Below are 57,671 nucleotides of genomic sequence, written 5' to 3'. Positions count from 1 at the left end.
TGGCCAGCAGTTTGACCGTGCAGCCCATCCGGCGGGCCGAGGCGATGTCGGCGGCGGTGACCTCGGTGATGCCCTCGCGGTGCACGTCGCCGATCTTCACACGGGTGTGGAAGGCGATCCCGGCGAGGATCGCGGCCTTCGCCGCGGCGTCGAAGCCCTCGACATCGGCGGTCGGGTCGGCCTCGGCGTACCCGAGGGCGGTGGCCTCGTCGAGCGCCTCGGAGTAGCCGGCCCCGCTGGTGTCCATCTTGTCGAGGATGAAGTTGGTCGTGCCGTTCACGATGCCGAGCACCCGGTTGACCTTGTCCCCGGCGAGCGACTCGCGCAGCGGCCGCACCAGCGGGATGGCCCCGGCGACGGCGGCCTCGTAGTACAGATCGCGGCCGTACTTCTCGGCGGCGGCGTGCAGGGACGCGCCGTCCTCGGCGAGCAGCGCCTTGTTGGCGGAGACGACGCTCGCGCCGTTCTCGAAGGCGGCGGTGATGAGCGCCCGGGCCGGCTCGATGCCGCCGATGACCTCGATGACGACGTCGATGTCGCCGCGCTCCACGAGCGCGGTCGCGTCGGTGGTGATCAGTGCGGGGTCGATGCCCTCACGCACCTTCGAGGGCCGGCGGACGGCCACGCCGGCGAGCTCGACGGGCGCGCCGATGCGCGCCGCGAGGTCGTCGGCGTGCGTCGTCATGATGCGCGCCACCTCTGAGCCGACCACACCGCAGCCCAGCAGCGCCACCTTCAGCGGACGCGTACGCATCATCCGACCTCGTTTCTCATACCTAGACCCTCCGGCGATTGGGGGGGCGGCGTCGCGGGGCGGTTCTTCTCCCACCCCCCGATCGCCGAAGGGTCATGCTCATGTGTGGACCAGTCTCACTCACCGGACGGGAGTTTCTGACCCTCGTCCGGATCCTGAGATGACTATTTCATCAGCCGACATCGAGGCGCAGGAGATCTTCCTCCGTCTCGCGCCGGACGATGACGCGTGCCGCTCCGTCGCGGACCGCGACGACCGGCGGGCGCAGCGCGTGGTTGTAGTTGCTGGCCATGGAACGGCAGTACGCGCCGGTGGCGGGGACGGCGATCAGGTCGCCGGGGGCCAGGTCGGCGGGGAGGAACGCGTCCTTGACCACGATGTCGCCGCTCTCGCAGTGCTTGCCGACGACCCGGACCAGCATCGGTTCGGCGTCCGAGGTGCGGGAGACGAGCGCGACGCTGTACTCGGCGTCGTACAGCGCGGTGCGGATGTTGTCCGACATGCCGCCGTCGACGCTGACGTACGTCCGCAGCCCCTCCAGGGGCTTGATCGTGCCGACCTCGTACAGCGTGAACGCGGTGGGGCCGACGATGGCGCGCCCCGGCTCGACGGAGATCCGGGGGGTGCGCAGCTTCGCGGCCTCGCACTCGCGGGTGACGATGTCGCTGAGCGCCTTGGCGATCTCGTGCGGTTCGCGGGGGTCGTCCTCGGAGGTGTACGCGATGCCGAGGCCGCCGCCGAGGTCGATCTCGGGCAGTTCGACGCCGTGCTCGTCGCGGATCTCGGCGAGCAGCTGCACCACGCGGCGGGCGGAGACCTCGAAGCCGGCCATGTCGAAGATCTGCGAGCCGATGTGCGAGTGGACGCCGATGAGTTCGAGGCCGTCGAGGGAGAGGGCGCGGCGCACCGCCTCGGCGGCCTGCCCGTCGGCGAGCGCGATCCCGAACTTCTGGTCCTCGTGCGCGGTCGCGATGAACTCGTGGGTGTGGGCCTCGACGCCGACGGTGACGCGGATCTGCACCCGCTGGCGGACGCCGTGGCGCTGGGCGATGTGGGCGACGCGGACGATCTCCTGGAAGGAGTCGAGCACGATCCGCCCGACGCCCGCCTCGACGGCCCGCTCGATCTCGGCGACGGTCTTGTTGTTGCCGTGGAAGGCGATGCGCTCGGCGGGCATACCGGCGTCGAGCGCGGTGGTCAGCTCCCCGCCGGAGCACACATCGAGGTTCAGCCCCTCTTCCTTCAACCAGCGCACGACGGCGCGGGAGAGGAAGGCCTTCCCGGCGTAGAAGACGTCGGCGTCCGGCCCGAAGGCGTCGGACCAGGCGCGGCAGCGGGCCCGGAAGTCGCTCTCGTCGAGGAAGTAGGCGGGGGTGCCGAACTCCTCCGCGAGCCGGGCGACGGTCATCCCGCCGACGGTGAGGGCGCCGTCCGCGTCACGGGTGACGGTGCGTGACCAGACCTTCTCGTCGAGGACGTTGAGGTCGGCGGCGGGCGCGGAGTAGTGCCCCTCGTGGAGGACGTCGGCGTGACGGGGGCCTGCGGGGTGTGCGGAGCGGCTCATCGTGATGTTCTCTCGGGTCTCTTCTGATCGCGTCAGAGGTGTTCGGGCGCGCGGATGCCGAGCAGGGACAGGCCGCCTGCCAGCACCGTCCCGGCGGCTTCGGCGAGAGCCAGCCGGGCACGGTGGGCGGCCGAGGGTTTCTCGTCACCGGCGGGCAGGGACGGGCAGGAGTCGTGGAAGTCGAAGAACGCGTGGGCGACGGCTTCCAGCTGCCGGGCTACCCGGTCGGGCGCGCGGTGACGGGCTGCTGCGAGCAGGGCGCCGGGGTGGTCGGCGATGAGGTCGAGGAGGGGGCGGGCCGCACCGTCGTATGGGACGGGGTTTTCGCCGTACGGGGCGGGCTCGGCGGTGAAGCCAAGGAGGGCGGCCCCGCGGGTGAGCGCACGCGCCCTGGCGTGGGCGTGACGGACCAGGAAGAGCGGGTTCGCCTCGCCCTGGACGAGCAGTCCGGGGCCGAGGGCGGCACGGTCGTGCCCGGCGGGCCGCAGGAGCCCCCAGCGGGCGGCGTCGGCCCCGAGCCGCGCCAGCAGCTCCCCCGCGGTGACCCCGGCGGGGACGGGCCGGATCCCGGTGAGCGGTACGGGGGGCGTCCCGTGCGCGTCCACGGTGACGCCGAGGCGGGTCCAGTCCGGGTCGGACGCCTCCTCGCAGCTGACCCGGACCCGGGCGCCCTGGGAGATGACGAGCCGGCGGACGGCGTGGGCGGTGACGGCGGCGCGGACCTCCCGCGCGTGGTGGAACTGGAGGATCTCGTCCCGGAGCGCGTCCCCGTGTCCGTACGCCAGGCCCTGTTCCCGTACGGCGTCGAGCACGGCCCGGTCGCCCACGGCCGGTGCGTCGAGGGTGAAGCTCAGGAACCCCGGTCCGGTGATCTCGACCCGTCCGACGCCGGGTTCGGCGGCGACGCGTTCCCGCAGGATGCGGGCGATATCCAGGGCGGGCAGCGCGGCGGGCCCGGCGAGCTGGAGCGCGACGGCGCAGGCGTAGTCCCCGCTGCCGCCGGGCCGGGTCCTCTCCACCCGCACGCGCGCGGGCACGGGTGCGCGCAAGGCATCCTCGTCGACCGCGCGGCGCACGGCGTGCAGCACGGTCCGGGAGAGGTCGGCGGGGGTCACGGGTCAAGCGTAGGTGAGAGAGGGGGGCACTTCGCGACCCGGTTTCGCCATCCGGTCGGCCGGACCCGGCCGACGCCCGGGTCAGCCGGACCCGGCGGCACCGCCCCGGTCGGCCCGGACCCGGTTCACCGACCGGGTCAGCCGGTGGCGCTCCCCGCCCGCCCGGCACCGCGCCGGCCGTCCACCGAGGGCTCTTCCTCCCCCGTCACCAGTCGGCGCATGATGCGCACCAGCTCGCTCGGCTCGAACGGCTTCGCCAGGAACGCGTCGACCCCGGCCGCCACACCCGCGTCGACCTCGTAGGGCGTACAGGCGCTGATGACGGCGATGGGAAGATGACGGGTCCGGGGGTCGGATCGCAGGCGGGTGGCGGTCTCCAGACCGTCCAGCCGGGGCATCACGACATCGAGGGTGATCGCGTCGGGGCGGACCCGCTCGACCAGGTCCAGGCACTCGACACCATCGGCCGCGGTCACGACCTCGAAGCCCTCCAGCTCGAGATTGACCCTGATCAGCTGCCGGATGACCTTGTTGTCGTCGACAACAAGCACGCGGCCGTACGCCCCTGACACCCTTCGAGAGTAGGTCGGCCGGAGGTGCGGCGTCCGGGTTTTGTCCACTTCCGCCCCGGACGGGTGGCCACCGCTTCCGCGCCCTCCCTGGCGGGGCCGGAAGAGCGGCGTCGGCACGGCGGAATACCTGTTCACGGACACCCCGTGGGAGCTGGTAGTGTTTCACCCGTCGCAGAGCAGCAACGCGATACGCCCCCGTAGCTCAGGGGATAGAGCATCGGCCTCCGGAGCCGGGTGCGCAGGTTCGAATCCTGCCGGGGGCACTTCCGGATTGAAGAACCGGACCAGCAGAGGCTGGTCCGGTTTTTTCGTGTGCGCCGCGCGGGTGCCGCGCCCTCGCGGGGGGCGAAGCGGAGCGCGGTCCGGCTCGCCCCCGTGAGGTGGGCCGTCAGAACTTCCCGTCGACCGGGATCCAGCCGGACCAGGTCTCGGGCTGGTAGAACTTGCCCGTGTCGCCGTCGTAGCGCAGGACCCGGAGACGTACGTTCCCGTCCTCGCGGTAGTCCTTGTTGCAGGTCGCCCAGGTGTCCACGCCCAGCTTGTTGACGCAGACCTCCTCGGCGCGCCCGTAGTCGGTGTAGACACCGACGGCCGCGGACATGCCGTCCTTCTTCGTGTCGCCCGCCCAGATGATGTCGCCGTTGTGCTGGAAGCACCCGCTGGAGCCGTAGGCGACGGTCGAACCCAGGCACGCGCTCGACGACGGCGCGGCCGCGGCCATGGCTTCCGCCTGTCCGCCCGGTGCCGGGGTTTCCACCGGTCCCACCGGCTCCGCCGGGAAGGGAACGGTCTCCCCGGGCGCCGTGGCCCCGCCTTCGACGATCCGTACGTCCGCCGGCATCCGCACTTCCTGGGGGTCCACCGGTACGTCGTCGGCCAGCGCCGGCGTCACGGTGACCACCGAGACCGCGAGTGCTGACGCGCCGGCGAGAACGCTCAACTTCGAGCGCCACTTTTCACGCATGCTTCACTACCCCCGCGCCTGACCTCTGTTGCGAGATCATCAAATATCAATATGTGAACAGAGTGTGAGACTAAGAGATCGTCGTGACGGATGGAAGGGGCTTCCGTGACGCAGGGGCCCCATGGTGCGAACGTCGCACACCCGGCGGGCACACCGCGGGCACAGGAAGAGGGGCGGGCACACCTGTGTGTGCCCGCCCCTCCTGGGTAACCGGTGTCACCGCACGGGTGGCCCCTCGGCCGGCTTCCCCTCGGCGATGTCGTGGAACGAGAGATCGAGGGCGCACTCCGCCGGGATCGCGGCGGCGGAGGTCTCGCACGACGCGGGGCCCGCCCCGGCCCGGCCGTCCGTCTCGGGCGGACCGGCCTGGCGCTCGCCCGTCTCGATGTAGCCCGCCGTGCCGTCCACGGGAACAGGCGTCGCGGAGGTGGCGGGGCCGGCGGGACGGGTGGCGTCGGCGGTGTCCGACGAGGACGAACAGGCGGCTACGCCCGCCGTGGCGCACAGGACGAGCGCGGCCGAGACCGCGACGGTGCGAAATCGCATGAAGATCCCCCTACGCGGACGCCCGGACATCCGGGTCGTCAGTTGATCCACGGTGCCACAGCGTGCGGCACCGAAGGCGGAGAACGTGTGAAAAGGCAGGGTTGGTGTGCGCGGCGCGTAAGGTCGCCACTACGGAGCGCATATCTGAATGGCATATGCCGAACCGCCCCTGCTCCCCCCGGATGAGGATTCGGCCAACCGCGGCCGATCGCCGTGGACCCGGGTATCGAGCGCCTGTACGGAAAGGATGTCTGGTGAAAGCTGGTACTCGGCTGTCCGGAGGGGGACGCATGCGGGGGCACGAGCACAGCACGAACGCCAACGACCTGAGCGGCACGGTGCACGGCTTCGTGGTGCAGACGGGAAGCGTGCACGGCGGAATCCATGTGTCCGGGGCCGGGGCGCGGGAGGAGGTGCCGCCGCCCTGGCAGTTACCGCCCTCGGTCCGGATCACCGACCGCACGGACGAGCTCCGCGCCCTGGAGGCGCACCGGGACCGGGCCATGGAGGACGGGCATCCCACGCTGGCGGCGGTGAGCGGGCTGGGCGGGGTGGGGAAGACCGCGGTCGCGCTCGCCTGGCTGCACACGCTGCGCCCGCACTTCCCCGGCGGTCAGCTGTACGCCGATCTGGGCGCGCAGGCGCCGGACGGTCCCGCCGACCCCGGTGAGGTCGTGGCCAGGTTCCTGCGGGCGCTGGGCGTCCCGAGCGGTCAGGTCCCTCGGGCGCTGGGTGAACGGGTCGCGCTCTACCGGTCGTTGACGGCCGGCCGGCAGCTCGTGGTGCTGCTGGACGACGCGGCGACCGCGGCCCAGGTGCGGCCGCTGTTGCCGGCGGGACAGTGTGTGACGGCGGTGACCAGCCGCCGGAGGATGCCGGGGCTGAGCCTCGACGGGGGCCATGTGATCCATCTGGAGCCCCTCTCCACCGAGGCGGCGGTCGAACTGCTCGACGCGACCCTCGCCGACGGCCGGGTCGCCGCCCAGCCGGAGGAGGCGCGGGCGCTGGTCCTGCTCTGCGCGGGGCTGCCGCTCGCGGTGCGCATCGCCGGGGCCCGGCTGGCGGCCCGCCCCCGGCAGGGCATCACCGCGATGGTCCGGGCCCTCTCCGAGGAGCACGAACGACTGGAGGCACTGGCGATAGAGGGCGACCACGACGTGCGGGCGGCGCTGGACCTCTCCTACCAGGGCCTGCCGCCCACGGCGGCCCGCCTCTACCGGCTGCTGGGGCTCCACCCGGGACGGGAATTCGGCGTCCCGGTGGCACGGACGCTGCTGGGCGGGGACGCCGTCGAGGCGCTCGACGCTTTGCACGACGCGAATCTGCTCGTCGATGTCGCCGAGGCGTCGGGCGGCGAGCGCTACCGGTTCCACGATCTGGTGCGGCTGCACGCCGCCGCGCGGGCCGCTCAGGACGAGAGCGCCGACGAACGGGCCGCCGCTTCGCTGCGCATCGGCCACCACTACCTCGCCGCCGCCGGCCGGGCCGAGGAGATCATCGAGCCCGGACGCGCCGGCCCCGAGAGGGAGTTCGGGCGGGGCGCTGTGCCTGAGTCCGTCGCGGAGGAGGATCTCGATCCCGTCGGCGGACAGACGGCGGCGGAGGCGGCGCTGGACTGGCTGGAGCGGGAGCTGCCCAACCTGATGGCGGTGGTCCGTCTCGCGCGCCCGATGGGCGCTCCGGAGCTCGCCTGGCAGCTGGCCGACGCGCTGTGGCCGCTGTTCCCGCGTCGCAAGCTGTACCGCGAGTGGATCGAGGCGCACCGGGAGGGGCTGCTGGCCGCCGAGGAGACGGGGAACGGTGAGGCATCCTGCCGGATGCTGACCTCCGGCGCCTTAGGGAGGCTCGCCACCGGCGATCACGCCGAGGGGCTGGTCATGTTCGAGCGGGCCGCCGCCTCGTTCCTGGAGCGCGGCGACACCCTCGGGCACGCCCGGACGCTGAACTACCGGGGGCTGGCCCATCAGCGGCTCGGGCAGCAGGACCGCGCGGCCGAGTACTTCGCCCGCGCGGCCGCCGAGCTGCCCGCCCACGGTGATCTCCGGGCCGGTGCGCTGGCCCGGTTCAATCTGGCCGGCATCGCCCTGGCCCAGGAGCGGTACGAGACCGCCGCCGTCGAGGCCGAAGCCGCCCGCCTCACGCTGGAGGCGGCCGGCGACACGTACAACGCGGCGCGCGCCGCCGGCCTGACCGGCCGGGCCTGCGTGGGGCTCGGCAGGCTCGACCGGGCGGAGGCGGAGCTGTCGGCGGCGCTGTCCGCGTTGCGGGCGGAAGGGGCCGGGTTCGAGGCGGCCCACGTGCTCGGAGGGCTGGCTCGGCTCTCCGAGCGGCGCGGGCAGCCTCGGCAGGCCCGGCGGTACTACCTGGAGGCGGTGTCCCTGTACCACTCCGTCGGCCGGTCGGGGTCGGCGGAGGCGGTCGGGGCGATGGCCCGGCTCGATGTGCTGGAGCCGCCGGAGACGGAGGGTTCTCCGCCCCCGGGACCGGTCCCGTCCGAGGACGACCGGGGCGAGGGCGGCGGGTAGTCGCGTACGGTCCTGACGACCACTACGGCGGCGGGGTCGAACGCGGCCGGGTCCAGGCCCGCCACCAGCCAGACGTGTGCGACCGAGGCCCAGACCGCCCAGGGCTGCACCGGCCCTCCCGGCCCGCGGACCAGCAGCCGTGGCCGGCCGCCGAGCCGCAGCCAGCAGAGCGGGCCCCGGTACACGGCCACCACCAGGGCGCCGGGGTGGCAGTCGGCGAGTTCGGCGGCGTACCGGGCGGGGCCCTCGTACGGCGACCGCGTCCCGGACGGGAGCTCCGCCACCAGGACGTCCGCCAGCAACGGCATCGGGTGCGCGGCCGGGAGCCGGACGCGCAGGTGCTCGTCGACGACCCGCAGCGGGCGGTCGGGGTGCAGCAGCGCGGCTCCGGTCCGGCGGACTCCGCGCTGGGGGGCGTCCTCGGTGAGCCGTACGGTCGTCGCGGTCATCGAGCGTGCCCCCAGGTGTCGTGACGCGCCGTCACCGGTAGTGGCGCGTGGTCGGTACGCGGCCGGGCGGCGGGGGCGCGCAGCCGGAGCTTGCGGTAGATCAGGGCCCGCATCCTGACGGCGAACCGTCCCGGCTCCGAGGTGATCCGGGCCGTCACCTGCTCGTACCGCTCCGCTCGGTAGGCCGCGGCGGCGCGGGCGAGCTGGCGGTCCAGGGGGCGGTCGGCGTGCAGCCGCGGGGCGAAGGAGGCCAGTTCGGCGGCGGGTGAGCCGGGGTCCAGGTCGACGTCGGGGACGTTGCCCATGAGGACCGGGACCTCGGTCATCGCCCCGTACAGCGAGACGGAGCCGTGGTCCCCCACGATGTGGTCGGCGGCGACCAGCGCCCCGACCCAGTCGGCGTGCTGGCTGATCACCAGGAGCCCGGAGCGCACGAGTCCCGCGAGCCAGCTGCGGACCTGCCATTCGCCGTGGGCGTTCCAGACGTGCGGGTGGAGCAGGAGCGCGACCCGGAAATCCTCCCGGGGCAGCTCGTCGACCAGCCTTTCCAGCAGCTCCCACTGGCGGCCCAGGAGGGAGCCCGGCCCCCAGGTGGAGCAGACGGTCACCAGTTGCCGGCGTGCTCCGACCCCCAGGGCGTCGCGGTAGAGGGCCCGTTGCGGCAGGCTCGCCGTGATCCGGTCGGAGCAGGGGTCGCCGACCACCTCGGCGGCGGGCAGCGCCTCGGGGCACGCGCGGCCGAGGCGGGTCAGGTCCTCGTGGTGGGCCAGCACGATCGATTCGGGCACCAGCCTGCCGTCCTGGATGAGCCATTGCCGGTCGAGTCCGTAGATCCCGCGCCCGGCGACCGGGCGGCCGCGCTGCCCGGCGGGGATCAGCTTGTTGTGCCCGACGCCGTGCGGCAGCACGATCACCGGGGCGTGCAGTTCCTGGAGTCCACCGTGGGCGGCCGCCACCGCCAGGTCGAACGGCAGCTGGACCGCCTGGTGCCAGGGCAGGACCAGTCCGCCCAGCCGTTCCAGGAAGTGGTCCACCCCGTGGCTGAACACGTCGGGCGCCTGGGTGAAGAACACCTGCACCCGGGCGTCGCCCTCCAGCAGCCGTACGGCTTCGAGCAGCCGCTGTCCCGCCGTGACGGTGTGCACCACGGCCAGGATCTTCCTGCGGGTCCGCCGGGTGACCCAGCGTTCGACGTCCAGGCGCACCGGTACAAGGGGCCGGTACGTGTCCGGCATGGTCAGGCTCATCTGATCAGTCCCCGTTTCCGTCGCCGCGGACCGGAGGCCCGCGGAGGCCGCGGCTGATGGCGGCCCGGGACGCATCTGCCCACGGACGTGGACAGGCGGCTTGCAGGAATCCTGCGTTCCAGCTGTACGCGGAAAAGCGCCGCGCCATGCGCCCCGCTCACGCCCCCGTGCGCTCTGGTCCGGGCCGGTGGCTCAGGGAACAGTGGACTGTTCCGCACAGACGTGCGGACGCTGCCGGTGGCGGCAGGAAGTGGCGCACCCATCGGGGGGCGATATGGACCTTCTTGCTCTGGGACCTCTGGAACTGTGGCACGGGGACCAGCAGCACGTGCTCGGTTCGGTGAAACACCGCTGCGTGCTCGCCGTTCTGGTACACGCGCGCGGGGAACCCGTCGCCGTGGACACGCTGATGGAGCGGGTCTGGGGCGACGAGCCCCCGCCCAAGGGTCCGGCCACGCTCCAGACGTACCTCTCCAAGCTGCGTAGACACCTGCGGGACGCGGTGGGGCCGCTCGTGCGGCTGGACCACATGCCGCCCCGGCTGTACCGGCTCCGGATGAGCGACCAGAACGATCTGGACCTGGTCCGCTTCCAGCGGTTCCGCGCCGAGGCCGCGGTGGCGGCGGAGCAGGGCCGCACGGACTGGGCGATCGGGCTGCTGCGGACCGCCGAGAGCATGTGGCGGGGCGAGCCCCTGACCGAGAGCTCCGGCGAGTGGGCGGCCTCGGTGCGTACGCGGCTGATGGAGGACCACCGCCATGTCCGGGAGGAGCGCATCCGGCTGGAGCTGGAGCTCGGGCGGCATGCCGATCTCATCGGCGAGCTGCGCGAGTTGGCGACGGAGAGCCCACTCGCGGAAGGGGTGGTCGGCTCCCTGATGCTGGCACTCCACCGCAGCGGGCGGCACAGCGAGGCGCTGGAGCTCTACCGCAGGACGCACGCCCGCCTGCGGGAGGGGCTGGGCATGGAGCCGGGGCCCGACCTGCGGGCGCTGCACCAGCGGATCCTGGAACAGGACCGGGGTCTGGCAGGGCCCCGTGCGGAGGCCGTCACCATCGGGGCCCCTGCCCCGGCCGTACCCACTCCCCCGGCGCCCGGCGCCGCCCGGACCTCGCCCACTCCCCCCACGCCCAGCGCCGCCCCGGCCGCGCAGCCCCCGTCCTGCCATCCGGGTCGCAACAACCTGCCCCGCGACACCCGGGACTTCACCGGCCGGGCCGAGGAGTTGGCGCTGCTGCGCGAGGGGATCGCCGACGCCGACGGGTACGCGCTGCCGCTCGCCGTTCTGCATGGAATGCCCGGTATCGGCAAGACCGCGCTGGCGGTGCACGCCGCTCACCGGCTGGCCGAGGACTATCCGGCCGGTCAGCTGTACGTCGATCTGCACGGGTTCAGCGGACGGCGGCCCGTCGACCCGGCCGAGGCGCTGGCCTTCCTGCTGCAGGCCGCCGGGACCGGCGAGGCGCTGCCGGACACCCTCGACGGGCGGGCGGCCGCGTGGCGGGAGTGGACCGCGCACCACCGGGTGCTGGTCGTGCTCGACAACGCCCGGGACGCTGCCCAGGTGCGTCCGCTGCTGCCCGGGTCGCCCGGGTGTCTGGCGATCGTGACGAGCCGCAACCGGCTCTCCGCACTGGACGGGGCCACCTCCCTGCCGGTGGACGCGCTGTCGGCCCGGGAGGCGGCGACCCTGTTCACCCGGATCGCCGGCACCGCCCGGACCTCCCGTGACCCGGAGGCGCTGGAGCTCCTGGTGGCGGCCTGCGACCGCCATCCACTGGCCACGACGCTGCTCGCGGGCCGTTTCCGGCATCGGGAGATCTGGGACCTGCGCCACCTTCTGGAGCGCCTCGCGCAGTCGGGCGACCCCCTGGACGGACCTGATGAGGAGGTGTTCGTCTCGGCGTTCCGCTTCTCCTACGCGGAGCTGACGTCCGGCACGCGCCGATTACTGCGCCTGCTCGCGCTGCATCCCGGGCCCGACATCACGGCGGCGGCCGCGGCCGCACTGTCGGGGAGCGCGCCCGGGACCGCCGCCGACGGGTACGTGCGGCGCGGCGTCGAGGAGCTGTTGGACTGCCATCTGCTGACCGAGCCGGCGCTCGGCCGCTACCAACTGCACGACCTCACACGGGCGTTCGCGCTGCGCATGTGCACCGTCGAGGAGCCGGAGAGCGAGCGCGGCGATGCCGTCGGCAGGCTCCTCGGCTACTGCCTCACCTCCGCGTACCGGGCCCACCGGCTCACCCACCCGCGCCGCAGGGCCATGGAGCCCCAGCCGGTTTCGGCGTACGCGGCCTCGTTCGGCGACGCCCAGGAGGCGGCGGCCTGGCTGGGCGTCGAGCGGGCCAACCTGCTGGCCGCCGCCCGCACGGCGGCCGTGGAGGACCCGGAGCACGCGGCGCTCTTCCCGCACGCGCTGGCCCCCTCGCTCAGGATCTGGGGCAGCTGGGACATCACCAACGAGCTGTACGGCGCGGCGGTGGAGGCGCTGCGCTCCCGGAGCACTCCCGCGCTGCTGGCGCAGACGCTGGTGGAGGCCGCGGAGGTGCTGGCGCAGACGGGGCCCGGGGAGGCGCTGAGCTGCGCGGGCGAGGCGCTGACCCTGTTCCAGGACCTGAAGGACCCCGCGGGGTGCGCCGACAGCTCGCTCCAGGCGAGCCGCGCGCATCTGGCCGCCGGGCACACCGGCCCGGCGCTGCGCATGGTGGCGCGGGCGCTGGCGCTCTACCGCGATCTGGGCGATCCGCACGGTGAGGCGGACTGCCTCAACGTCGAGGGGGCGGCGCTGTACTACGAGGGCCGGTACGACGAGGCGCTCGGCCGGGCGCGGCTCACCCTGCACATCCACGAGGGCACGGGGGATCTGCTGGGGCAGATCCGCGCGCACAACAACATCGGCGAGATCCACCAGCTCCAGGGCCGCATCGAGCGCGCCCATGACCATCTCGAACGGTCGAGGGTGCTGGCCCGCCTGCACAGCGGAGCCCAGGAGTTGGCGATCCTGGACACCAACCTGGGTGCGGTGCACCAGGCCATGGGGGACACACCGCGAGCGCTGGACGGTTTCCGGAGGGCGTTGGAGAGCCACCGGGCCCGGGGGGACGCCCTGGGCGAGGCGAACGCGCTGATCGGTATGGGAGCCGCGTACGCCGAGAACGGCGACACCGGTGAGGCGCTGCTCCACTTCACCGCGGCGGAGGAGGTGGCCCGAAGGATCGACAGCGCCTACGAGCGTACCCGGGCGCTGCTCGGCGTGGCCGACGTGCACGCGGCGGGCCGGCCGGAGGTGGCGACGGAGGTGTACGAGCAGGCGCTGGAGCTGGCCGAGCGCACCGGCTCCCGCCCCGCCGCGGCGCGGGCGCTGGCAGGCCTCGCGCGTACGGCCCTGCGTATGCACCGGAGCGACCTGGCACGGGAGTACGCGAGGAGGGCGGAGGGGGTGTACCGGAGCCTGGGCTCCGAGGCCGAGGCGGAGAGCCTGCGGCGGCTGCTTCGAGAGGAAACGAGAAGGACCGGCTCCTGAGGCTCGCCCGGGTGCCGGTCCGTTCGACCGCGGTGCGGATCAACCGCTGGTCACGTGGCCCTTCGGGCCGCGCGGGGTCACCACATCCACTGAAGAATCTTCCACATACGCGTGACAACTACCTTCGTTATGAGCTGACTTGGCTGTGTTGCGAGTGCCGGTGAACCGACTCAGCGATCATGGCACAGGAAGGGGCCCCGAAGATCCGAACAGCCTCACCCGTTCGAGTGCATTTTCTGTGGCCTCGTCCATCAACTCCGGTACCTGGCGTGCCATTTCGCCACATAGGATGCCGAACGACGTGATGTAGGGGGCAGAATGCCCGCCCGATCGCGCGTGAGGCGGCACGCCCCCGGGCAGAGTCAGAGTGACTTTTACGGCTCGGCGGTGGGGGGACCGTTATGGAGTCCGATGACCAGTACGGGACTGTGGGACAGGGTGCGGCTGGAACCGGCTTCGGCGGACCTGTGCCACCGCCGCCCTCCCACGCGCCGGCCGTCGGTCCGCCGCCGCCCGGCGCGCCCCTGCGGGCGGTCGGCGCCGCCCTGCTCAATCTGACCGGACTCGGGCTCGGTTACGCCCTGTTGGGGCGCTGGGTGCGGGCCGCGGTGTGCTGGGCGGCCACGGCGGTGCTGCTGTGGGCGGCGTTGCCGGCCGATCCGGACGGGGTGCCCGGGGGCGTTCTCGTCGGGTATCTGCTCGTGCTGGTGCTCGCCGCCGCCGACGGGGCGAGGATCGCCCGGCGTTCGGCGCTGGGCGGGGCGTGGCGGCCCGTGCTGGCGGTCGGGCTCGGTGTGGTGCTGCTGGCCGTGCCGACGGGCGGGGCCGTGGTGTACGGCTCCGCGCGGGACGAGGCGCGGGAGCAGATGCTGCTGGACCGGCTGGCGGCCGGGGACGAACGGGTCACGGCGGCTTCGCGGCAGCCGTTCGGCTCGGCGAAGGGCGAGTACGAGCGGGCGCTCGACGCCTATCGCGCGCTCGGCGAGGACCATCCCGGCTCCCGGGCCGCGAAGCTCGTCCCGGACCGCCTGAAGACGTACTACGACGCCGTCTCCGCCCCGTACGCCGAGAAGCGACTCTGTGAGGCCGTCGCACCGTTGACCTATCTGCGGACGCTTCCGGACTCGGTGGACGAGAAGCTGCTGGGCGCGCTCGCCGCGTGGCCCGACGAACCGCTCGCCGTGTCGTTGTACGGGTGCGGTGTGTCGCGTCTGGGCGGGCCGGGCGGCGGCGGCACGGAGCTGGGAGAGCTGTTGCGCACGTTCCCCGATTCCGCCTCCGCGCGGCAGGTGGGGCCGGCGATCGGGAAGCGGATCAAGGAGCAGGTCGCGGCGTTGAAGGGGGCCGAGCCGTGTGCGGCCACCGAGGTGCTGCGGGGCCTCGGCGCCACCGCGTCCGGCCTCCCCGCCGAGGATGTGAAGGCGCTGCGCGGCGATGCCGACGAGGGCGTCGTGGACGGGGTGTACGCCTGTGGGGTCGACCAGTTCAAGGACGAGAAGTTCGGCGACGCGCGCACGACGCTGACCGATTTCGCGCGGACGTACAAGAGCGACGGGCGGGTACGGCAGGCGCGGAACATCGCCATAGCCGCGGAGATCGCCGACGACCGGCCGGCGGCGGGCAAGCGGCTGCCACCGTCGAAGCGGCCCGGCGGGTCCCGGATGGAGCTGGTCATCAGCAATGACGCGCCGAACGCGGTCGAGGTGCTCTACACCGGCCCGGTCACCGGCACCGTCACGCTGAAGGCCTGCGCCGGCTGTGAGCGGTACAGCGCCTCCGAAGGCTCGCGGCGGGCCTGCGGGGCGAGCGGCAGGAACTACCCGAAGGCCCGGCTCCAGCTTCCCGCAGGGGAGTACCACTTCCTCTACAAGCACGGCACGGGCGCGACCGCCCGGGTGGACAGCTACTCCTCCGGGACGAAGGTCCAGCCGGGCTACACCTACACCAGTTGCACGTACGTCATCGAGCGGAACCCGTTCGACCTGGACCTGCCGCAGCTTCCGGATCCGATCCAGCCGGCGCTCAGCCCTTGGGGCGCGGGCTCTTCTCGATGACCCGGCCGTCCAGCTCGGCGGTGAGGAAGGCGCCGCCGTGCGAGTCGGAGACGTAGACGCGCAGCACCGGGCGGTCGTTGTGGAAGGGCGAGGAGGGGTCCACGATCACGTAACGGCTCTCCGGCTCGTCGACGTTGAGCGTCTTCTCCGCCGTCTTCAGCAGGGCGGGCAGCGCGTCCCAGTCGACGGAGTTCAGGTCGATCGTCGTGGACCCGGAGGGCAGGGTGCCGCCCATGTCGTCGTTCTCCGCCCGACCGTCGCGGTAGCTGAAGCGGTCGTACACCGCGGCGTTGGTCTTCAGCGGCGCATCGGCGGAGGCGTGCTCGCCGTAGAGGGTGAAGTCGGTGACCTTCGTCCCGCCCATGAGGGGCTTCATCCCCTTGATCGCCGCCCGTGCCCCGTCCGGGGTCAGCAGGTCCACGGTCGCCGGCGCCTCCTTCTCGGAATCGCCGGTGGCACCGGACCCGTCGGTGTCGTCAGCCACCGGGTCCGGCGCCGGAGCGGAGACCTGAGGGGCGCTCGCCCGGTCGCGCGGGCGGTCGTCGTTGTCGGATCCCTGGGAGGAGAACGGGTCGGCCGTCCAGAGGATGGCGCCCGAGATGACCACGGCCGAGACGACGGACGACGCGGCGCTGATCCGCCAGACCCGGCGCTCGACGCGGCGGCCGCGCTCGTGCGGGGCGTCGTGCGGGGCGTCGTGGGGATCGGTGGCGGGCTGCTGGTACGGATTGCCGCCGGGTGCGGACGGGGGCGTGGCGGTGGGGGGCGGGAAGCCGTAGCCCGTCGGGACGCGGTCCTCCGGGCCCGCGGACGAGGAGGGCGGGTCGAAGGGCCCGCCGGGCCGGGCGGACGCCGGATCCTTCCGGTCGGACACGGGTGACGGGGGCGGCACGGACCCGGACCCGGACGCGGGTCCCGGCCGGGGTGGCGGCGTGGCGGCCGTCTGCGTGGGCGTGCTGTGCACGGACCCGGGCTGCGCGGACGCGGGCCGTTCCCGTACGGGCTCCGTGGGCGTCGGGGCGGGGCTCCCGCCCGGGCGCGCGGCCTCGGCCAGCAGGCGGTCGAGGGCCTCGGCGTCCGGGCGGGCCGGGATGTTCCTGGTGAGGAGCGCGTTGAGCACCGGGGTGAGGGATCCGGCGCGCGTCGGCGGCGGGATCTCTTCGTCGAGCACGGCGGCCAGGGTGGCCAGGGTGGTGGCCCGGCGCAGCGGGTGGCGGCCCTCGACGGCCACGTACAGCATCATGCCGAGCGACCAAAGGTCGGAGGACGGGTCGCCCTCGGTGCCCCGGATCCGTTCGGGGGCTATGTAGTCGGGCGAGCCGATGAGGGCGCCCGTCATGGTGAGGCTGGTCGACTCGCGGATGGCGGCGATGCCGAAGTCCGTGAGGACGGGGCGGCCGTCGGGGCGCAGCAGCACGTTGGCGGGCTTGACGTCGCGGTGCTGGATGCCGGTGGCGTGGGCGGCGCGGAGGGCGGAGAGGATGCCGCGTCCCAGCTCGGCGGCCTCGGCGGGTTCCATGGGCCCGTGGGCGAGCCGGTCGTGCAGGGAGGAGCCGGCCACCAGCTCCATCACGATCCACGGGTAACCGTCCTCGCCGGGGTCGACGATGTGGTGGACGGTGACCACGTTCGGATGGTCGACCCGGGCCAGGGCGCGGGCCTCGCGCAGCACGCGGGCGCGCAGGGTGCGGGCGCCTTCGGGGTCGTACTCCGCGAGCGCCGGGTCCGGGGCCGCACCTCCTTGAGGGCGACATCGCGGTGGAGCGCCTCGTCGCGGGCGCGCCAGACCATGCCCATACCGCCGCTGCCGAGCCGCTCCACCAGCGTGAAGCGGCCGTCGATCACCCGTCCCGAGGGGGCCTCTGCGCTCATGGGCCGTAGCGTACGGGGGGCGTACGCCAGGGGGCAGCCGGGGCCGGGCAGGCAGGCCGACCGGAAGCCGGTGCGGTACGGCGGCACGTGCTCAGCCGGTTGACTGCCGTACGACGTGGGCCAGGTGCTGGCTGATCGCTGTTCGGCTCCAGTCCGCCGCCCCTCCCGTGCCCGCACTCCCCTCACCCCGCGCGCAGTCCCACAGCCAGCGCTCACCCGCGCCGGCGGACGGACCGCGGAAATCGTCCTGCTCCGTGATCCACCGGGCCGCCGCACGGATCGTCTCCGCCCGGGCGTCACCGCGGGTGGGCACCTTGGCGAGCAGGTACCCGCGCCCGGTCGTGTAGCGGAGCAGACCCCACGGCGGGCCTCCCCCGCCCCGGTACTCCTGCGCCACGGAGCGGGCGGCGAACGGCGCGTAGTCCCCGTAGCGGAGAAGCTCCCGGTAGCTGGGTCGGTTCGCCAGGATCTCGTGCCACAGGGCGAGTTCGTGACGAGGCGCTTCATCGGTTCCCGCCACCTCGATCCCGCTGACGTCCTCGGGGAATCCGCCCGCGATCACCGCGACGCAGTTCCAGGCAGTCAGCGGGAGCAGGGCGTCCAGGGCCCGCAGGGCTTCCTTCCCCGCGTCCGGCCGAGTTTCCGGCACCGCGTGCAGGTCGAGGAGAAGGTCTCGGCGGACCCCGTGGTCGAGTGCGTCGAGCAGCCGTCGGGTGTCGTCGATGGAACGCTCGTCCCAGCCGCCCGGGAGCGCGACGCGTATGCCGATCTCACCGAAGCCGGTCACCGCCGACCGGATGGCCGACCGCTGCTGTTCCGGGGGACGTTCCGGTCCGGTCACCGTGCGCAGCGACGACCCGGCCCAGACTTCGGAAAGCAGAGCGGCCGGTAACCCCGTCCTCGAGTCCACGTAGGGGGCGTCCAGCCAGGCGGGACTGTGCCGCTGCACAAGGGCGGCCCGGCGAACGGCCTTGCGCAGCTGCGCGGCGTCTGTGGTCGTGCCCGGCGGCAGCGTCCACAGGGGAGCCACCCTTCGCCGAGCGTCCGGCACGAGATCGCCGTACGCGCGCGTCGCGGACAGGCGGGCCGGAAGCCTCGGCACGTACAACGGCAGCGGTGCGGACATGGCGGCCCCCTCGATGCTCCACGCGCCCGGCGTCCACATCCAGCGTGCGGCGGCCCGACGGGGTGGGAAAGGGGGCGTTCTCGGCCAATGGGCGCGAAACACAGCCTCTGGCCTGGACCCGGCGAGGACGGCAAAGACGGCAAAGACTGCGAGGACTGCGGCGCCCGGGCCGGGCCCCGGCGCCGTCAGGCCGCGTCGCAGTCAGACCGCGTCGCAGTCAGGCCGAGGTGCGTTTGCGGGGGGACGCCGTCTTCTTCGCCGCCGGGCCGCCGCTCGACGACGTCCGATTCTTCGCCGCGGTCTTCTTCGCCGTGGACTTCTTCGCCGCGGTCGCCTTCGCCGTGGACTTCTTCGCGCCGGTGGACTTGGGGGCGGACTTCTTCGTCGTGGAGCTTCCGGAGCGGGTGACCGTCTTGCCGGTCGGGGTGCGGTGGGTGGTCTTCTGCGCGGCTTTGGTGGTCCGCTCGGTCTTCCCGGACGCCTTCGACGACGTCTTCTTGATGGGGTGCACGTCGGCCATGTCGCCGCCGCTGCCGCCGTCGCCCGCACCCTCACCCTCGTCTTGCTGGGATTTCCTGGCCGCCCGCACGCTGTTCTCCAGGGCCGCGATCAGGTCGATGACCTTGCCGCCGCCGGTGTCCTCGGGTTCGGCCGGGAGCACGCTCTCGCCGGAGGCCTTCGCGGCGACGAGTTCCTCCACCGCCTCCCGGTAGTCGTCGTGGAGGCTGTCCATGTCGACCTCGCCGAGGGTGTCCATCAGGGCGTCCGCCAGGTCGAGTTCGGCGTCGCGGACCGTGACGTCGCCGTCCGGGGCCGCCTCCTGCGGAGGGCGGATCTCGTCGGGCCACAGGAGGCCGTGCATGGCGATCACGTCGTCCACGACGCGGAGCATCCCGAGCCGTTCGCGGCCGCGCAGGGCGTACTTGGCGACGGCGACCCTGTTGCTGTGCTTGAGGGCCTCGCGGAGCAGGGTGTACGGCTTGGCGGCCGGGACTCCATTGGCCGAGAGGTAGTACGCCGCTTCCATCTGGAGGGGGTCGATCCGGTCGGCGGGCACGAAGGCGACGATCTCGATCGTCTTCGCCGTCGGCAGCGGGAGCTGGGCGAGATCCTCGTCGGTGATCGGGATCATCGTGCCGTCGGCGTCCTCGTACGCCTTGCCGATCTCGCCGCCGGAGACCTCCTCCTCGTCCAGTTCACAGACCTTGCGGTACCGGATCCGGCCACCGTCGGCGAGGTGGATCTGCCGGAAGCTGATCGAGTGGTTCTCGGTGGCGTTGACCAGCTTGACCGGGATGCTGACCAGCCCGAAGGAGATCGCGCCGTTCCATATGGACCTCACCGTTCACCCCTTGCCGACCGTTGAGCACCCTTGAGGCTTTAGAGATGCTTTGTCATGGTTTCATGTGATTCTTATCGTATGACGCCGATCACCGAGGTGGAGGGGCGACGGGTCTCGCTCAGCAATCTCGACAAGGTCCTGTATCCGGCCACCGGGACGACCAAGGGCGAGGTGCTGCACTACTACGCGGCCACCGCGGGCAGCGTGATCCTGCCCCATCTGCGCGATCGCCCCGTGTCCTTCCTGCGCTACCCGGACGGGCCGGACGGCCAGGTCTTCTTCACCAAGAATCCGCCGCCCGGTACGCCCGCCTGGGTGGGGACCACCGCGGTTCCGCGGAGCGAGGACCCGGATGCCCGGCAGGTGGTCGTGCGGGATCTGGCCTCCCTGATGTGGGCGGCCAACCTGGTGGTGGAGTTCCACACCCCGCAGTGGCGTGAGGAAGCGCCGGAGATCGCCGACCGGATGGTCTTCGACCTGGACCCCGGCTCTCCCGCGACCGTCGTGGAGTGCTGCACGGTGGCGCTCTGGCTGCGGGAGCGCCTCGCGGCCGACGGGCTGACCGCGTACGGGAAGACGTCCGGGTCCAAGGGGATGCATCTGCTGGTCCCGCTGGAGCCGACCCCGTCCGGCGAGGTGTCCGCGTACGCGAAGCGGCTCGCCGTGGAGGCGGAGGCGGCCCTGCCGGGGCTGGCCCTGCACCGGATGAAACGCGCCCTGCGGCCGGGCAAGGTCTTCGTCGACTTCAGCCAGAACGCGGCGGCGAAGACGACCGCCACGCCCTACACCCTGCGCGCCCGGCCCGAACCCACCGTGTCGGCCCCGGTGACCTGGGACGAGATCGCGGAGTGCCGGGAGGCGGGCGCCCTGGTGTTCCGGGCCGGGGACATGGCCGCCCGGCTGGACCGGCACGGCGATCTGCTCGCGCCCTTGAACGACCCGGAACAAGCACGTCCGCTGCCCGCGTGACGCACCCCCGGTTCACAGGAATCCACAGCCGAATCGTCTTGACCGGGTCATGACCTCGTTACGGCGCGAGGAAAGGCCACAAGTGGCGGGTGGATTGTCGGACCCGTGGTGCACACTCTGCGCAGGCGCTTTCTCCAGGGCGCGTCGGGAGGGGTGTGACGGACAGGGCGCGCCACGGGGCGCGCCGGTCCGGGCGCTGTCGTGATCGTGGGGAGGGGATGGCGTGTTCTCGGGGATCGACGAGGTCGACTGGGCCTCGATGGAGCATGCCTACGGGCCTGCCGACGATGTGCCGGAGCTCCTGTGGGGGCTCGCGTCCGAGGATCCGGCGGAGCGCGAGGCGGCGCTCGACGGCATGTACGGCGCGGTGCACCACCAGGGCGATGTGTACGCGTGCACGCTCGCTTGCATCCCGTTCCTGTTCGAGCTGGCCGTGGACCCGGGGGTGCAGGACCGCGGCAGCGTGGTCGAACTGCTCACCAGCATCGGCGGCTTCGACCTCGACGAGGACGACGAGGCGGAGTTCGACGAGGACGAGATCGAGGGCGCCGCGAACTACGCGATGGCGGCGGCGGCGGTCACCGCGGGCGCCGGGGTGTTCTTCGAGCTGATCGCCGACGAGGACCCCGGGGTGCGGCTCGCGGCTCCGCTCGCGCTCGCCACGCTGCACCGGCACCCCGTGCGGGTGCTCGCGCTGCTGCGGGAGCGGCTGCCGGTGGAGCCCGACGAGGAGGTGCGGCTCGCTCTCGTGGAGGCGGCCGGACGGGTCGCGCTGCGGCACCGGCCGCTGGCGGGGCGGGTCGCGGAGTGGCTGGGCCGGCTGGCGTCGCGGGCGCACTCCCCGGGGCTGCGGCTCGCGGCCCTGGCCCAGCTGGCGCGCTGTTCGCCCGACGGGCTGCCCGGCGATGTGGTGCCGGTGGTCTCGGGGCTGCTGCGCGAGATGCGTTCCCCGCCGGAGGGGTCCGCGGTGGAGGGGGGCGGGCCGGATCCCGACCGGGACCCGGACGCGGAGCCGGTGGACCCGGACGCCGAGCCGGTGGACGCGGAACCGGTGGCCGCCGCGGAGGCCTGTCGGGGCGAGCAGGTCGCGACGCCGACGCTCGTGGGGCAGTTGCGGTCGCTGTCCGCGCAGGAGAGCGCCGGGCGCGGCGCCCCCTGGGCCGCGGATCTGCTGCGCACCCTGCACGTCGGCCTCGACGACCGGGTGGGCGACCGCACGGCGCTGCTCGCCGACCAGTTGCGCAGCCCCGACCGCCGGCAGCGCATCGACGCCGTGCGGATGAGCGGCGGGCTGATACGGGCCTGGCGCGGCCCCTACGAGGAGCTGGTGGCGCTCGTCGGCGATCAGCTGTCCGACCCCGAGCCCCGGCTGGCGGAGGCCGCGTCCCATGTCCTGGAGGAGTTGTTCGGCCTCGCCGCGCCCGCCGCGGACGCCCTGGCCGCCCGGCTGGCCGACCGCCCCGGGGACTGGGTGAAGTCCTGGGCCAGCGGTCCGCCCGGGCTCGGCTCCACCGTGAAGGCCCTGGCGCGCCTCGGCGACGCCCGGGCGGTGCCCGCGCTCGCGGCGGCGCTGGAGCTGCCGCAGGTGGCGCACGACGTGGGGTTCGCGGTGGGCCACCTGGGGGCGGCGGCCCAGCCGCTCGCCGGGGCGCTGCGGAGCAGGCTCGCGGAGGTGGAGCTGGACGAGGGGGCCTACGACCGGGCGAGCCCGCTGCTGGCCGGACTGACCGGGCTGCGGGCGGGCGAGGCGACCCCCGAGGTGCTGCGGGTGCTGCGCGGGGCGCCGGAGTACCGGGGCGAGTGGCTGTGCACGGCGGCGCTGCGGGCACTGGGTTCGTTCGGGCCGGCGGCGCGGGAGGCCGTCCCGGAGCTGCGGGCGCTGGTCAGCCGGCCGGGGACGGCCTCCGCGACGGAGGCGGCCGAGGCGCTGTGGGCGATCTCCGGGGACGCCGATGCGGTGCTGCCGGCGCTGATCGAGGGCCTCCAGTCGCACCAGGTGCACGAGCGGCGGGCGGCGGCGGTGGCACTGGGGTCCCTCGGGCCGCGCGCCGCGGTGGTCGCGCCCCGGCTGCGCGGGCTGCTGGCGCACGAGGAGCCGTGGCTGCGGGTCGACGCGGCGATCGCCCTGTGGGAGGTGTCGGGCCGGTCGCAGGAGACGGTCGAGGCGTTGCTCGCCGGCTGGGAGCGGAGCCGCCATGTGCGGGTCCGGGTGGCAGAATGTGTGGCACGGATGGGGCCGGTCCCGGAGGGGTCGGCCGCAGCACACGTCCTGCGGAGCGAACTCGCCTCCGTACGCCGTCACAACGCGATGGACGGCGGGTACGGCAGTCATGACATCCACGAGGACGAGAAGCTCCTGGCGCTGTGCCGACAGGCACTCCGGGGGACGGGGAAAGGAACCACGGCATGATCATTTTCGGCACCAAGGGCTACCTCCACCAGCTGGCCATCCTGACGATGGTGTGCGGCTGGTGCGGCAATCCGGCGGCGCACACCCTGCGCAAGCGGGTCACGAAGTTCACGCTGTTCTTCGTGCCGCTGTTCCCGTTCTCGACGAAGTACGCCACGCAGTGCACGTTCTGCGGCGGGGAGCGGCAGATACCCAAGGAGGAGGCGGACCAGCTGCTCGCCCAGGCCGCGGCCGGGCAGGACGGCAACGCCCACGGCCAGGCCCCGCAGCAGCCCGGTTTCACGCCTCCCGGGCAGAACCCGTACCAGCGCTGAACCCGTACCGGCGTTGAGCCGCACCGGTGCTGAACCCGTACGGGCGCTGAACCCGCGGCCCTCCTGACCGCTCCGGCCCCGTGGTCCCATGACCGCGGGGCCGCGTACGTTGCACAGGGGTACGAAGTCGACATTGCGCACGGTCGTCCGATTAGGGTGTGAGACCGCTGTGTCGTCCGTCGTCGAAGAGGAGGCGAGCCTTGCGCCCGCACCGCGTCCCGGCGGCGACCCGTACCGCCGCGTTCGCCCTCGCCGCGCTCACCCTGCTGTCCGGCTGCGGCGCGGCCGGCGGGCTGAAGAGCGCGGGGGACGCGCCGTCGGCCGTGGAGCCCAAGAGCCTCTGGCCGGACCTGCCGCCCGCCTCCGCCGCCCCGTACGACTACGGCGAGGGCGAGACCGCGCGCATCCCGGGGATCCGGGTGACCGGCGGCGATGTACGGCGGCTGGACCCGGTGGCCGTGGCGCAGGCCGGGCTGAAGGCGAAGACGGACCGGGACAGCGGTCTCGACGAGCTGCCGGACGGGACGGTCCGGCACATCAAAGCGTGCCGGACCGCCCCGGACGACTGCCCGGTCCTCCCGCCGTACTACCGCGACCTGACCGGCGACGGCAGGGACGAACTGGTGCTCGGCATCCGGATGCCCGACCGGCAGCTCGCCGTGCGCGTCTACATGCCGGACGAGGAGCGGCTGACCCGGATCATGTCCACCTACGACGCCGTCATCAGCGTGGAGCTGGCGGGCCGGGACCTGATCATGCGGGCTCCCTCGGTGATCCCGGGGTACGAATACCGCACCGCGTGGTCCTGGGACGACCGGCAGCGCGCGATGCTGCCCACCCGGGACGAGATCCTGCGGACGCCCGAGCACCGGAAGGCCCCGAAGCCCACCCCGGAATCCTCCGCGCCGTCAGCGGGGACGCGATGAGGCGGCGCGGGTTCCGCTCGCCCTCCTGGACCGCGAGCCTCACCTGGAAGTCCGCGGTCTTCCTGACCGTCATGTGCTGCACCCTGGCGGCCCTCCTCGGCTTCCTGGTGCACACGGCGGTCACCCGGCAGACGGTCGAACAGGCCCGGGAGAAGACGCTGAGCCGGCTGGAGGTGGTCACCGACGCGTACGAGGCCGGGGAGCCGCTGCCCCCGGGGTCCGGCATCGACCCGCCGGGCCTGCCCGCCTCACTGCGCGCCCTGGCCGCGGACGGCGAGCGGGGCACCGTCGTCGCGGACGGACCGCACCGGCCGGGCGACCCGGACGGGCGGAGCGGCCCCGCCATGTGGGCGGCGGGCCCGGCGGACGGGCGGGCGCTCGCCACCTGGACGGACTACAGCCACAGCGCCCGCACCATCGGCGGCCTCGACCGGGCGATCATCGGCTCCTCGCTGCTGGCCATCGCCGCGACCCTGCTCGTCGGTCTGTTCGCCGTCGGCCGGGTGACCCGCAGACTCCACCAGAGCGCCCGGGTGGCCCGCCGGATCAGCGCGGGCGATCTCGACGCCCGGGTGCACGACCCCCGGACCGCGCGCCCGGTCCGCGCCCAGGACGAGGTGGCGATCGTGGCGGGCGCGCTCGACACCATGGCCTCGACCCTCCAGCGCAAGCTCCAGACCGAGCAGCGGTTCACCGCCGACGTGGCGCACGAGCTGCGCACCCCCCTGACCGGTCTGTCGGCCGCCGCCGAACTGCTGCCGCCGGGCCGCCCGGCGGAGCTGGTGCGCGACCGGGTGCAGGCGATGCGGGCGCTGACGGAGGACCTGTTGGAGATCTCCCGGCTCGACGCCCGTACCGAGGAGGTCGACCTCGCCGTGCACGAACTCGCGCCGCTGGCGGAGCGGGTCGTCCGGGCGTCGGGCGCCGACACCGAGGTGCGGGTGAGGGGCGCGGCCCGGGTGGAGACGGACCGGCGGCGCCTGGAGCGGGTGATCGGCAATCTGGTGGCCAACGCCCATCGGCACGGGCGGCCTCCGGTGGTGCTGAGCGTGGACGGCGCGGTGGTCTCCGTACGCGACCACGGCCCGGGGTTCCCGGCGTATCTGCTGGACGGCGGGCCGCAGCGGTTCCGCACGGACGGCGCGGGCAAGGGGCACGGTCTCGGGCTGACCATCGCCCTCGGCCAGGCCCAGGTCATCGGCGCCCGGCTGGACTTCGGCAATCCGCCGGACGGCGGGGCGCTCGTCCGGATGACCCTGCCGGAGTACGTGCGTCTCGACGACGGTGATGCCGACGCGAATCCCGGTGGTGACGGGGGTCGGGGCTCGACGGACGACCCGGACGGCCCAACGCGTAGGGGCCCTCACGCAACGTGACGCGTTGCGGGCCGTGTGTGGCGAACTTAGCGTGACGAGCACGAGCCCAGCTCGTGTCCCCCACGGCCCCTTCCTCATCGCATGGAGGCAGCATGTCCCCCCTGTCCCGCCCCTCGCGGCTCCGCCGGCTCGGCCTCTGCGTCGCCACCGGCACGCTCGCGGCGCTCACCGCCGCCGCTCCCGCCGCACTGGCGGCCGACCCCCAGCCCGTCGGACAGCGCGCGGAGGCCGCCGCTCCGGACCCGACGTCCGACGAGCTTTCCGCCTCGGCGCTGCAGCGCGAGCACGAGGCGCAGCAGAAGCAGGCCCGCGAGGAGGCGCAGAAGCAGGGGCAGGCGAAGCCCCAGGCGCCGAAGCGGACCTACAAGGGACGCGTCATCGCCAAGCCGTACCTGCTGCTCCGCGACAAGCCGACCCGCAGCAGCCGCGTCGTCGGCTCGGCCGAGTACGGCGAGATCGTCAACATCTTCTGCAAGACCAAGGGCGACAACGTCGACAACAACAATCGCTGGTACCTGCTGACCGACGGCACCTGGGCCTGGGGTTCGGCCCGCTACATCGAGAACATCGGCGCCGCGCCGAAGTGGTGCTGACCTCGCGTCACCGCACATCCGCCCGCCCGTGGAGCCCGGCCGTGGAGCCGTCGGCTCCGCGGGCGGGCGCATGTCCGACGGGCGCCGGCCCGGGCAAAGGCTCGGAGAGGAACCGAAAGGCATGAAGGGCGGGGAAGGGCATGAAGGGCGGGAAAGGCATGAAGGGCGGGAAAGGCATGGAGGGTGGCGAAAGGCATGGAGGGTGGTGAAAGGCATGGAGGGTGGCGAAAGGTGTGACATAAGGGAAATATCGCCCACCTCTTGCTACGTTGCGGGGCATGACCGCAACGACGGCGGACGCTCCCCCGCCCGAGCTACGCCTGCCCAAGCGGCGCGGGGTGGAGCTCACCCTCCTCGTCGGGGGCGTCCTGATCTCCGTCCTCGGCTATGCGGCGGTCGGCCTCGCCCACGACGGCACCGTGCCCCCCGACGTCGCCGGGTACGGCGCCGGGCTCGGCACACTCGCGCTGCTCGCCCATGCCGCGGTCCGTTTCCGGGCCCCGTACGCCGATCCGCTGCTGCTGCCGATCGCCGTCCTGCTCAACGGGCTCGGCCTGGTGCTGATCTACCGGCTCGACCTGGAGACCCCGAGGGACCAGGCCGCGCCCACCCAGCTCGTCTGGTCCACGCTCGGCGTCGCCCTGTTCGCGGCCGTGGTGGTGCTGCTGCGCGACCACCGGGTGCTCCAGCGGTACGCGTATCTCTCAGTGGCCTCGGCGCTCGTACTCATGACCGTGCCGATCTTCTTCCCGGCGGTGAACGGGGCGAAGATCTGGATCCGGATCGGCGGACTCTCCTTCCAGCCCGGCGAGTTCGCCAAGATCCTGCTCGCGGTGTTCTTCGCCGCCTATCTGGCCGCCAACCGCAACGCGCTCGCGTACACCGGCCGCACGTTCTGGAAGCTGCAACTGCCCTCCGGCCGGGTGCTCGGGCCGATCGTGGCGATCTGGCTGCTGAGCGTCGGGGTGCTGGTGCTGGAGCGTGATCTGGGTACCTCGCTGCTGTTCTTCGGGCTCTTCGTCATCATGCTGTACGTGGCGACCGGCCGGACCGGCTGGATCGCGGTCGGTCTGCTCCTGGCCGCCGTCGGCGCCTTCGTCGTCGGCTCCTTCGAACCGCACGTCCACAGCCGGGTGCAGGACTGGCTGGACCCGTTCGCCTCGATCGACGCGGGGCAGGGGCCGGCCCAGCTCGCCCAGTCACTGTTCGCCTTCGCCGCGGGCGGGATGCTCGGGACCGGGCTCGGCGCGGGCCACTCCATCCTGATCGGCTTCGCCGCCAAGTCCGACTTCATCCTGGCGACCGCGGGCGAGGAGCTGGGCCTGAGCGGGCTGACCGCGATCTTCCTGCTCTACGCGCTGCTCGTGGCGCGCGGTTACCGGGCCGGGCTCGCCCTGCGCGACCCGTTCGGGCGGCTGCTCGCCATCGGCCTGGCGTCGATCCTGGCGCTCCAGGTGTTCGTGATCGCGGGCGGGGTGATGGGGCTGATCCCGCTGACCGGGATGGCGATGCCGTTCCTCGCGCAGGGCGGCTCCTCCGTCGTCACCAACTGGATCATCGTGGCGCTGCTGATCCGGGTCAGCGACGTCTCGCGCAGACCCCACCCCGAACAGGCCGAGACCGGGGTCATCGCCGCGGCCGTGGAGGAGGACCGGTGATCCGCTACATCCGGCGGGCCGCCGCCTTCTGTCTGCTGCTGCTGGTGGCGCTGCTCGTCAACGCGGCCCGGATCCAGGTCTTCGAGGCCGACGAGCTGGACGAGAATCCGGCCAACCGCCGTAACACCATCGCCCGTTACGACCAGCCGCGCGGCAACATCCTGGTCGGCGACCGGCCCGTGACCGGCAGCAAGGAGACCGGCGAGCAGCTCGGCTTCGAGCGCACCTATCTGCACGGCCCGCTGTACGCCCCGGTGACCGGATACGCCTCGCAGACGTACGGCACGACGCTCATCGAGAACGCCGAGGACTCCGTCCTGTCCGGTACGGACTCCCTGCTGGCGCCGCTGCCCTTCTGGAACGAGTTCACGCGGGGCCGGCAGCCGGGCGGCGATGTCGTCACCACGATCAGGGCGTCGATGCAGCAGGCCGCGTACGACGGGCTGAGCGGGCGGCGGGGGGCGGTCGCGGCGCTCGATCCGTCGACGGGCGCGATCCTGGCGCTGGTCTCGACCCCGTCGTACGACCCCGAGCGGCTGTCGGGGACCGGTTCCGCGGTGACCGACGCGTGGGCCCGGCTGAACGCGGCCAAGAGTCTGCCGATGCTCAACCGGGCCATCCGGCAGACCTATCCGCCGGGCTCCACCTTCAAGATCGTGACGGCGGCGGCGGCGCTGGACGCCCGGGCGGTGACGGACGCCGACGCACCCACGGACACCCCGTCGCCGTACGTCCTGCCCGGTACGAGGACGACTCTGCCGAACGAGGCGAAGGGGTGCGAGCGGGCGTCCCTGGCGGACGCGATCCGGGTCTCCTGCAACACGGTGATGGCCCATCTCGGGGTGGAGGTCGGGCTGGAGGGGATGGTGGAGACGGCGGAGAAGTTCGGCTTCAACGACACCGGGCTGCGCATCCCGTCCGGGGTGGCGAGGAGCAACTTCGACACGGACATGAGCGAGGACCAGCTGGCCCTGTCCTCGATCGGGCAGTTCAACACGACGGCGACCCCGCTCCAGATGGCGATGGTCGCCTCGGCGGTCGCCAACGGCGGGGATCTGCGCCGCCCGCATCTGGTGGACCGGGTGACGACGAACGACGGGGACACGGTCCGGCAGGAGGGGTCCCGCCCGTACGAGCGGGCGATGAACCCGTCGACGGCAGTGCAGCTCCAGCGGATGATGGTCGACGTGGTGGAGAACGGCACCGGGTCGAACGCGGCGATCGACGGGGTGAAGGTCGGCGGCAAGACCGGTACCGCCCAGCACGGCGTCGACAACTCCGGGCTGCCGTACGCCTGGTTCATCTCCTGGGCCCAGGCCCCCGACTCCGGCCGCCCGGCCGTCGCGGTGGCGGTGGTCGTGGAGGACGCCGCCGCCGACCGGGACGACATCAGCGGCGGCGGCAGCGCGGCCCCGATCGCCCGGGCCGTGATGGAGGCGGCGTTGGAGGAGTAGCCGGGGCGCGCGGAGGGGCGCACCGGCAGACTGGGCCCATGACTCGGACGATCTCCGCGGTGGCGCGGTCCCTGGAGCGGATCGGCCGGCTGGACCCGGCGCTGCACGCGTTCATCGAGGTCTGGCCGGACGGGGCGCTCGCCCGGGAGCGGGAGGCCGTGGCGCGCCGACTCCCTCTGGGGGGACTGCCGTTCGCGGTGAAGGGGCCCTCCGGGATCCGGTCCTTCGCGGCCCGTCGGCTGATCGCGGCGGGCGGGTCCCCGGTCGGTGCGACCTCGGTGCCCGGGCCCGGCACCCACTGGCAGACCTGGGGCCTGGGCGCGCACGGCCGTACGGCCAACCCGTGGCGGGCGGACCGTACCCCGGGCGGCTCCTCGGCCGGGTCGGCGGTCGCGGTGGCGGCGGGGATGGCGGAGCTGGCGACGGGCAGCGACGGGGCCGGGTCGGTCCGCATCCCGGCCGCCTGGTGCGGGGTGTTCGGGCTGAAGACGACGAACGGGCTGCTCCCCTCCCCCGACCGGTCGGGGCTGGCCTCGGCCGGGGTGCTGGCCAGGTCGGCGGCCGCGGCGGAGCCGTATCTGCGCCATGTGCTGGACGGGTACGAACCGGTCGCCGCCCCCGCCCTGCCGCTGCCCGCCGTGTACAGCGAGGACCTCGGATACGCGGAGGTGGACCCGGAGGTGGCGGCCGTCGTCCGGGCGGCGGTGGACCGGCTCGTCGCGGCGGGGACCGTACGTCTGCTGGGGCGCGAGGCCGCGCTGCTCGACCCGGTGAGGGCCTGGACGGCGATACGGGGCGGCTCGCCCGACGACCCGGATGCGGTGCGGGTGCGGCGGACGAACGACGAGCGGCTGGCGGCACTGCTCGCCGGCGGGGCCCTGTTGCTGACCCCGGTCACCCCGAACCGGCCGCACGGCCACGAAGGCCCGGGGGACCTCTACTCCACGGCGCTGACCTGGGCGTTCAACCTGAGCGGGCATCCTGCGGCGAGCCTGCCCGCCGGGTTCACCGGGGACGGCTGCCCGGTGGGGCTCCAACTGGCGGCGGCGCGGGGCGCGGACGTCCGGCTGCTCGCCGCGGCCCGCGCGGTGGAGGACGCCCTGCCCGCCGCACCGATGCCGCCCACCGCCGGGCGGCGCTGACGGGCGGGCGGCGCTGGTCGGTGGCCTGAGACCGGAGCCGGGGCCCGGCTCCGGTCTCAGGTCTCCGGCGTCCACCGGCCACTGGCCACCGGCCACTGGCCTCCGGCCTCCGGTCAGCCGATCGGCTTGCGGGCCTCCTCGCGGACCTTGGCCGTCTCCGCCGCGACGGCAGCGAGGTCGATGGACTTGGCGTCCTTGAGCACGCTCTCCGGGCGGATCACCGCGATCATCGCGGCGGTGTTGTCGTCGCCCCAGGCACACATGGGGATGTTCGCGACGCCGCCGGCCTCGTTCGACTGCACGACCTGGCACTCGATCGTGATGTCGTACCCCTCGGGCGTGAACTTCTTGGCGGGCACGACGAGCTTCGCGCCGTCGGCCGTCGCCGCCCCCTCCATGATCTTGCCGCGCATGAAGCCGGGGCTGGCCAGCCGCCCGTACATCCCCGAGAGCACCAGGGCGCCGCCCTTGTCCGACGCGTAGTGCGCGACGACCGCCTCGCCGTCCCGGATGCTGGGGTCGGGAGTGTCCTCGATCTCCTTGCCCTCGGTCTCCGACAGGTCCTGGCCCAGGCTGAACTCGCCGTCCAGGAGCTTCTGCTGCACGAGGAGCTTGTACTCCGCCTTCGGGTACGCCAGGTCGGTCCCCTTGTCGGCGAGCTGGGTGACGCCGTAGACGATCGCCCCCGCCACCACCACCGCGCCGACCGCGATCCCGACGATGAGTCCGGTCCGCTTCCCGCGCGGCGGCGGGCCCTGGGGCGGCCAGCCGCCGGCCGCGCCCGGGCCGCCGCCTCCGCCGGGTATGCCGGGCTGGCCCCAGCCGCCCTGCTGGGGCGGCGCCGGGGGCTGCTGCGGGTAGCCGTAGGGCGGCTGTTGCGGCACGGACCCGGGCGCGGCCGGCGGCGCGCCGTAGGGGTTCTGGCCGTACGGGTTCTGCGGGGACGGCGGCCCGTACGGGCCCTGCGGCGGGTGCGGCGGGGTGGTCATGCGCTCACCGTACGACACGTTTGCGAACGGAATTTCGATGCGTCCGGTATCGGTATCAGGTCGAGAGCATCGGCCCCGAGCCGCCGGTCGCACATCGCCTCACCCCATCGCCTCACCCGGTCACCTCTCCACCTCTCCCGGTCACCTCTCCCGGTCACCTCACATCCCCTCAGCCCATTTCCTCGGCCCATCCCCTCAGCCCCTCTCCTCAGCCCAACGGCTCGCGCCTGCGCAGCCAGTCCTCCGGCGCCCCGGCCGTCCCCGTCGCCGCCCCGACCACGCCCCCGGTGATCGCGCACGTGGTGTCGACGTCGCCGAGGCCCTCCGCGGTCGCCCAGAGCGCCGCCTCCAGGTCGTCCCCGTGGCGGGTGGCGGTCCACAGCGCGAAGGGCACGGTGTCGTCGGCCCGGATGCGCTGTCCGTTGCCGAGGAGGTCCGCGGCCTTCCACGGTTCCGTGGTGAACGGCGTCCGCGCGGCGCGCCGCACTCCGTCGCGTACCGGCCCTTCGGGCGTCCGGTCCGCCACCGCGTCCAGGGTCAGTTCGCCGCGCGCCGAGAGCGCCGCCGCCACCGCGACAGCCACCGCGCCGGCGATGCCGTCCGAGTGGGCGTGGGTGACCTCCGCCGACAGCGCGGCCTGTGCCGCGACGTGGTCCAGGTCCTCGTGGAACCGGGCCCCGAGCGGCGCGACCCGCATGGCCGCGCCGTTGCCGAGGCTGCCGCCGTCGAAGAGTCTGGGGGCCAGGGTGCGCCAGTCGGCCGGGGCCTCCAGCAGTTGGGGCAGCAGGAGGTGCATGCCGTGGCCGTAGCCGCGGGCCTGGTCGGCGTCGAAGGCCAGGGCGTAGCAGAGGGCCAGGTGGTCCTGGTCGACGTGGCCGTGCTCGTCGAGGGAGCGGGTCAGCGCGAGCGCCAGGGCCGTGTCGTCGGTCCAGTGCCAGCGGGGCTCCGGCGGGGTGCGGCGGGCCCGGATCTCGTTCACGGCCTGCCGGGGTTCGCGGAAGAGCGGGAACCAGCGCTCCCCGAACGCGTCGCCGAGCGCGAGGGATTCGAGGCTGCGGCGGGCGGCGGCGCGACCGGCGGCGGTGGCTGCGGGCGGGTTCGTCGTCATGCTCGCATCGTGACGGCCGGGACCCCATGGCGTACATCCATTATCGGCCCGCGGGTCCGCGCCGGCCTGGCCAAGTGGCCGCCGCGGTCGGGCTGGACGGCTTCGCTGGTCCGGGCCCTGGAACGGCCGTCGATGCCGTAGGCCCGGAGTGGAGGGACGATCTCCTGGTCGCGTACGGGCGGGGCCTGGACCCGGCTCCGGCCGCGCCGGCAGCCCGGGAGCCCGGGGGCCCCGGGTCGTGGTGGAGGTCGTCGCGGCCACCCCCGCGATGCTCCTCCAGGATCCGGAGCGGGTGGCCTCGCTGGTCGGGGACTTCCCCGCCCGGCCGGGGCGACAGCGGCTGAAGCGGCGGGCCACGTCCGGTCGGCCTGCGCGGGCCGGGGGGGCGGGCCGCGCCCCGGTCCCCCGCCGCACCGCACCGCGCCCCCTCAGGCGGCGTCGGCCGCGCCCTCCTCGATCGCCTCCGCGACCTCCGCCACCCGGGCCCCCTCCTCGACGGCGAAGCGTTCGCGGTCCAGTTCCTCGGCTATCTCCTCGTCCTGGAACATCAGCAGGTCGAGGTTGGAGTCGCCGAGTTCGAGGACGCCCATGTCGACGTACGCCTTCTGGAGCCGCGGGCCCCACAGGCCGATGTCCTTGACGCACGGGACGATCCGGCTGAACAGGAGCTTGCGGAAGAGCTGGAGGAACTCGGAGTGCTCCGAGAGGTCCTTCGCCTCCTGCTTCCCGATGCCGAAGTTCTCCAGGACCTCGACGCCGCTGAGCCGGTCGCGCATCAGGTAGCAGCCCTCGATGACGAACTCCTCGCGCTCGCGGAGTTCGGCGTCGCTCAGCTGCTTGTAGTAGTCGCGCAGCGCCATCCGCCCGAAGGCGACGTGCCGGGCCTCGTCCTGCATGACGTACGCCAGGATCTGCTTGGGCAGCGGCTTGGTCGTGGTGTCGCGGATCATCCCGAAGGCGGCCAGCGCCAGGCCCTCTATGAGCACCTGCATGCCGAGGTAGGGCATGTCCCAGCGGGAGTCGCGCAGGGTGTCGCCCAGCAGCCCCTGGAGGTTGTCGTTGACCGGGTAGAGCATGCCGACCTTCTCGTGCAGGAAGCGGCCGTAGATCTCGGCGTGCCGGGCCTCGTCCATGGTCTGGGTGGCGGAGTAGAACTTGGCGTCCAGGTCGGGGACGGACTCCACGATGCGCGCCGCGCACACCATCGCGCCCTGCTCGCCGTGCAGGAACTGGCTGAACTGCCAGGAGGTGTAGTGCGTGCGCAGCTCGCCCCGGTCCTTCTCCGTCATCTTCGCCCAGTGCGGGGTGCCGTACAGGGTGAGCGCCTCGTCGGGGGTGCCGAGCGGGTCGGCGGGGTCGACCTCCAGCGACCAGTCGATGCGCTTGTTGCCGTCCCACTGCTTGTCCTTGCCCTTCTGGTAGAGGGCGAGGAGGCGTTCGCGGCCGTCGTCGTAGTCCCAGCTGAACCGGGCGGCTCCGGTGGCCGGGACCTGCCAGACCGGTTCGGCGGGCGGAGTGGTGTAGAGGTCATGGGTGGACACGGACGGCTCCTTCGCCTCGACTGGCTCGACCTGATGGACAAGTTCCGTGACACCGACGGCAGTTGAGTGCGCGCGAGAATATGCGCCGGCCGCCTCCCCGGCAGGTTCACACGTTGGTAGACAGCGGGTCAACAAGTCGTACGGAGTCGCGTCCAAGGGATTGACGGCCTTGCTGACAGACAGTCTCATAAGAGGTGACCGCCGGTAACACCCGTTGTCGGCAACCCCCGTGTGAGGTGCTCCCGCCATGACGCCCGTCACCGCTCGCGACGCGACCGTGCTCCGCGACGCACTCGGCCCGCTCCGCGACCGCGAGCAGGTCGCCCTGCGGCTGCTCGAATCCTCGGCCAAGCACTCCTTCGACCCCGACACCGAACTCGACTGGGACGCGGCCGTCGAGGAGGGCAAGTGGTTCTGGCCGCCGGAGCTGGTCTCGCTGTACGGGACCCCGCTGTGGGACCGGATGTCCGAGGAACAGCGCCTGGACCTCTCCCGGCACGAGGCGGCCGCGCTGTCCTCGCTCGGCATCTGGTTCGAGATCATCCTGATGCAGCTGCTGGTCCGGCACGTCTACGACAAGCCGGTGACCAGCAACCACGTCCGCTACGCGCTCACGGAGATAGCCGACGAGTGCCGGCACTCGATGATGTTCGGCCGCATGATCGACTGGGGCGGCGCCCCGACGTATCCGGTGCCGCGCGTCTACCACAACCTCGCGCGGGTCCTGAAGACCGTCTCCACCACCCCCGGCTCCTTCGCCGCGACCCTGCTCGGCGAGGAGATCCTCGACTGGATGCAGCGCCTGACCTTCCCGGACGACCGTGTGCAGACCCTGGTGCGCGGTGTGACCCGCATCCATGTGATCGAGGAGGCCCGGCACGTCCGGTACGCCCGCGAGGAGCTGCGCCGCCAGATGGTGACCGCCCCGCGCTGGGAACGGGAACTCACCAAGGTCAGCTGCGGCGAGGCGGCCCGGGTCTTCTCCATCTGCTTCGTGAACCCGCAGGTGTACGAGAACGTCGGCCTGGACCGCCGTGAGGCCGTCGCCCAGGTGAGGGCCAGCGGCCACCGCGCGGAGGTGATGCAGTCCGGCGCGAAACGGCTCACCGACTTCTTCGACGACATCGGGCTGCTGAACGGCGTCGGCCGCCGGCTGTGGCGCAGCTCCGGGCTGCTGGCCTGAAAGCCGTGCGCACCAGGAGCGCCGGGGCCCGCGGGCCCGGCATCATCCGGACGAGAGGCCTTAGGGTCGGTGGCATGACCTCCACCGCCGCAGTCCCGCCGCCCCGGGCGACGTACCGCAGGCTCAGCGTCGAGGAGCGCCGCGCCCAGCTGCTGCTCGCCGCGCTCGGCCTCTTCGCCCACCGGGCGCCCGACGAGGTCTCGCTCGACGAGGTGGCGGTGGCGGCCGGGGTGTCCCGGCCGCTCGTCTACCGCTACTTCCCGGGCGGGCGGCAGCAGTTGTACGAGGCCGCGCTCGGCTCGGCGGCCGACGAGCTGACGCTGTGCTTCACCGAACCGCCGGTGGGCCCGCCCACCGAGCGGGTCGCCCGGGTGCTCGACCGCTATCTGCGTTTCGTCGACGAGCACGACACCGGGTTCAGCGCCCTGCTGCGCGGCGGCAGCGTCGTGGAGACCTCCCGCACGACGACGATCGTGGACGGGGTGCGGCGGGCGGCAGCCGACGAGATCCTGCGCCACCTGGGGCGGATGGGCGGGGCCGGGGAGCAGCCCGCCGGGCCGCGACTGCGGATGATGGTGCGCAGTTGGATCGCCGCCGTCGAGGCGGCCTCGCTGATCTGGCTGGACGACGGGAAGCGGCCGGCCGCGGCGGAGCTGCGCGGCTGGCTGGTCGACCATCTGATCGCCCTGCTCGCCGCGACCGCCGCCACCGACCCGGAGACCGCGGCGGTGGTGAACGAGCTGCTGGCCCTGGAAACCTCCGAAGGACCGGCCGGACAGCTGGCGGAACGGGTGATTCCGGTCGTCGCGGAGGCGGCGCACCTGCTGCCCGCCGCCGCTGCGTCAGACTGACCGGGTGAAGAGCGAGAACACCCCTTTCCGAGGCGGCCCCCTGGACGGCCGGGTCCTGCCGATCCTGCTCGGCCCGACCGGCCATCCGCCGAAGTGGTACGAGGTCCCGGTGCCCTCGCCCGACGGCGGCCCCGCCACCGTGTACGCCTACCAGCGGGTCCCGGCCGGCTACACCAAGCGGCTCGGGCTCCAGCGCGGCTGGGTGTACGAGTACGCCCCCGGGGGCCGCGAGCACCGCACCCTCAAGTGGCCCTGGTCCAGGACTCCCCCGAGCTCCCCGGACCGCGACTGAGCGGCGGGCGACCGCCCGTGGGGCACAGGCCCTAAGATCGACGGTCAGGCGCCGGAGGACGGGTCACCCGGTCGCCGTAGGACGGTCACAAGGGGGGTGCGCCATGGAGGCGCTGCGTCAGGACGATCCACGCCGCTTCGGCCGTTTCACCGCGCTGGCCCGCTTCCACGAAGGCGCGAGCGCGGTGCGGTACGTGGCGCGGGACACCGCCTCCGGCGAGGTGGCCCTCATCACCGCCGCGCGCCCTGAGCTGGCCTCCGTACCGGCGTACCGCCGCCGCTTCCAGGCCGAGGCGCGCACCGCCGAACGCCTCGCGGGCGGCTGGGTGGCCGCGCCCCTGGACACCGGCGAGGAGCCGGAGGCCCCGGCGGAGGGGCCGGAACCCCTGTGGACGGCGGCGGGTTACGTCCCCGCGCTGCCGCTGGCCGAGGCGATCGGGATCGCCGGTCCGCTGGACGAGCGGGCCCTGCGGATACTGGGCGCGGGCCTCGCCGAGATCCTCTCCCGGGTGCATGCCGCCGGGGCCGTGCTCCAGGGGCTGGCCCCCGGCACGGTGCTGCTGGCCGCCGACGGACCCCGCCTCACCGCCTTCGGCCCGCTGGGCGCGGCGGCCTCGGCCCAGGCCCGGCCGGGCGGGCAGCTCTCGGTGCGGCTCGGTTATCTGACGCCCGAGCAGATCGAGGGCAAGGAGGTCTCCGCCGCCTCCGACCTGTTCGTGCTGGGGCTGCTGCTGGCGTACGCGGCTACGGGGGCGACCCCGTTCACGGAGGGCCCGGCCGAGGAGGCCGCCCGCCGGATCGCCGGGGACGAGCCCGAACTCGACGCCGTACCGGAGGCGTTGCGCGGGCTCATCACGGCCTGCCTGGCGAAGGACCCGGCCGAGCGGCCCACCGCCGGCACGGTCGCCGCCGAGCTGGCCCTGGAGGGCGCGGCGGGCCTCGCCCGGGGCGGCTGGCTCCCCGAACGGCTCGCGGCGGCGGTCGCGGAGCAGGAGGCGCGGGTCCTGGCCCTGGAGGTGCCGGAGGAGGGCTCGGAGCACGGGCCGGAGGCGGCTGCCGGGGCGGCCGGGCCGGAGAAGGGCGCGGAGCCCGAGCAGGAGGGGGCCTCGGAGTCCGAGGACGCCCGGCCGCTGCCCGCGCCGGAGGTGGACGCGCCCGCGCCGGAGGTGGACGCGGCCGCACCGGCGGTGGACGCGCCCGCGCCCCAGGAGCCCGGGGCCGCCTCCGTGCCCCCGGAGCCCGAGGACGCCCGCCCCCAGGACCCCCGCACGGCCGGCACCCGGACCGAGGCCCCCCGCACGGACAGCGCCCCGACCGAAAGCGACGGCGCGCGCCCGGAGCCGAAGGACGCCCGTACGGCCCCCGAACCGGAGGACGCCCGGCCGCTGCCCGCACCGGCGGTGGACGCGCCCGCATCGCAGGCGCCCGCCGCGCCGGTGTCCGCGGGCGGCGGGGACATCGGGGAGGACCGGGGTACCACCCGCTTCCTCAACACCGGGCCGCGACCGCCGCAGAACGACCGCCCGACGACCCAGCTCGCGCTCCCCCACGAGCTCACCGCGCCCCCGGGGGCCGCCCCCGTCCCGACGACCCACCCGCTGCCGTCCGCCCTGCCCGCCGGACCCGCTCTGCCCGCCGCCCCGCAGCAGCCGGGCCATACGTACGGCGGCCCCGCCCCGTACCCCGCGGCGGCGCTCCCGGCCGGGCCCGCCGGCAACGGTGGCGCGGGCGCGGGCGGGGGCGGCGGCGGCCCGATGGTGTCGTTGCCGCTGCCTCCCGCGCCCGCCCCGGCGCCCGACCCCGCCGCGAGCCGCCGGACCCTGCTGACCATCGCGGCGGCGGCCGTCGGCGGGTTGATCGTGGGCGGCGGTTCGGTCGCCGCTCTCGGGTCCGGGGACACCGTGGAGGCGCCGGACGACAAGCCCGCGCCGAAGCCCCGCCGCACGCTCCCCGGGCAGCCCCCCGAGCCGCGCTGGATCTACGCGCACCCGGCCTCCGAGGCGCCCCCGCTCACCACCGCCGTATGGCGGGACAAGCTCCTCGTGATGACCAGCGAGAGCCAGGCGAGCGCCGTGGACCTGCGCACCGGCAAGCGGCTGTGGCAGCGCGCGGACGCGGCGAAGGGGCAGGCCGCGCTGGCCGCGGGCGCCGATCTGGTCTTCGTGGCGAGCCCGACGGAGTTCCTGTGGCTGTCTCCGAAGAACGGCAAGGTCGCGCACCGTGAGCGCTACACCGACGCCTTCGGCGACCTGCCGGGCCTCGTCGTCGGGCGGCTGGCCGGGAATTCCGGGCCCGTCATCTGGTTCACCGGTTCGCACACGGTCACCGTGAAGGCCTCGAAGCCGAAGAAGGGCAAGAAGAAGGGCAAGGACAAGGAGGTCGTCCAGGCCTACTTCTTCGCCTACGACATCGTGCAGCGCAAGGAGCTGTGGCGCACTCCCGTGCCCGCGGGCCGCGCCCCTGGCACCCCCGCCTACCGGGTGGTCGTGGAACGCTCCGCCGACGTCCTCGTACGGCAGGACGCGGTCAGCCTGACGGCGGCCGAGGTCAAGGCGGCCAGGAGGAAGGGCTCCGTCCGCTCGTTCGACCAGAAGACCGGCAAGCTGCTGTGGACCAAGCAGTACGGCGCGGCCTCTCCCGAGGCGGCCACGGCGGGCGACGAGGACGGGTCGCTGTACGCGGCGGTCGGCAGGGATCTTCAGGCCTTCGACACGGACACGACGAAGCCGCTGTGGCGCGTCGAGGGCAGCGACGGCTCGGTGTTCGGCACCCCGCTGGTCGCCGGACCCCTGATCCACACCACCGAGCGCAGCCGACTGGTCGGCGCGGTGGAACGGGAGAGCGGCCGGCTCGTGTGGCGGCGCTCCACGGAGGTGCCGGGCGTCGGGAACGCCCCGTCGCTCACGCTCAGCAGCAGCGAGAAGACCCTGATCGCCGCCGACGCCGTCCAGGTCACGGCGTTCTCGGCGGCCGACGGCGAGCGGCTGTGGAAGTTCCAGGACATCGGGTCGGCCGATCCGAAGGGGGCGACGGTGCGGGCGTCGTACCGGGCGCTCGCCGCCGGGGAGACCGTCGTCGTCCAGCGGGACAGGGCCTTCTACGCCTTCCCGGTGGCCTGAGACCCGGCCTGTCCGGCCTCGTTCCCTCTCACCACCGCCGTCCGGGGGGTCTCCCGGACGGCGCGCCGTCCGGTGCTTGCATCACCTGACACCACGTGACCGGATGATCGGATTCGCCCATTTATGGACGAGCCCGAAGCCGGGCTGCGTCTCCGTCACGGAGGTGATGTCGTGTCAGGCAGACTCCTGCGCGTGGTCCGCACGACCGCGCTGGCCGCCGCGCTCACGGTCTCCCCCGTCACCACCGCGTCGGCCGAGCCGGGCCCCGTACCGTCCGAGGAGGCCTCCGGAACGGCCGATCCGGACGCGCTGGATTCCTCCGCCGAGTCCGGCCCGGCGGAGGAATCCGACGAGTCCGACGTGGCGGACCCCGACGCCGAGACCGACGCGGCGGAGGTCGACGCCGAAACCGACGTGGCGGACCCCGACGCCGAAACCGACGCGGCGGAGGTCGACGCCGAGACCGCTCTCGGCGCGCCCGAGGCGCCCAGGAGCGTCGCCGCCCTGCTGCGCGAGCTCCAGACCCGCTACCAGGCGGCGGAGGAGGCGAGCGAGACCTACAACGCCACCGCCGAGAAGCTGAAGCAGCGGACCACGCAGGTGAAGAAGGTGACCGCGGACCTGGCGAAGGCACGGGCCGCGCTGGAGCTCAGCCGCGGGGACGCCGGGCGGCTGGCCCGGGAGCAGTACCAGGGGCGTACCGAGTTCTCCGCGTACCTCCGGCTACTGCTGTCCCGTGATCCCCTGCGGGCCCTGGACCAGACCCACGTCGTGGGGCGGCTGGCCGCCAACCGCGCGGCGACGGTGGACCGGCTGACCGGCGACGCCCGGCGGGCCGACGCACTGGCCGCCGCCTCCCGCAAGGCGCTGGACCAGCAGAAGAAGCTGGCCGACCGGCAGAAGAAGCAGCGCGACACCGTGCGCGGGAAGCTGAAGGAGGTCGAAGGGCTGCTGGCCACGCTCTCCGAGGAGCAGATGACCCAGCTCGCCGGTCTCGAACAGCGGGGCGTGGACGAGGCGCAGCGCGACCTGGTGGCCTCCGGAGCGCTCAGCTCCACCCGCCCGCCCACCCGGCAGGGCGGCGACGCCGTCGCGTACGCGGTCCGGCAAATCGGCAAGCCGTACGTGTGGGGGGCCGAGGGCCCCGATTCCTTCGACTGCTCCGGGCTCACGTCCCAGGCCTGGTCGGCAGCGGGGCGGACGATCCCGCGCACCTCGCAGGAACAGTGGAAGCGGCTCCCGAAGGTGCCGGTCTCCGCGCTCCGCCCGGGCGACCTGGTGATCTACTTCCCGAAGGCGACCCACGTGGCGCTGTACATCGGCAACGGTCTGGTGGTGCAGGCGCCCCGCCCCGGTACCGAGGTCAAGGTCTCGCCGCTCGCGTCGAACCCGCTGCTGGGCGCCGTCCGGCCCGACCCCGGCGGCGCCCCGCTGTCCACGTACACGCTCCCGGAGCTGCCCGAGGGCGCACGCGACGGCGCGGACACCGGGTACGGCACGGACGTGGCGCCGGACGCCACCCCGTAGACCGGTGCGGACGGACTCGGCGGCCGGACCGGCGGTGCGGGTCCGGCCGCCGAAGCGGTGGGCGGCTCGCTCAGGCGCCGGTGAGCGAGGCCAGGTACGCGTTCGTCTTCTCGGGCTCGTAGAAGAAGTTCTCGAAGTCCGCCGGGTCGTTGAACCCGTTGGCGAAGCGGTCCGCGGCGGGCTGGAGCTGGCCGGCGGCGCCGATCAGGTTCAGCACGTGCTCCGGCGGGACGCCGAGCATCGCGTTGGTCCACTTCGTGACGTGCTGCGCGGTCTCCCAGTAACGGTCGAACGTGGACTGCATCCACGCCGCGTCGAACTCCTTCCCGCCGTGCTCGACGATCGAGTCCAGGTACGCGTTCGCGCACTTGGAGGCCGAGTTGGAGCCCTGGCCGGTGATCGGGTCGTTGGCCACGACGACGTCCGCGACGCCGAGGACCAGGCCGCCGCCGGGCAGCCGCCCGATCGGCTTGCGGACCGTGGGGGCGTAGCGGCCGGCGAGGGTGCCGTTGGCGTCGGTCAGCTCGACCTTGGTGGCGCGGGCGTACTCCCAGGGCGTGAACTTCTCCATGAGCTCCAGCGTCTTCGCCAGGTGCTCGGAGGGGTCCTTGATGCCCTGGAAGGCGTCGAGCGGTCCGCCCGGGATGCCCTCCCAGAAGAGGATGTCGGCGCGGCCGGAGGTGGTGAGTGTCGGCATCACGAACAGCTCGCCGACGCCCGGGACCAGATTGCAGCGGACCGCGTCGAACTCCGGGTGCTCGGGGCGCGGGCCCATGCCGTGGACGTAGGCGACGGCCAGCGCGCGCTGCGGGGCGTCGAACGGCGAACGGGCCGCGTCCCGGCCGAACATGGAGACCAGCTCGCCCTTGCCGGCCGAGACCATCACCAGGTCGTAGGTGCGGGAGAAGTAGTCCAGGTCGGAGACGGCGGCCCCGTGGATGACGAGCTGGCCGCCGCGCTGGGCGAAGGTCTCCATCCAGCCGGCCATCTTCACGCGCTGGTCGACGGACTGGGCGAAGCCGTCGAGCTTGCCGACCCAGTCGACGGCGCGGGAGGAGTCGGGGGCGGCGACGGAGACGCCGAGGCCCTCGATCTTCGGGGCCTGGGACTCCCAGAAGTTCAGCTGGTAGTCCCGCTCGTGCTGGAGCGCGGTGTGGAACATGCACTGCGTCGACATGACCCGGCCGGTGCGGATCTCGTCGGCGGTGCGGTTGGACATCAGGGTGACTTCGTAGCCTCTGGACTGCAGCCCCAGGGCCAGCTGGAGCCCGGACTGGCCGGCTCCGACTATGAGTATCTTCCGCATCGCGGCTCTCCGTTGTCTCTGATTCGAGGAGGTCCGAGGGACGGCCCTCAGACGGGGGTGGCGTCGAGAGCGTGGCCCACCAGGGCGAGCAGCGACTCTACGACCGTGATCCTGTTACGAGCGTCCATGATCACTATCGGGACCTGCGGGGGTATGGTCAGGGCCTCCCTGACGTCCTCCGCCTCGTAACCGGGCGTCCCCTCGAAGTGGTTGACGGCCACGATGTACGGCAGCCCGCAGCTCTCGAAGTAGTCGAGCGCGGGGAAGCAGTCCTCCAGCCGCCGGGTGTCGGCGAGGACGACCGCGCCGATCGCCCCGCGCACCAGGTCGTCCCACATGAACCAGAAGCGCTGCTGGCCGGGGGTGCCGAAGACGTACAGGACGAGGTCGTCCTCCAGCGTGAGCCGGCCGAAGTCCATGGCCACGGTGGTGGTGGTCTTCTCGGGCGTCGCGGAGAGGTCGTCGGTCTCCTCGCTGGCCTGGGTCATCAGCGCTTCGGTCTGGAGCGGCGTGATCTCGGAGACCGAGCCGACGAACGTCGTCTTGCCGACGCCGAATCCGCCCGCCACCACGATCTTGGTGGCGGTGGGCGCGCGGGTGTGGTCGAGCTGCCAGGCCTGGAGGGACTCCTCGGCCTGTTCCCGGGGCCCCGGCTGACGCGGGGCGAAGAGCGGCGCCTCAGAGACGGCGGAGTCCATTGAGCACCCTTTCGAGCAGTGCGCGGTCGGGCTGACCGGCGCCGTGGCCGGTTCCGTACACGCGGATCTTTCCCTGGTCGGCCAAGTCGCTGAGCAGCACCCGGACGACTCCGAGCGGCATCTTCAACAGGGCCGAGATCTCCGCGACCGTACGCATCCGGCGGCAGAGTTCGACGATGGCCCGGAGCTCCGGCATCACGCGCGAGGCGAGGTTGCCGTTGGTGAGTTCGCGGCGCTCGTCGGGTGCTTCGAGGGCCGCGACGAACGTCTCGACCAGCAGGACGTGCCCGAATCGGGTGCGACCGCCGGTGAGGGAGTACGGGCGGACCCGGGCGGGGCGTTTCTCCGCCCCGCGGACGGGGAGCCGGGGGGCGGGTTCTGCGGCGGCGGTGGTCACAGGGCGCTCTCCATCGATGTGCGCAGCTCACTGCGGAGTTCGGGGGTGAGTACGTGTCCGGCCCGGCCGACGAAGAGGGCCATGTGGTAGGCGACGACGCTCATGTCGCAGTCCGGGGCGGCGTGGACGCCGAGGAGGGAGCCGTCGCTGATCGACATGACGAAGACGCTGCCCTCGTCCATGGCGACCATCGTCTGTTTGACGCCGCCGCCGTCCATCAGCTTCGCGGCTCCGACGGTCAGCGAACCGATGCCGGAGACGATCGTGGCCAGGTCGGCGCTGGAGCCCCTGGGCCCGTCCGACTTCCCGGCGGCCGGTCCGGCCGCCTTCGCGGTCAGATGGCCGGGGTCGGAGGAGAGCAGCATCAGGCCGTCGGACGAGACGACGGTGACCGAGTGGACCCCTGGCACCTCCTCCACGAGATTGCTCAGCAACCAGTGAAGGTTCCGGGCTTCGGTACTCAGCCCGAATGTGCTGGGCGCAGTCAACTGCGTGCCTCCTCGACTGTGTCCCCCGTCTCTTCGTGCCGGCCGTCCGCCCGGCCACCGGTCTCGGCGGTCCGTGCGGTCCTTGTGTCCTGTGCGGCGCCTGTGGCGTGTGCGGTGGTGGTCTCGTGCCCCGTACGCCCGGTGGGTACGCCCCCGGGGCCGTCGACGGTGATGCCGCCGGTCTCGGCGATCTCCGCCTCGACGTCGCGCCGGCCCTCCTTCGCCGCCTGGTGGAAGCTGCCCAGCCGACGGCGAAGGGCGTCCCGGTCGAGGCTGCCCGTACGCCCGGGGGCGGGGGTCGAGTCGGGCCGGACCACCTTGGGCGTGCGCTTCGGCAGCCCCTTGTCGGTGATCCGTGCCGCCTCGGGGCGGCGGGGGCCGGGGACGGTGCCGTCGGGGGCCGGGGCCGCTTCGGCGTGCGGCGCGGGGCGGAACGCCGGCCCGTCCGGGTCCTGGTCCCCCGGGCCGGTCTCGGCCGGGCGCTCGTGGCGGTCGGGGCCGATCGCGTACGGGTCGGCGGCGCCAGGCACGGCCGGGGTGTCCACTGCCGCCGGGACCTCCGGAGCCGTGGGGGCCACCGGGTCGGCAGGGGCTGTGGGGGCCACCGGGTCGGCAGGGGCCGGGGGCGGCTTCGGGAGCCGGACCTGCAAGGTGATCTCGGAGTCCGGGTCGGCTTCGGCCCCGTCTTCGGCCCCGTCTTCGGCGCCGCCACCGGCTTCGGTCCCGGTCCCGGTCTCCGCGACCGGCTGCCGCGCGTCCTGCTCCTGCTCCTGCTCCTGCGGCGGTACGGCGGTGGCTTCCGGGTCCTCGTCGGGCGTCGCGTCCTCAGCTGCCGCGTTCTCGCGGATCGTCCGCTCGGCGGCGACGATCAGCGGGTCGACGGCGGGCAGGGGCTCGGCGACCGCCTCGGGGGCGCTCTCCGCTTCCGGGTCCGACGCCGCCCCGGGCTCCGGCGTCGGTTCCGTGGCCGGCGTCGGTTCCGTGGCCGGCGTCGGTTCCGCTTCTGCGGGCGTACCGGGCCCGGACGCCGAGGACGGCAGCGGTGAACGGCTGGGCAGGGCGTTGGAGTTCGCCTCCGCCACCGAGCCCGGGAGGTTGAGCGTGGGCGCGTCACCGGGAAGCTGCACGGCGGGCGGCGAGGAGGCGGGCAGGGAGTTGGGCAGCAGGGCGCTCGGCAGAACGACGACGGCCGTCACACCACTCCCCTTCTGCTCGCGCAGCTGGACCCGCACTCCGTGCCGGGCGGCCAGCAACGACGTGACCTGGAGGCCGAGTCCGGCCCCGGTCATGTCGATGTGCCGCTCCCCCGGCTCGAACGAGGCCGGGTCGGCCAGCCTGGCATTGAGTTCGCCCATCCGGACCGTCGACATGCCGATGCCCGCGTCCGACACGGAGAGCATCACCTCGCCGCTCTCCAGCAGCCAGCCGGACAGCTCGACATGGGAGTCGGGCGGCGAGAAGGAGGTCGCGTTCTCCAGGAGTTCGGCGAGGAGGTGGCTGAGGTCGTCGGCGGCGAACCCGGCGATCTGGGCGTGGGGCGGCAGGGACTGGATGGTGACCCGCTCGTACCGCTCGATCTCGCTGACGGCAGCGCGCGCCACGTCGACCAGCGGGATCGGCCCGGCGTGGCCGTGGCCGTGCTCGGCACCGGCGAGTACGAGCATGTTCTCGCTGTGGCGGCGCATGACCGTGGCCATGTGGTCCAGCTTGAACAGGGTGGCCAGGCGCTCCGGGTCCTGCTCGCGCTCCTCCAGGCCCTCGATGACGCCGAGCTGCCGCTCGACGAGTCCGAGGGTGCGCAGGGAGAGGTTGACGAAGGTGTGGTTGACCGTGTTCCTCAGCTGCTCCAGCTGGGTGGCCAGCTCGGTGGCCCGCGTCTGGAGTTCGGCCCGCTGGGCGACGAGGGTCTCGCGGCCCGCGATCAGCTTGGACCGTTCGCCGGTGAGGCTCTCGACGCGTCCGCCGAGGTCCTGGTGGAGGGTGGTGAGCCTGCCGTGCAGGGAGTTCATCGACCGGACGACCTGGGCGAACTCGTCGTTGCGGCCGGTGTAGCGGACCGGTTCGGCGCCCTCGGGGTCCTCGGCGAGGCGCGCGGCGCCGATGCGCAGGACGGCGAGCGGCTGGGTGAGGGTGCGGGCGACGGCGGTGGAGACGCCGACGGCGAGCAGGAAGCAGCCGCCGAGCAGGGCGATGCTCAGTTCGAGGGCGGTGACGTCGTCGTCGCGGAGGCCCTCCAGGTGCTGGACCTGGCCGGTGGTCAGGGCCGACTCGACGCTGCGCATCCGGTCGACGCGGGCGGAGAGCGCGGCCTCCAGCTTCTTGGGGCTGATCCTGCGCTCCGCCTCCGACAGCTCGGGGCGGTCGGTGAGGCGGGTGAGGTACTTCTCCGCGTTGTTGACCTCGGATCCGGTGACCGTGGCGGAGAGCTTGTCGCGGGCCTCCGGGTCCGCCGCCTGGTCGAAGTCGGCCAGCGCGGCCAGCTCCCGGACGCGGGCCTGCTGGGCGGCGGCGCTCAGCTCGTCGCGTTCGCGGTCGGCCCGGGTGTCGCCCTCGTCCTGGGTCGCCACGGGGAGCCCGGTGAAGGGGTCCGTCTGAGCGGTCGGCTCGGGGCTCGGCACGGCGAGCGCGGCGAGGAGGAGTCCGCGGGTGGCGGAGGCCTGTTCGGACGCGCCGCCGAGGGTGAGCGGGGCCCGGGTGGCGTCGGCGGCGCGCGGCGGGGTCTTCTCCGCCAGTTCCGCGGCGATGCCGTGCAGCTTGGCGATGACGTCGGAGTACGCCTGGTGCGCCTCCAGGGCCGAGCCCTTGCCGGTCAGCGCTTCACGGCGCAGCGAGGGAACCGTCGAGAGGTCGCGGCGCAGGGCCGCGGAGGCCGCCTCGTGGATCTCGTCGATCTGCTGGTCGACGCGGGTGGTGCGGGCGGTGCGGTTCTTCGCGCCGTCGTCATCCTTCTCGTCGCGGCCGTCGGCGATGTACGCGGTGATGACGTCGCGCTCGTCGGCGAGGGAGTGCCCGAGGGTGACCGCCTGCTGGTTCAGCTCGGCGAGGGTGACCAGCCGCTGGGACTCGGTCAGATCGGCGGAGGCCCCGAGCACGGCGGGGGCGCCCGCCGCTATGACGATGACGCCGACGACCGCGACTCCGGCGACCAGTCGGCTGCGCACCCGCACGGTCCGCTTGTCCGCGCCGGCTGCCGGAGGCGTCGCCCCGGAACCGTCGCGCGTCGTGCCCTTGCTCCGCGGCCGCTTCTTCTGCACCGGTGCTCGCAATCTTGACTCGTCCACCCTTGAAGCAGAGGTGACGCACGGTCACATGGAAGGGCGCCCCGCTCCTGGTACGGCTTCTGACCATTCCAGCGCTTTTGAGAGGGGGGCGCGCATCAACCGCTCCGCCACTCGAAGGAGTGAACATCACTCTTGAGTTGGCGAACAAGTCTCCCCTGGTGCGCCCCTGACCATGCGTGGACCGTGGGGTGGAACTTCCGCTCCGCCTTTGGCAGGATGCCCGCCCGCATCGGTCCGGAGCCGCCCCTTCCGCCCCGCGCGCCCGCGTTGACCTGCTGGTACAGGCCATTTCCGGTCGCGTGCGGAGAAGGTGAAGGGCTCGTGCAGACTGGCGGTATGCGCATCGAACTCGCCTCCGCGCCCGGAAGCCCCGAACGCCCCAACGAGGACTGGGCCTCCGGGGCCCTTCCCGCGTCCGGCCAGGGCGGTGTGCTGGTCCTGCTCGACGGCGTCACCCCGCCGCCGGGGGACGACGGTTGTGTGCACTCGGTCCCCTGGTTCACCGCACGGCTGGGCGGCGCGCTGGTGGAACTGTCCGGTTCCCGCCCCGACCTGACCCTGACCGAGGTCCTCGCCGAGGCCATCTCCCGTACAGCCGACACGCATCGAGTCACCTGTGACCTTTCTCACGTACGTACGCCTCAGGCGACCGTAATTCTGGCGCGTTGGGACGAACGCGTGATCGAGCACCTGGTGCTCTCCGACTCGGCCCTGCTGCTGGAGTCCCCCGACGGCACGGTCCGGGCGGTCCTCGACGACCGGCTGGACCGGCTGCCGCCGGGCTCGCTCGCCTCGAACGAGATCGCCGATTCCACGGTGCGCAACAAGGAGGGCGGCTTCTTCACCGCCGCCGCCGATCCGTCGGTGGCGGCGCGCGCGGTGACGGGCAGCACCCCGGCGGCCGGCGTCCGGGCCCTCGCCGCGCTCACGGACGGCGCGACCCGGTGGACGGAGGTGTTCGGCGAGGGCGACTGGACGGACACGATGGGGCTGCTGCGGAAGGCCGGGCCGCAGAGCCTGATCGACCGGGTGCGGGAGCTGGAGAACGCCGACGTGGCGGCCGGGCGCGTACGGCTGCGGCGCGGCAAGACGCACGACGACGCCACCGCGCTCCTGGTGGAGCTGGACTGAGCGCGACGGACGGCGGACGGCTCAGCTCTCGGCGCGGGTGTTCAGCTGGTGCAGGAGCCGGGCCAGTTCGGCGACCTCGGCCCGGTCCCAGTCGGCCAGTTTGCGCACGTAGCGCCCCCGGCGGGCGTCCCGGACGCTGCGGAAGCGGGCCAGGCCGTCGTCGGTGAGATGGACGAGCCAGGCCCGCCCGTCGGCCGGGTCGGGTTCGCGGGCCACCAGCCCGAGGTTCTCCAGGGAATGCAGCTGGCGGCTCATGGTGGCCTTGCCGACGCCGAAGTAGGCGGCCAGTTCGGTGGCCCGCTGCCGACCCGCCGCCTCCAGACGGACGAGCAGGCCGTAGGCGGCGGGCTCCAGTTCGGGGTGGACCTCCCGGGCCATATCGCCCGAGGTGGCGCGCGCCCGGCGCAGGAACACGGCCAACTCTCGCTCCAGTGCCAGAAATTCGTGGTCCACACCACTTCCGTCCGTCGCGCCCGGCTCCGGCTCGCTGTCGTTCCCGCGCACGTCAGTACCCCTCGTACGGTTTCCTGCCGATGAAAGCTTCTTCCGCGACCGGTCAACGCCGCAGTTCGGCCAGTATTTCGCAGGAGTAGACCAACGGCGGCAGCCTGGCCCTCTTCCGCGCCCCGGGTCTACGTGCGTAGCGTCACTACAAGAACCCCTTCTTCGCGCAGCAGTACAACGGCTCGTACGGCATCGGCATGATCCGCGGCGCGTACCACTTCGCCACCCCGAACACGACGAGCGGCGCCGCGCAGGCGAACTACTTCGTGGACAACGGGGGCGGTTGGTCACGGGACGGGAAGACCCTGCCGGGCGTGCTCGACATCGAGTGGAATCCGTACGGCGCCCAGTTCTACGGCCTCAGCCAGGCGGCAATGGTCAACTGGATCCGCGACTTCACGAACACCTACCGGGCGCGCACGGGCCGGGACGCGGCGATCTACACCGCGACCAGCTGGCGGAAGGACCGCGCCGGCAACAACGCGGGCTTCGGCACCACCAACCCACTGTGGGTGGCCCGGTACAACACGACCGTCGGTGAGCTGCCCGCCGGCTGGGGCTTCCACACGATGTGGCAGTACACCTCGACCGGCCCGACGGTCGGCGACCACAACCGCTTCAACGGCGCCCTCGACCGCGTACAGGCACTGGCCAACGGCTGATCCCGCACCGACCGACCGCTCCACCGCCCCGGCGACCGCTCCCCAGGTCACCGGGGCTTTTCGCAGTCCGGGCTCCTCTATACACTCCATGTATACGCACTATGTATAGTCCTCCGCGTACCGCACACCTGTGCGGGATTTCCCGCGCAGAGGAGTGATGTGGCGTGCCCAGAAAGATGCCGTTGTCCAAGGTGGGGTTGACCGCGGCGCTGGTGACGGCGCTCACACTGACCTTGGGCGGCTGCTCCATGGACACCACGGCGCCGGGCTCGGCGCGCGGGGAGGCGGCCTCCGACGCCAAGGGCTCGTTCGGGCCGGTGGACTGCCGCAAGGCCAAGTGCATCGCCCTGACCTTCGACGCGGGTCCGGGCAAGGACACCCCGAGGCTGCTGGACATCCTCAAGGAGAAGAAGGTCCACGCCACCTTCTTCCTGCTGGGCAAGCACCACGTCATCAACCACCCCGACGTGGTGCAGCGCATCGAGGACGAGGGCCACGAGGTCGCCAACCACACCTGGACGCACAAGGTGCTGACCGACCAGAAGCCGGACGAGATACGCGCCGAGCTGGAGAAGACGCAGCTGGCCATCGAGAAGATCACCGGCAAGAAGCCCCGGCTGATGCGCCCGCCGCAGGGCCGCACCGACGACACGGTCTCGGACATCAGCAAGGACCTGGGGCTCTCCCAGGTCCTGTGGAGCGCCACCGCCAAGGACTACTCCACGAACGACTCAGCGCTGATCAAGAAGCGGATCCTGGACCAGGCGAGCAAGGACGGCATCATCCTGCTGCACGACATCTACAAGGGCACCGTCCCCGCCGTGCCCGGGATCATCGACGCGCTCCAGAAGGACGGCTACACCTTCGTGACCGTCCCCGAGCTGATGGCCCCGGCCGTGCCGGAGCCGGGCACGGTCTACCGCCCCTGACCGGCCCCGTACGGCACGCGGAACGGCCCGCCTCCCGTTGACTCGGGAAGCGGGCCGTCCGTACCGGTCGCGCACCTGCCGTCGCGCCCGTCACCGCGTGGCGGTCAGGCCGCGGCCGGGATCCTGTCCTCCACCCGGGCGGAGGCCGGGGCGAGGGCGATCTCCAGGACCTGGCGGACATCGGTGACCGGGTGGACGTCCAGCTTCTCCAGCACCTCGGCCGGGACGTCGTCCAGGTCGGCCTCGTTGCGCTGCGGGATCACCACGGTGGTGATGCCCGCCCGGTGGGCCGCCAGCAGCTTCTGCTTCAGGCCGCCGATCGGCAGCACCCGGCCGGTCAGCGACACCTCACCGGTCATCGCCACATCCGTACGGACCAGCCGTCCGGAGAGCAGCGAGGCCAGCGCGGTCGTCAGGGTGATGCCCGCGCTCGGGCCGTCCTTGGGGATGCCGCCCGCCGGGAAGTGGATGTGCACACCCCGGTCCTTGAGGTCGGCGACCGGCAGTTCCAGCTCCGCGCCGTGCGACCGCAGGAAGCTCAGCGCGATCTGCGCCGACTCCTTCATGACGTCCCCGAGCTGACCGGTCAGGGTCAGTCCGGAGGCCCCGGTCTCCGGGTCGGCGAGCGACGCCTCGACGAAGAGGACGTCACCGCCCGCCCCGGTCACCGCGAGCCCGGTGGCCACGCCCGGCACCGCGGTGCGGCGCCCGGCCGGGTCCTGGGCGGACTCGGGCACGTGGTGCGGCCGGCCGATGAGGCCGCGCAGATCCGCGTCGGTCACCGCGAACGGCAGCTCGCGGTCGCCCAGCTCGTGCTGGGCCGCGACCTTGCGGAGCAGCCGGGCCACCGCCCGCTCCAGATTCCGTACGCCCGCCTCGCGGGTGTACTCGCCGGCCAGCTTGCGCAGCGCCGACTCCTCCAGGGCGACCTCGTCCTTCTCCAGGCCGGCCCGCTCCAGCTGGCGCGGGAGCAGGTGGTCCCGGGCGATGACGACCTTCTCGTCCTCGGTGTAGCCGTCGAGGCGGACCAGCTCCATGCGGTCGAGCAGGGCCTCCGGGATGGCGTCGAGCACATTGGCGGTGGCGAGGAAGACGACGTCGCTGAGGTCGAGCTCGACCTCCAGGTAGTGGTCGCGGAAGGTGTGGTTCTGGGCCGGGTCGAGGACTTCGAGGAGGGCGGCGGCCGGGTCGCCCCGGAAGTCGGAGCCGACCTTGTCGATCTCGTCGAGCAGGACGACCGGGTTCATCGAACCGGCCTCCTTGATGGCCCGCACGATACGGCCGGGGAGCGCGCCCACGTACGTACGCCGGTGGCCGCGGATCTCCGCCTCGTCCCGGACACCGCCGAGCGCGACGCGGACGAACTTGCGGCCCATGGCGTGCGCGACGGACTCGCCGAGGGAGGTCTTGCCGACACCGGGCGGGCCGACGAGGGCCAGCACCGCGCCGCCGCGGCGGCCGCCCACCACGCCAAGGCCCCGGTCGGCACGGCGCTTGCGCACCGCGAGGTACTCGGTGATGCGTTCCTTCACGTCGGCGAGGCCGGCGTGCTCGGCGTCCAGGATCTCCTGGGCGCCGCGGATGTCGTAGGCGTCCTCGGTCCGCTCGGTCCAGGGCAGTTCGAGGACGGTATCCAGCCAGGTGCGGATCCAGGAGCCCTCGGGCGACTGGTCGCTGGACCGCTCCAGCTTCTCGACCTCCTTGAGCGCCGCCTCGCGGACGTGCTCGGGGAGGTCGGCGGCTTCGACACGGGCCCGGTAGTCGTCGGACTCGTCCTCCGGGTCGCCGTTGAGCTCGGAGAGCTCCTTGCGCACGGCGTCCAGCTGGCGGCGCAGCAGAAATTCGCGCTGCTGCTTGTCGACGCCGTCCTGGACGTCCTTGGCGATGGATTCGGCCACGTCCTGCTCGGCGAGGTGCTCGCTCAGCCACTGGATGGCGAGCTTCAGCCGGGCGATCGGGTCCACGGTCTCCAGGAGCTGGACCTTCTGGGCGGTGGTGAGGAACGGCGAGTATCCGGAGTTGTCGGCGAGCGCGGAGAGGTCGTCGATCTGCTGGACCCGGTCCACGACCTGCCAGGCGCCGCGCTTCTTCAGCCAGCTGGTGGCGAGTGCCTTGTACTCCTTGACCAGCTCGGCGGCGGATCCGGGCAGGGGGTCGGGGGCGGCGGTTTCGAGCACGGTCCCCTCGACCCAGAGCGCCCGGCCGGGCCCACTGGTCCCGGCGCCGATGCGGACCCGGTCGCGGGCCCGGATGAGAGCGCCCGGGTCGCCGTCCGACAGGCGTCCGACCTGCTCGACGGTGCCGAGGACACCGGTCCCCGTGTACGTCCCGTCGATCCGCGGGACCAGCAGCACCTGGGGCTTGCCGCCGCCGGGACGGGCGGCGGCCTGCGCGGCCTCGACGGCGGCGCGCACCTCGGTGTCGGACAGATCGAGCGGCACCACCATGCCGGGCAGGACGACCTCGTCGTCGAGCGGCAGCACGGGCAGGTCGATCGGTGTGAACGCCCCGGACTCGTTAGTCATGATCTCCCCTTCGGCAGGCAAGTTGAGCTATGTGGACTCAATGCTCCTGAGCCGCCGAATGTTCCCCGTCACTTGTTCGCTCTGAGCGATCAGATGCCTTCCGGCCCCGGGACCGCCCTTACGGGAGCGCTGCGGGACGGGCTGTTGTTCCCCCCTCCGGTAGGGGGGAACTCGCTGGCCTTCGACCGGGGCGCGGGACAGGATGACGGACACCGACCGCTACGACCGGAGACCGGAGAGCCACACGATGCCCGCGATGCCCCCGATGCGTGCGATGCCCGTCCCCGACCCGATGCCGACGCGTTCCACCGGCACCCCCGTCGTCCTCGACCGCCGCGAGGGGCCCTTCGGCGAAGTCGTGCTGCGGGAGCGCGGGGAGCACTTCGAGATCATCGCCAACGGCTGCTTCCTGATGGACACCTCCGACGGGCGCTCCGAGCGGCTGCTGATCGACGCCGCCCTGGCCGCCCTGCCCGCCGGACGGACCGGCCCCTCGGTGCTGATCGGCGGCCTGGGCGTCGGGTTCTCGCTGGTGCGGGCCGCCGAGGAGGAGCGCTGGGGCCGGATCGTGGTCGTGGAGCGGGAGCTGGCGATCGTGGACTGGCACCTGGCCGGGCCGCTGGACCGGATCTCCGGGCCGGCACTGGCCGACCCCCGGACCGGGATCCTCCACACGGATCTCGTCGCCCACCTCCGTACCACCACGGAGCGTTACGACGCCCTGTGTCTGGACATCGACAACGGGCCGGACTGGACCGTCACGGAGGACAACGGAAGCCTCTACTCCCCCGCCGGCCTGGCGCACTGCCACGACCGGCTGACCCCGGGCGGAGTGCTCGCCGTCTGGTCCGCGCAGCCGTCGCCGGCCTTCGAACAGGCGTTGCGGAATGCCGGGTTCAGCGGGGTTAGGACGGAAGAGGTGGCCGTTGCCCGAGGTGTCCCCGACGTGGTCCATCTCGCACTGCGGGCGATCTGAACCCCCCTCCCGGTATGCGCGGACCGGCGGTGGAACGGGTCAACCGGCACAAGGCCGACGATCCGGCCGCCCGGTCGGCGTGAACTCGCACGTCCGGGGCAACACCCTGCGTAGCCGGGAGCCCTCCGCTGCCTTTACGCTGCTGACCGGCACACGGGATCACCCACCGAAATCCACGAGCGAAAACCGTGCCTCCGGGGGAATGGCTCCCGCGAGAACGGGCAGGGGCGGGGCGATGGAACAGACACACACCACCCACAACGGCGTCGCGGCCACCCCGGGGGCTCAGCGCCGGGTGCTGGTGGTCGAGGACGACCCCACGATCGTCGACGCCATCTCCGCCCGGCTGCGGGCGGAGGGCTTCCTGGTCCAGACCGCGCTGGACGGCCCCGCGGCCGTGGACGCGGCCGAGGCCTGGCAGCCCGACCTGATGGTGCTCGACATCATGCTTCCCGGCTTCGACGGCCTGGAGGTCTGCCGCCGCGTACAGGCGCAGCGCCCGGTACCGGTGATGATGCTCACCGCGCGCGACGACGAGACCGACATGCTGGTCGGGCTCGGGGTCGGCGCCGACGACTACATGACCAAGCCGTTCTCCATGCGGGAGCTGGCCGCCCGGGTGCACGTGCTGCTGCGCCGGGTGGAACGGGCCGCGCTGGCCGCCGTCACCCCGCGGAGCGGAATACTGCGTCTGGGTGAGCTGGAGATCGACCACGCGCAGCGCCGGGTCCGGGTCCGCGCCGAGGACGTCCACCTCACGCCGACCGAGTTCGACCTGCTGGTCTGTCTCGCCAACACCCCGCGCGCGGTGCTCTCCCGGGAGCAGTTGCTGGCCGAGGTGTGGGACTGGGCGGACGCCTCGGGCACGCGCACGGTCGACAGTCACATCAAGGCGCTGCGCCGGAAGATCGGCGCGGAGCGGATCCGTACCGTGCACGGCGTGGGCTACGCCCTGGAGACTCCCGCGCCATGACGCGGCCAGGGTGCGGACTGCGGCCCTTCTCGATCAAGGCCAAACTCGGCACGCTCGTCGTGGTCTCGGTGTTCATCACCACGGGGCTGCTGATCGTCGCGTTGCGGACCCGTACGGAGTTCCGCTTCATCACGGTGTTCTCGGTGATCGCCACGCTGCTGATCACCCAGTTCGTGGCGCACGGTCTGACCGCGCCGCTGGACGAGATGAGAGCGGTGGCCCGGTCCATCTCGCACGGCGACTACACCCGCCGGGTGAGCGGCGCCGGGCGGCGGGACGAGCTGGGGGACCTGGCGCAGACGATCAACCGCATGGCGGACGATCTGGAGGCGGAGGACCGGCATCGAAAAGAGCTGGTCGCCAATGTCAGCCATGAGCTGCGCACCCCCATCGCGGCGCTGAGAGCCGTGCTGGAGAACGTGGTGGACGGGGTGTCCGCCGCCGATCCGGAGACGATGCGCACGGCGCTGCAGCAGACGGAGCGGCTCGGCCGGCTGGTCGAGACGCTGCTGGACCTGTCGCGGCTGGACAACGGGGTGGTGGCGCTCAAGGCCCGCCGTTTCGAGGTCTGGCCCTATCTGTCGGGCGTACTGAAAGAGGCCAATCTCGCCGCCTCCCACCGACGTCTGTCGTCGGGTTCGGGCAATCACTCCCGTACGGACGTCCACCTGCATCTGGACGTCTCACCACCGGAGCTCACCGCGCACGCGGACGCCGAGCGGCTGCACCAGGTGGTCGCCAACCTCATCGACAACGCGGTCAAGCACAGCCCGCCGCACGGCCGGGTGACGGTGCTCGCGCGGCGCGGGGACCGCCCCGAGTCGCTGGAGCTGGAGGTCGTCGACGAGGGGCCGGGCATCCCGGAGGCGGAGCGCCACCGGGTGTTCGAGCGCTTCAACCGGGGCCAGGCGCCCTCCCCGCACGGTCCGGGAAGCGACGGCGGTACGGGGCTGGGGCTGGCCATCGCCCGTTGGGCGGTCGATCTGCACGGCGGTCGGATCGGGGTGGCCGAATCCGCGAAGGGCTGCCGCATCCAGGTCACCCTCCCGGGAATCCCCGAGCCGCGCGGTTGACGGCGCGGTTGACATAGGGTCGAACCGGAAGGGCACGTTCACCCGTGTCCTGCCAGCAAGGGCCCCAAAGGGATGCGGTCGGATGGCCGTATCCTCGGTCCTGCGTACCTGAAGTGCAGTGGAACCTCGCTTGTTTCCCGCCATTTCCTGCGCCGAAACCCGCCTTCCGATGTGATGTGCACGACGAAGCACCGGCCCGGCCTGCAAGGAACGGTTCGGGGGGCGTAGCCTTGATTTCCGCTGTCCATCACCTTGTGAAGCGGAAGAGGGCGGTTGCCGCCGTGTCGTCTCAGTCCCCCAGTAACTCGAGCATCTCGACCGATCAAGCCGGCCCGGGTACGAACCCGGCCGCCGCGTTCGGCGCCAATGAATGGCTCGTCGACGAGATCTACCAGCAGTACCTCCAGGATCCCAGTTCGGTCGATCGCGCCTGGTGGGACTTCTTCGCCGACTACAAGCCGGGTGCCTCCGGCACGGCGGACAAGCCCGTTCCCGGCGTCGCACCGGTGACCGAGGCGCCCGCCGCCCCGGCCGCGCCCGCTCCGGCAGCTGCTCCGGCTCCGGCGAAGGCCGCGCCCGCGGCCGCCCCGGCGGCTCCCGCGCAGCCGGCCCCGGCCAAGGCCGCCCCGGCCCCGGCGAAGCCCGCGGCGGCGAAGCCCGCCGCCGCGCCCGCCACGGCCAAGGCGGACGATTCCACCGAGGCCCCGGCCGGCCCGGAGTACGTGACGCTGCGCGGCCCCTCGGCCGCCGTCGCGAAGAACATGAACGCCTCGCTGGAGCTGCCGACGGCCACATCCGTCCGCGCGGTCCCGGTGAAGCTGCTCTTCGACAACCGCATCGTCATCAACAACCACCTCAAGCGCGCCCGCGGCGGGAAGATCTCCTTCACGCACCTCATCGGGTACGCGATGGTGCAGGCCCTCAAGGCCATGCCGTCGATGAACTACTCCTTCGCCACGAAGGACGGCAAGCCGACCCTGGTCAAGCCGGAGCACATCAACCTGGGTCTGGCCATCGACCTGGTGAAGCCGAACGGCGACCGCCAGCTGGTCGTCGCGGCCATCAAGAAGGCCGAGACGCTCAACTTCTTCGAGTTCTGGCAGGCGTACGAGGACATCGTCCGGCGTGCCCGCATCGGCAAGCTCGGCATGGACGACTTCTCCGGCGTCACCGCCTCGCTGACCAACCCCGGCGGCATCGGCACCGTCCACTCGGTGCCCCGCCTGATGCCCGGTCAGGGCCTCATCATGGGCGTCGGCGCGATGGACTACCCGGCGGAGTTCCAGGGCACGTCGCAGGACACCCTGAACAAGCTCGGTATCTCGAAGGTCATGACGCTCACGTCGACCTACGACCACCGGGTCATCCAGGGCGCCGCCTCCGGCGAGTTCCTGCGGGTCCTGTCCCAGCTGCTGCTCGGCGAGAACGAGTTCTACGACGAGATCTTCAAGGCGCTGCGGATCCCCTACGAGCCGGTCCGCTGGCTCAAGGACATCGACGCCTCGCACGACGACGACGTCACCAAGGCCGCGCGGGTCTTCGAGCTGATCCACTCCTACCGGGTCCGCGGCCACGTCATGGCCGACACCGACCCGCTGGAGTACCACCAGCGCAAGCACCC

42 protein-coding genes, 1 tRNA gene and 2 pseudogenes (2 of these 45 running past the window's edge) are annotated in these 57,671 nt (G+C 72.9%); 25 read left to right on the top strand and 20 right to left on the bottom strand.

Going from position 1 to position 57,671, the window contains the following annotated elements:
* The 4 genes from ACIQRW_RS04135 to ACIQRW_RS04120 form a co-directional block, all read right to left on the bottom strand.
* Positions 1-754, bottom strand: the 5' portion of a protein-coding gene (locus ACIQRW_RS04135; protein ID WP_403754432.1) for a homoserine dehydrogenase. 545 nt of this gene lie to the left of the window's left edge; the window shows 754 of its 1,299 coding nt (coding positions 1-754); the start codon lies at positions 752-754; the stop codon falls past the left edge of the window.
* A gap of 172 nt (positions 755-926) precedes the next feature.
* Positions 927-2,318 (bottom strand): diaminopimelate decarboxylase, encoded by a 1,392-nt coding sequence (lysA, locus tag ACIQRW_RS04130; protein WP_403754078.1) that lies wholly within the window; start codon positions 2,316-2,318, stop codon positions 927-929.
* A 32-nt stretch (positions 2,319-2,350) separates the two neighbouring features.
* On the bottom strand, positions 2,351-3,433 hold the full coding sequence (nrtL, locus tag ACIQRW_RS04125) for an ArgS-related anticodon-binding protein NrtL (RefSeq protein ID WP_403754075.1): 1,083 nt from the start codon (positions 3,431-3,433) through the stop codon (positions 2,351-2,353).
* 137 nt (positions 3,434-3,570) lie between these two features.
* Entirely contained in the window at positions 3,571-3,984 is a 414-nt protein-coding gene (locus tag ACIQRW_RS04120) for a response regulator (RefSeq protein ID WP_397793807.1), read from the bottom strand.
* A 212-nt stretch (positions 3,985-4,196) separates the two neighbouring features.
* Here ACIQRW_RS04120 and ACIQRW_RS04115 point away from each other — a divergent pair.
* Positions 4,197-4,268 (top strand) — tRNA-Arg (locus tag ACIQRW_RS04115).
* 125 nt (positions 4,269-4,393) lie between these two features.
* Here the strand turns inward: ACIQRW_RS04115 and ACIQRW_RS04110 are convergent.
* Both ACIQRW_RS04110 and ACIQRW_RS04105 read right to left on the bottom strand, forming a co-directional pair.
* Positions 4,394-4,969, bottom strand: coding sequence for a hypothetical protein (locus ACIQRW_RS04110; RefSeq protein WP_403754072.1), 576 nt, complete (start codon positions 4,967-4,969; stop codon positions 4,394-4,396).
* A 216-nt stretch (positions 4,970-5,185) separates the two neighbouring features.
* Positions 5,186-5,515, bottom strand: a complete 330-nt coding sequence (locus ACIQRW_RS04105; RefSeq protein WP_403754069.1) for a hypothetical protein — start codon at positions 5,513-5,515, stop codon at positions 5,186-5,188.
* A 290-nt stretch (positions 5,516-5,805) separates the two neighbouring features.
* Here ACIQRW_RS04105 and ACIQRW_RS04100 point away from each other — a divergent pair, with 290 nt between their 5' ends.
* The gene (locus tag ACIQRW_RS04100) at positions 5,806-8,040 is read left to right on the top strand and encodes an ATP-binding protein (protein ID WP_403754429.1); all 2,235 of its coding nucleotides are present in this window, start codon (positions 5,806-5,808) and stop codon (positions 8,038-8,040) included.
* 445 nt (positions 8,041-8,485) lie between these two features.
* Here the strand turns inward: ACIQRW_RS04100 and ACIQRW_RS04095 are convergent, their stop codons facing one another.
* Complete coding sequence (locus ACIQRW_RS04095; RefSeq protein WP_403754067.1) at positions 8,486-9,736, bottom strand: hypothetical protein; 1,251 nt, start codon at positions 9,734-9,736, stop codon at positions 8,486-8,488.
* A gap of 274 nt (positions 9,737-10,010) precedes the next feature.
* Here ACIQRW_RS04095 and ACIQRW_RS04090 point away from each other — a divergent pair, with 274 nt between their 5' ends.
* Positions 10,011-13,262, top strand: coding sequence for an AfsR/SARP family transcriptional regulator (locus tag ACIQRW_RS04090; RefSeq protein ID WP_403754064.1), 3,252 nt, complete (start codon positions 10,011-10,013; stop codon positions 13,260-13,262).
* 401 nt (positions 13,263-13,663) lie between these two features.
* Entirely contained in the window at positions 13,664-15,316 is a 1,653-nt protein-coding gene (locus tag ACIQRW_RS04085; RefSeq protein WP_403754061.1) for a hypothetical protein, read from the top strand.
* Here ACIQRW_RS04085 and ACIQRW_RS04080 read toward each other — a convergent pair.
* From ACIQRW_RS04080 to ACIQRW_RS04070, 3 genes and pseudogenes are all read right to left on the bottom strand, one after another.
* Positions 15,285-17,188 (bottom strand): annotated as a pseudogene (locus ACIQRW_RS04080) (protein kinase). The gene ACIQRW_RS04085 and the pseudogene ACIQRW_RS04080 sit on opposite strands and share 32 nt — an antisense overlap.
* Before the next feature lie 91 nt (positions 17,189-17,279).
* The gene (locus tag ACIQRW_RS04075; protein ID WP_403754058.1) at positions 17,280-18,314 is read right to left on the bottom strand and encodes a hypothetical protein; all 1,035 of its coding nucleotides are present in this window, start codon (positions 18,312-18,314) and stop codon (positions 17,280-17,282) included.
* Positions 18,315-18,531: 217 nt separating this feature from the next.
* Complete coding sequence (locus ACIQRW_RS04070) at positions 18,532-19,656, bottom strand: Ku protein (RefSeq protein ID WP_403754055.1); 1,125 nt, start codon at positions 19,654-19,656, stop codon at positions 18,532-18,534.
* A gap of 78 nt (positions 19,657-19,734) precedes the next feature.
* Between ACIQRW_RS04070 and ligD the strand changes: the two genes are divergently transcribed.
* From ligD to ACIQRW_RS04025, 9 genes are all read left to right on the top strand, one after another.
* Positions 19,735-20,625 (top strand): non-homologous end-joining DNA ligase, encoded by an 891-nt coding sequence (gene ligD, locus ACIQRW_RS04065; protein ID WP_403754052.1) that lies wholly within the window; start codon positions 19,735-19,737, stop codon positions 20,623-20,625.
* A 223-nt stretch (positions 20,626-20,848) separates the two neighbouring features.
* A complete protein-coding gene (locus tag ACIQRW_RS04060) occupies positions 20,849-23,035 on the top strand; it encodes a HEAT repeat domain-containing protein (RefSeq protein WP_403754049.1) in 2,187 nt (728 codons plus the stop codon).
* Positions 23,032-23,349, top strand: coding sequence for a zinc-ribbon domain-containing protein (locus tag ACIQRW_RS04055; RefSeq protein WP_018959034.1), 318 nt, complete (start codon positions 23,032-23,034; stop codon positions 23,347-23,349). The genes ACIQRW_RS04060 and ACIQRW_RS04055 overlap by 4 nt, the downstream gene beginning before the upstream one ends.
* 200 nt (positions 23,350-23,549) lie before the next feature.
* Positions 23,550-24,275, top strand: a complete 726-nt coding sequence (locus ACIQRW_RS04050; RefSeq protein WP_403754046.1) for a hypothetical protein — start codon at positions 23,550-23,552, stop codon at positions 24,273-24,275.
* Positions 24,272-25,651: an ATP-binding protein gene (locus ACIQRW_RS04045; protein ID WP_403754043.1), complete on the top strand. Its 1,380-nt coding sequence runs from the start codon at positions 24,272-24,274 to the stop codon at positions 25,649-25,651. Before ACIQRW_RS04050 ends, ACIQRW_RS04045 begins: the two co-directional genes overlap by 4 nt.
* Before the next feature lie 92 nt (positions 25,652-25,743).
* A complete protein-coding gene (locus ACIQRW_RS04040; RefSeq protein ID WP_403754040.1) occupies positions 25,744-26,244 on the top strand; it encodes an SH3 domain-containing protein in 501 nt (166 codons plus the stop codon).
* A gap of 278 nt (positions 26,245-26,522) precedes the next feature.
* Entirely contained in the window at positions 26,523-27,902 is a 1,380-nt protein-coding gene (locus tag ACIQRW_RS04035) for an FtsW/RodA/SpoVE family cell cycle protein (RefSeq protein ID WP_403754038.1), read from the top strand.
* Positions 27,899-29,356: a penicillin-binding transpeptidase domain-containing protein gene (locus tag ACIQRW_RS04030; protein ID WP_403754035.1), complete on the top strand. Its 1,458-nt coding sequence runs from the start codon at positions 27,899-27,901 to the stop codon at positions 29,354-29,356. The genes ACIQRW_RS04035 and ACIQRW_RS04030 overlap by 4 nt, the downstream gene beginning before the upstream one ends.
* Positions 29,357-29,394: 38 nt before the next feature.
* Positions 29,395-30,498: an amidase family protein gene (locus ACIQRW_RS04025; protein WP_403754032.1), complete on the top strand. Its 1,104-nt coding sequence runs from the start codon at positions 29,395-29,397 to the stop codon at positions 30,496-30,498.
* 113 nt (positions 30,499-30,611) lie between these two features.
* Here ACIQRW_RS04025 and ACIQRW_RS04020 read toward each other — a convergent pair whose 3' ends face one another.
* The 3 genes from ACIQRW_RS04020 to ACIQRW_RS04010 form a co-directional block, all read right to left on the bottom strand.
* The gene (locus ACIQRW_RS04020; RefSeq protein ID WP_403754029.1) at positions 30,612-31,487 is read right to left on the bottom strand and encodes a hypothetical protein; all 876 of its coding nucleotides are present in this window, start codon (positions 31,485-31,487) and stop codon (positions 30,612-30,614) included.
* Positions 31,488-31,695: 208 nt separating this feature from the next.
* Positions 31,696-32,595 (bottom strand): ADP-ribosylglycohydrolase family protein, encoded by a 900-nt coding sequence (locus ACIQRW_RS04015; protein WP_403754027.1) that lies wholly within the window; start codon positions 32,593-32,595, stop codon positions 31,696-31,698.
* A gap of 428 nt (positions 32,596-33,023) precedes the next feature.
* Positions 33,024-34,136, bottom strand: coding sequence for a ferritin-like domain-containing protein (locus tag ACIQRW_RS04010; protein WP_403754024.1), 1,113 nt, complete (start codon positions 34,134-34,136; stop codon positions 33,024-33,026).
* A 247-nt stretch (positions 34,137-34,383) separates the two neighbouring features.
* Between ACIQRW_RS04010 and ACIQRW_RS04005 the strand changes: the two genes are divergently transcribed.
* The 5 genes from ACIQRW_RS04005 (at position 34,384) to ACIQRW_RS03985 (ending at position 41,107) form a co-directional block, all read left to right on the top strand.
* Positions 34,384-35,319: a diiron oxygenase gene (locus ACIQRW_RS04005; RefSeq protein WP_403754021.1), complete on the top strand. Its 936-nt coding sequence runs from the start codon at positions 34,384-34,386 to the stop codon at positions 35,317-35,319.
* Positions 35,320-35,393: 74 nt separating this feature from the next.
* Positions 35,394-36,170, top strand: a complete 777-nt coding sequence (locus ACIQRW_RS04000) for a TetR/AcrR family transcriptional regulator (RefSeq protein WP_403754019.1) — start codon at positions 35,394-35,396, stop codon at positions 36,168-36,170.
* Positions 36,171-36,174: 4 nt separating this feature from the next.
* A complete protein-coding gene (locus tag ACIQRW_RS03995; RefSeq protein WP_403754016.1) occupies positions 36,175-36,462 on the top strand; it encodes a hypothetical protein in 288 nt (95 codons plus the stop codon).
* A gap of 103 nt (positions 36,463-36,565) precedes the next feature.
* Entirely contained in the window at positions 36,566-39,580 is a 3,015-nt protein-coding gene (locus ACIQRW_RS03990; RefSeq protein ID WP_403754013.1) for a PQQ-binding-like beta-propeller repeat protein, read from the top strand.
* 171 nt (positions 39,581-39,751) lie between these two features.
* Positions 39,752-41,107 (top strand): NlpC/P60 family protein, encoded by a 1,356-nt coding sequence (locus tag ACIQRW_RS03985; RefSeq protein WP_403754010.1) that lies wholly within the window; start codon positions 39,752-39,754, stop codon positions 41,105-41,107.
* Between the two features lie 70 nt (positions 41,108-41,177).
* Here ACIQRW_RS03985 and ACIQRW_RS03980 read toward each other — a convergent pair whose 3' ends face one another.
* Genes ACIQRW_RS03980 through ACIQRW_RS03960 form a run of 5 tightly spaced genes read right to left on the bottom strand, consistent with a single transcriptional unit; the run spans position 41,178 to position 47,250 of the window.
* Positions 41,178-42,413 (bottom strand): styrene monooxygenase/indole monooxygenase family protein, encoded by a 1,236-nt coding sequence (locus ACIQRW_RS03980; RefSeq protein WP_403754007.1) that lies wholly within the window; start codon positions 42,411-42,413, stop codon positions 41,178-41,180.
* A gap of 47 nt (positions 42,414-42,460) precedes the next feature.
* Positions 42,461-43,111 (bottom strand): GTP-binding protein, encoded by a 651-nt coding sequence (locus ACIQRW_RS03975; RefSeq protein WP_403754005.1) that lies wholly within the window; start codon positions 43,109-43,111, stop codon positions 42,461-42,463.
* Entirely contained in the window at positions 43,092-43,508 is a 417-nt protein-coding gene (locus ACIQRW_RS03970; RefSeq protein WP_215111274.1) for a DUF742 domain-containing protein, read from the bottom strand. The genes ACIQRW_RS03975 and ACIQRW_RS03970 overlap by 20 nt, the downstream gene beginning before the upstream one ends.
* Positions 43,505-43,996 carry a roadblock/LC7 domain-containing protein gene (locus ACIQRW_RS03965; RefSeq protein ID WP_403754002.1) on the bottom strand — a complete coding sequence of 164 codons (492 nt, stop codon included), beginning with the start codon at positions 43,994-43,996 and terminating at the stop codon, positions 43,505-43,507. The genes ACIQRW_RS03970 and ACIQRW_RS03965 overlap by 4 nt, the downstream gene beginning before the upstream one ends.
* Positions 43,993-47,250, bottom strand: coding sequence for a nitrate- and nitrite sensing domain-containing protein (locus tag ACIQRW_RS03960; protein ID WP_403754426.1), 3,258 nt, complete (start codon positions 47,248-47,250; stop codon positions 43,993-43,995). The genes ACIQRW_RS03965 and ACIQRW_RS03960 overlap by 4 nt, the downstream gene beginning before the upstream one ends.
* 363 nt (positions 47,251-47,613) lie before the next feature.
* Here ACIQRW_RS03960 and ACIQRW_RS03955 point away from each other — a divergent pair, with 363 nt between their 5' ends.
* Positions 47,614-48,408: a hypothetical protein gene (locus ACIQRW_RS03955; RefSeq protein ID WP_403754000.1), complete on the top strand. Its 795-nt coding sequence runs from the start codon at positions 47,614-47,616 to the stop codon at positions 48,406-48,408.
* 21 nt (positions 48,409-48,429) lie between these two features.
* On the opposite strand, the gene ACIQRW_RS03950 is transcribed toward ACIQRW_RS03955, so the two are convergent.
* Positions 48,430-48,912, bottom strand: coding sequence for a MarR family winged helix-turn-helix transcriptional regulator (locus ACIQRW_RS03950; protein WP_403753997.1), 483 nt, complete (start codon positions 48,910-48,912; stop codon positions 48,430-48,432).
* Between the two features lie 143 nt (positions 48,913-49,055).
* On the opposite strand from ACIQRW_RS03950, the pseudogene ACIQRW_RS03945 reads away from it, so the two are divergent.
* Together ACIQRW_RS03945 and ACIQRW_RS03940 are read left to right on the top strand one after the other, a co-directional pair.
* Positions 49,056-49,574, top strand: a pseudogene (locus tag ACIQRW_RS03945) (GH25 family lysozyme); the annotation flags it as partial.
* Between the two features lie 176 nt (positions 49,575-49,750).
* Positions 49,751-50,503: a polysaccharide deacetylase family protein gene (locus ACIQRW_RS03940; RefSeq protein ID WP_403754423.1), complete on the top strand. Its 753-nt coding sequence runs from the start codon at positions 49,751-49,753 to the stop codon at positions 50,501-50,503.
* A 104-nt stretch (positions 50,504-50,607) separates the two neighbouring features.
* Here ACIQRW_RS03940 and lon read toward each other — a convergent pair whose 3' ends face one another.
* A complete protein-coding gene (gene lon / locus ACIQRW_RS03935) occupies positions 50,608-53,028 on the bottom strand; it encodes an endopeptidase La (protein WP_403753994.1) in 2,421 nt (806 codons plus the stop codon).
* Positions 53,029-53,320: 292 nt separating this feature from the next.
* On the opposite strand from lon, the gene ACIQRW_RS03930 reads away from it, so the two are divergent.
* From ACIQRW_RS03930 to ACIQRW_RS03915, 4 genes are all read left to right on the top strand, one after another.
* A complete protein-coding gene (locus ACIQRW_RS03930) occupies positions 53,321-54,004 on the top strand; it encodes a spermidine synthase (protein ID WP_403754420.1) in 684 nt (227 codons plus the stop codon).
* 235 nt (positions 54,005-54,239) lie between these two features.
* Positions 54,240-54,977, top strand: coding sequence for a response regulator transcription factor (locus ACIQRW_RS03925; RefSeq protein ID WP_003966317.1), 738 nt, complete (start codon positions 54,240-54,242; stop codon positions 54,975-54,977).
* Positions 54,974-56,050 carry an ATP-binding protein gene (locus ACIQRW_RS03920; RefSeq protein ID WP_403753991.1) on the top strand — a complete coding sequence of 359 codons (1,077 nt, stop codon included), beginning with the start codon at positions 54,974-54,976 and terminating at the stop codon, positions 56,048-56,050. The genes ACIQRW_RS03925 and ACIQRW_RS03920 overlap by 4 nt, the downstream gene beginning before the upstream one ends.
* A 281-nt stretch (positions 56,051-56,331) precedes the next feature.
* Positions 56,332-57,671, top strand: partial view of a multifunctional oxoglutarate decarboxylase/oxoglutarate dehydrogenase thiamine pyrophosphate-binding subunit/dihydrolipoyllysine-residue succinyltransferase subunit gene (locus ACIQRW_RS03915; protein WP_403753988.1) — the beginning only. It continues 2,455 nt past the right edge of the window; 1,340 of the gene's 3,795 nt are visible here — the first part of the coding sequence; it begins with the start codon at positions 56,332-56,334; its stop codon lies off the right edge, out of view.

It is taken from the genome of Streptomyces sp. NPDC091287 (assembly GCF_044768525.1).
Taxonomy (GTDB): Bacteria; Actinomycetota; Actinomycetes; order Streptomycetales; family Streptomycetaceae; genus Streptomyces.
The sequence above is the reverse complement of the archived record's forward strand: the minus strand, read 5'-3'. Positions and strand labels throughout refer to the sequence as shown.

Coding starts and splice junctions, on each gene's coding strand:
- lysA (WP_403754078.1), bottom strand. CDS start 2,318: ATGAGCCGCTCCGCACACCCCGCAGGCCCCCGTCACGCCGACGTCCTC.
- ACIQRW_RS04110 (WP_403754072.1), bottom strand. CDS start 4,969: ATGCGTGAAAAGTGGCGCTCGAAGTTGAGCGTTCTCGCCGGCGCGTCA.
- ACIQRW_RS04105 (WP_403754069.1), bottom strand. CDS start 5,515: ATGCGATTTCGCACCGTCGCGGTCTCGGCCGCGCTCGTCCTGTGCGCC.
- ACIQRW_RS04100 (WP_403754429.1), top strand. CDS start 5,806: ATGCGGGGGCACGAGCACAGCACGAACGCCAACGACCTGAGCGGCACG.
- ACIQRW_RS04095 (WP_403754067.1), bottom strand. CDS start 9,736: ATGAGCCTGACCATGCCGGACACGTACCGGCCCCTTGTACCGGTGCGC.
- ACIQRW_RS04090 (WP_403754064.1), top strand. CDS start 10,011: ATGGACCTTCTTGCTCTGGGACCTCTGGAACTGTGGCACGGGGACCAG.
- ACIQRW_RS04085 (WP_403754061.1), top strand. CDS start 13,664: ATGGAGTCCGATGACCAGTACGGGACTGTGGGACAGGGTGCGGCTGGA.
- ACIQRW_RS04075 (WP_403754058.1), bottom strand. CDS start 18,314: ATGTCCGCACCGCTGCCGTTGTACGTGCCGAGGCTTCCGGCCCGCCTG.
- ligD (WP_403754052.1), top strand. CDS start 19,735: ATGACGCCGATCACCGAGGTGGAGGGGCGACGGGTCTCGCTCAGCAAT.
- ACIQRW_RS04055 (WP_018959034.1), top strand. CDS start 23,032: ATGATCATTTTCGGCACCAAGGGCTACCTCCACCAGCTGGCCATCCTG.
- ACIQRW_RS04045 (WP_403754043.1), top strand. CDS start 24,272: ATGAGGCGGCGCGGGTTCCGCTCGCCCTCCTGGACCGCGAGCCTCACC.
- ACIQRW_RS04040 (WP_403754040.1), top strand. CDS start 25,744: ATGTCCCCCCTGTCCCGCCCCTCGCGGCTCCGCCGGCTCGGCCTCTGC.
- ACIQRW_RS04035 (WP_403754038.1), top strand. CDS start 26,523: ATGACCGCAACGACGGCGGACGCTCCCCCGCCCGAGCTACGCCTGCCC.
- ACIQRW_RS04025 (WP_403754032.1), top strand. CDS start 29,395: ATGACTCGGACGATCTCCGCGGTGGCGCGGTCCCTGGAGCGGATCGGC.
- ACIQRW_RS04020 (WP_403754029.1), bottom strand. CDS start 31,487: ATGACCACCCCGCCGCACCCGCCGCAGGGCCCGTACGGGCCGCCGTCC.
- ACIQRW_RS04015 (WP_403754027.1), bottom strand. CDS start 32,595: ATGACGACGAACCCGCCCGCAGCCACCGCCGCCGGTCGCGCCGCCGCC.
- ACIQRW_RS04005 (WP_403754021.1), top strand. CDS start 34,384: ATGACGCCCGTCACCGCTCGCGACGCGACCGTGCTCCGCGACGCACTC.
- ACIQRW_RS04000 (WP_403754019.1), top strand. CDS start 35,394: ATGACCTCCACCGCCGCAGTCCCGCCGCCCCGGGCGACGTACCGCAGG.
- ACIQRW_RS03990 (WP_403754013.1), top strand. CDS start 36,566: ATGGAGGCGCTGCGTCAGGACGATCCACGCCGCTTCGGCCGTTTCACC.
- ACIQRW_RS03980 (WP_403754007.1), bottom strand. CDS start 42,413: ATGCGGAAGATACTCATAGTCGGAGCCGGCCAGTCCGGGCTCCAGCTG.
- ACIQRW_RS03975 (WP_403754005.1), bottom strand. CDS start 43,111: ATGGACTCCGCCGTCTCTGAGGCGCCGCTCTTCGCCCCGCGTCAGCCG.
- ACIQRW_RS03955 (WP_403754000.1), top strand. CDS start 47,614: ATGCGCATCGAACTCGCCTCCGCGCCCGGAAGCCCCGAACGCCCCAAC.
- ACIQRW_RS03940 (WP_403754423.1), top strand. CDS start 49,751: ATGCCGTTGTCCAAGGTGGGGTTGACCGCGGCGCTGGTGACGGCGCTC.
- lon (WP_403753994.1), bottom strand. CDS start 53,028: ATGACTAACGAGTCCGGGGCGTTCACACCGATCGACCTGCCCGTGCTG.
- ACIQRW_RS03930 (WP_403754420.1), top strand. CDS start 53,321: ATGCCGACGCGTTCCACCGGCACCCCCGTCGTCCTCGACCGCCGCGAG.
- ACIQRW_RS03925 (WP_003966317.1), top strand. CDS start 54,240: ATGGAACAGACACACACCACCCACAACGGCGTCGCGGCCACCCCGGGG.
- ACIQRW_RS03920 (WP_403753991.1), top strand. CDS start 54,974: ATGACGCGGCCAGGGTGCGGACTGCGGCCCTTCTCGATCAAGGCCAAA.